This is a genomic window from Nocardia sp. NPDC051832, from assembly GCF_040681285.1.
Classification (GTDB): Bacteria; Actinomycetota; Actinomycetes; order Mycobacteriales; family Mycobacteriaceae; genus Nocardia.
In genome coordinates this window covers 1-57,671 of the sequence record NZ_JBFAYL010000005.1, presented here as the reverse complement: position 1 = coordinate 57,671, position 57,671 = coordinate 1, and the positions used below count along the sequence as shown (strand labels likewise).

Annotated in this window: 48 protein-coding genes (1 of these 48 running past the window's edge); 25 read left to right on the top strand and 23 right to left on the bottom strand. The window is 66.6% G+C overall.

The window, feature by feature from the left end; genetic code table 11:
• Together AB0M14_RS29860 and AB0M14_RS29855 are read left to right on the top strand one after the other, a co-directional pair.
• A protein-coding gene (locus AB0M14_RS29860; RefSeq protein WP_365000672.1) for an NAD(P)/FAD-dependent oxidoreductase crosses the window boundary here: on the top strand, nt 1-1,078 show its 3' portion. Its footprint begins 437 nt before the window's first position; only the last 1,078 of its 1,515 coding nucleotides appear in the window; the start codon falls outside the window, past its left edge; the stop codon is at nt 1,076-1,078.
• Between the two features lie 105 nt (nt 1,079-1,183).
• Nucleotides 1,184-1,834 (top strand): alpha/beta hydrolase-fold protein, encoded by a 651-nt coding sequence (locus AB0M14_RS29855; protein WP_365000669.1) that lies wholly within the window; start codon nt 1,184-1,186, stop codon nt 1,832-1,834.
• Between the two features lie 86 nt (nt 1,835-1,920).
• Here AB0M14_RS29855 and AB0M14_RS29850 read toward each other — a convergent pair whose 3' ends face one another.
• The 5 genes from AB0M14_RS29850 to AB0M14_RS29830 form a co-directional block, all read right to left on the bottom strand.
• Entirely contained in the window at nt 1,921-8,685 is a 6,765-nt protein-coding gene (locus AB0M14_RS29850; RefSeq protein ID WP_365000667.1) for an SAV_2336 N-terminal domain-related protein, read from the bottom strand.
• 7 nt (nt 8,686-8,692) lie between these two features.
• Complete coding sequence (locus tag AB0M14_RS29845) at nt 8,693-9,802, bottom strand: MoxR family ATPase (RefSeq protein WP_365000664.1); 1,110 nt, start codon at nt 9,800-9,802, stop codon at nt 8,693-8,695.
• Between the two features lie 22 nt (nt 9,803-9,824).
• Complete coding sequence (locus tag AB0M14_RS29840) at nt 9,825-11,735, bottom strand: caspase family protein (protein WP_365000662.1); 1,911 nt, start codon at nt 11,733-11,735, stop codon at nt 9,825-9,827.
• A complete protein-coding gene (locus AB0M14_RS29835; protein ID WP_365000659.1) occupies nt 11,735-12,934 on the bottom strand; it encodes a hypothetical protein in 1,200 nt (399 codons plus the stop codon). The genes AB0M14_RS29840 and AB0M14_RS29835 overlap by 1 nt, the downstream gene beginning before the upstream one ends.
• A 158-nt stretch (nt 12,935-13,092) precedes the next feature.
• Entirely contained in the window at nt 13,093-13,308 is a 216-nt protein-coding gene (locus AB0M14_RS29830; protein WP_365000656.1) for a hypothetical protein, read from the bottom strand.
• A gap of 474 nt (nt 13,309-13,782) precedes the next feature.
• Between AB0M14_RS29830 and AB0M14_RS29825 the strand changes: the two genes are divergently transcribed.
• Nucleotides 13,783-14,307, top strand: a complete 525-nt coding sequence (locus AB0M14_RS29825; RefSeq protein ID WP_365000653.1) for an NUDIX hydrolase — start codon at nt 13,783-13,785, stop codon at nt 14,305-14,307.
• A 25-nt stretch (nt 14,308-14,332) separates the two neighbouring features.
• On the opposite strand, the gene AB0M14_RS29820 is transcribed toward AB0M14_RS29825, so the two are convergent.
• From AB0M14_RS29820 to AB0M14_RS29810, 3 genes are read right to left on the bottom strand one after another with little or no spacing between them, the layout of a single operon-like run.
• Entirely contained in the window at nt 14,333-17,656 is a 3,324-nt protein-coding gene (locus AB0M14_RS29820; RefSeq protein ID WP_365000650.1) for a WD40 repeat domain-containing protein, read from the bottom strand.
• A gap of 15 nt (nt 17,657-17,671) precedes the next feature.
• A complete protein-coding gene (locus tag AB0M14_RS29815) occupies nt 17,672-18,292 on the bottom strand; it encodes a hypothetical protein (RefSeq protein ID WP_365000647.1) in 621 nt (206 codons plus the stop codon).
• Nucleotides 18,289-18,957 carry a hypothetical protein gene (locus AB0M14_RS29810; protein ID WP_365000644.1) on the bottom strand — a complete coding sequence of 223 codons (669 nt, stop codon included), beginning with the start codon at nt 18,955-18,957 and terminating at the stop codon, nt 18,289-18,291. The genes AB0M14_RS29815 and AB0M14_RS29810 overlap by 4 nt, the downstream gene beginning before the upstream one ends.
• 138 nt (nt 18,958-19,095) lie before the next feature.
• Here AB0M14_RS29810 and AB0M14_RS29805 point away from each other — a divergent pair, with 138 nt between their 5' ends.
• The 4 genes from AB0M14_RS29805 (at nt 19,096) to AB0M14_RS29790 (ending at nt 22,716) form a co-directional block, all read left to right on the top strand.
• The gene (locus AB0M14_RS29805; RefSeq protein WP_365000641.1) at nt 19,096-19,947 is read left to right on the top strand and encodes a hypothetical protein; all 852 of its coding nucleotides are present in this window, start codon (nt 19,096-19,098) and stop codon (nt 19,945-19,947) included.
• Nucleotides 19,948-20,050: 103 nt separating this feature from the next.
• Nucleotides 20,051-20,320, top strand: coding sequence for a hypothetical protein (locus AB0M14_RS29800; RefSeq protein ID WP_365000638.1), 270 nt, complete (start codon nt 20,051-20,053; stop codon nt 20,318-20,320).
• A 369-nt stretch (nt 20,321-20,689) separates the two neighbouring features.
• The gene (locus tag AB0M14_RS29795; RefSeq protein WP_365000636.1) at nt 20,690-21,841 is read left to right on the top strand and encodes a hypothetical protein; all 1,152 of its coding nucleotides are present in this window, start codon (nt 20,690-20,692) and stop codon (nt 21,839-21,841) included.
• Nucleotides 21,842-22,005: 164 nt separating this feature from the next.
• Entirely contained in the window at nt 22,006-22,716 is a 711-nt protein-coding gene (locus tag AB0M14_RS29790) for a GAP family protein (protein ID WP_365000633.1), read from the top strand.
• Nucleotides 22,717-22,747: 31 nt separating this feature from the next.
• On the opposite strand, the gene AB0M14_RS29785 is transcribed toward AB0M14_RS29790, so the two are convergent.
• Nucleotides 22,748-24,499 carry an ABC transporter ATP-binding protein gene (locus tag AB0M14_RS29785; protein WP_365000631.1) on the bottom strand — a complete coding sequence of 584 codons (1,752 nt, stop codon included), beginning with the start codon at nt 24,497-24,499 and terminating at the stop codon, nt 22,748-22,750.
• Nucleotides 24,496-26,103, bottom strand: a complete 1,608-nt coding sequence (locus tag AB0M14_RS29780; protein ID WP_365000628.1) for an ABC transporter ATP-binding protein — start codon at nt 26,101-26,103, stop codon at nt 24,496-24,498. Before AB0M14_RS29780 ends, AB0M14_RS29785 begins: the two co-directional genes overlap by 4 nt.
• 540 nt (nt 26,104-26,643) lie before the next feature.
• Between AB0M14_RS29780 and AB0M14_RS29775 the strand changes: the two genes are divergently transcribed.
• Together AB0M14_RS29775 and AB0M14_RS29770 are read left to right on the top strand one after the other, a co-directional pair.
• Nucleotides 26,644-27,129, top strand: coding sequence for a hemerythrin domain-containing protein (locus AB0M14_RS29775; RefSeq protein ID WP_365000625.1), 486 nt, complete (start codon nt 26,644-26,646; stop codon nt 27,127-27,129).
• A 363-nt stretch (nt 27,130-27,492) separates the two neighbouring features.
• Nucleotides 27,493-28,356, top strand: a complete 864-nt coding sequence (locus AB0M14_RS29770; RefSeq protein WP_365000622.1) for a LysR family transcriptional regulator — start codon at nt 27,493-27,495, stop codon at nt 28,354-28,356.
• A gap of 468 nt (nt 28,357-28,824) precedes the next feature.
• Here the strand turns inward: AB0M14_RS29770 and AB0M14_RS29765 are convergent, their stop codons facing one another.
• Nucleotides 28,825-29,430, bottom strand: a complete 606-nt coding sequence (locus AB0M14_RS29765; protein WP_365000619.1) for a TetR family transcriptional regulator — start codon at nt 29,428-29,430, stop codon at nt 28,825-28,827.
• Between the two features lie 61 nt (nt 29,431-29,491).
• Here AB0M14_RS29765 and AB0M14_RS29760 point away from each other — a divergent pair, with 61 nt between their 5' ends.
• On the top strand, nt 29,492-30,253 hold the full coding sequence (locus tag AB0M14_RS29760; RefSeq protein ID WP_365000616.1) for a nuclear transport factor 2 family protein: 762 nt from the start codon (nt 29,492-29,494) through the stop codon (nt 30,251-30,253).
• Between the two features lie 65 nt (nt 30,254-30,318).
• Here AB0M14_RS29760 and AB0M14_RS29755 read toward each other — a convergent pair whose 3' ends face one another.
• Nucleotides 30,319-31,227 carry an alpha/beta fold hydrolase gene (locus tag AB0M14_RS29755; RefSeq protein ID WP_365000613.1) on the bottom strand — a complete coding sequence of 303 codons (909 nt, stop codon included), beginning with the start codon at nt 31,225-31,227 and terminating at the stop codon, nt 30,319-30,321.
• A 105-nt stretch (nt 31,228-31,332) separates the two neighbouring features.
• On the opposite strand from AB0M14_RS29755, the gene AB0M14_RS29750 reads away from it, so the two are divergent.
• From AB0M14_RS29750 to AB0M14_RS29735, 4 genes are all read left to right on the top strand, one after another.
• Nucleotides 31,333-31,905: a helix-turn-helix domain-containing protein gene (locus tag AB0M14_RS29750; RefSeq protein WP_365000610.1), complete on the top strand. Its 573-nt coding sequence runs from the start codon at nt 31,333-31,335 to the stop codon at nt 31,903-31,905.
• 113 nt (nt 31,906-32,018) lie between these two features.
• Nucleotides 32,019-32,609 carry a hypothetical protein gene (locus tag AB0M14_RS29745; RefSeq protein ID WP_365000608.1) on the top strand — a complete coding sequence of 197 codons (591 nt, stop codon included), beginning with the start codon at nt 32,019-32,021 and terminating at the stop codon, nt 32,607-32,609.
• Nucleotides 32,610-32,714: 105 nt separating this feature from the next.
• Nucleotides 32,715-33,455 carry a hypothetical protein gene (locus tag AB0M14_RS29740; RefSeq protein ID WP_365000606.1) on the top strand — a complete coding sequence of 247 codons (741 nt, stop codon included), beginning with the start codon at nt 32,715-32,717 and terminating at the stop codon, nt 33,453-33,455.
• Nucleotides 33,452-34,063 (top strand): TetR/AcrR family transcriptional regulator, encoded by a 612-nt coding sequence (locus AB0M14_RS29735; RefSeq protein WP_365000603.1) that lies wholly within the window; start codon nt 33,452-33,454, stop codon nt 34,061-34,063. Before AB0M14_RS29740 ends, AB0M14_RS29735 begins: the two co-directional genes overlap by 4 nt.
• 19 nt (nt 34,064-34,082) lie before the next feature.
• Here the strand turns inward: AB0M14_RS29735 and AB0M14_RS29730 are convergent, their stop codons facing one another.
• Entirely contained in the window at nt 34,083-35,501 is a 1,419-nt protein-coding gene (locus tag AB0M14_RS29730; protein ID WP_365000600.1) for a hypothetical protein, read from the bottom strand.
• Between the two features lie 333 nt (nt 35,502-35,834).
• Here AB0M14_RS29730 and AB0M14_RS29725 point away from each other — a divergent pair, with 333 nt between their 5' ends.
• On the top strand, nt 35,835-36,254 hold the full coding sequence (locus AB0M14_RS29725) for a hypothetical protein (protein ID WP_365000597.1): 420 nt from the start codon (nt 35,835-35,837) through the stop codon (nt 36,252-36,254).
• Between the two features lie 336 nt (nt 36,255-36,590).
• Here the strand turns inward: AB0M14_RS29725 and AB0M14_RS29720 are convergent, their stop codons facing one another.
• From AB0M14_RS29720 to AB0M14_RS29700, 5 genes are all read right to left on the bottom strand, one after another.
• Nucleotides 36,591-37,124 carry a hypothetical protein gene (locus tag AB0M14_RS29720; RefSeq protein WP_365000594.1) on the bottom strand — a complete coding sequence of 178 codons (534 nt, stop codon included), beginning with the start codon at nt 37,122-37,124 and terminating at the stop codon, nt 36,591-36,593.
• A gap of 592 nt (nt 37,125-37,716) precedes the next feature.
• On the bottom strand, nt 37,717-38,205 hold the full coding sequence (locus AB0M14_RS29715) for a nuclear transport factor 2 family protein (protein WP_365000592.1): 489 nt from the start codon (nt 38,203-38,205) through the stop codon (nt 37,717-37,719).
• Between the two features lie 168 nt (nt 38,206-38,373).
• The gene (locus tag AB0M14_RS29710) at nt 38,374-38,958 is read right to left on the bottom strand and encodes an antibiotic biosynthesis monooxygenase (RefSeq protein ID WP_365000589.1); all 585 of its coding nucleotides are present in this window, start codon (nt 38,956-38,958) and stop codon (nt 38,374-38,376) included.
• A gap of 141 nt (nt 38,959-39,099) precedes the next feature.
• Nucleotides 39,100-39,747 carry an NAD(P)H:quinone oxidoreductase gene (gene wrbA, locus AB0M14_RS29705; protein ID WP_365000586.1) on the bottom strand — a complete coding sequence of 216 codons (648 nt, stop codon included), beginning with the start codon at nt 39,745-39,747 and terminating at the stop codon, nt 39,100-39,102.
• A gap of 76 nt (nt 39,748-39,823) precedes the next feature.
• Nucleotides 39,824-43,126 carry a BTAD domain-containing putative transcriptional regulator gene (locus AB0M14_RS29700; protein ID WP_365000583.1) on the bottom strand — a complete coding sequence of 1,101 codons (3,303 nt, stop codon included), beginning with the start codon at nt 43,124-43,126 and terminating at the stop codon, nt 39,824-39,826.
• 395 nt (nt 43,127-43,521) lie between these two features.
• Here AB0M14_RS29700 and AB0M14_RS29695 point away from each other — a divergent pair, with 395 nt between their 5' ends.
• The 8 genes from AB0M14_RS29695 to AB0M14_RS29660 all read left to right on the top strand — a co-directional run bounded on the left by AB0M14_RS29695 (nt 43,522) and on the right by AB0M14_RS29660 (nt 52,705).
• Nucleotides 43,522-45,036, top strand: a complete 1,515-nt coding sequence (locus tag AB0M14_RS29695) for a GMC family oxidoreductase N-terminal domain-containing protein (RefSeq protein WP_365000580.1) — start codon at nt 43,522-43,524, stop codon at nt 45,034-45,036.
• Nucleotides 45,033-46,136, top strand: a complete 1,104-nt coding sequence (locus tag AB0M14_RS29690; protein ID WP_365000577.1) for an NAD(P)-dependent alcohol dehydrogenase — start codon at nt 45,033-45,035, stop codon at nt 46,134-46,136. The genes AB0M14_RS29695 and AB0M14_RS29690 overlap by 4 nt, the downstream gene beginning before the upstream one ends.
• 68 nt (nt 46,137-46,204) lie before the next feature.
• Nucleotides 46,205-47,008 (top strand): alpha/beta hydrolase, encoded by an 804-nt coding sequence (locus AB0M14_RS29685; RefSeq protein ID WP_365000574.1) that lies wholly within the window; start codon nt 46,205-46,207, stop codon nt 47,006-47,008.
• A 35-nt stretch (nt 47,009-47,043) separates the two neighbouring features.
• On the top strand, nt 47,044-48,546 hold the full coding sequence (locus AB0M14_RS29680) for an FAD-dependent oxidoreductase (RefSeq protein WP_365000571.1): 1,503 nt from the start codon (nt 47,044-47,046) through the stop codon (nt 48,544-48,546).
• A gap of 34 nt (nt 48,547-48,580) precedes the next feature.
• A complete protein-coding gene (locus tag AB0M14_RS29675) occupies nt 48,581-50,056 on the top strand; it encodes an aldehyde dehydrogenase family protein (protein WP_365000569.1) in 1,476 nt (491 codons plus the stop codon).
• A 123-nt stretch (nt 50,057-50,179) separates the two neighbouring features.
• On the top strand, nt 50,180-51,115 hold the full coding sequence (locus tag AB0M14_RS29670; RefSeq protein ID WP_365000567.1) for a catalase: 936 nt from the start codon (nt 50,180-50,182) through the stop codon (nt 51,113-51,115).
• 16 nt (nt 51,116-51,131) lie between these two features.
• Nucleotides 51,132-51,782 carry an NAD(P)-binding domain-containing protein gene (locus AB0M14_RS29665; protein ID WP_365000565.1) on the top strand — a complete coding sequence of 217 codons (651 nt, stop codon included), beginning with the start codon at nt 51,132-51,134 and terminating at the stop codon, nt 51,780-51,782.
• Between the two features lie 344 nt (nt 51,783-52,126).
• Complete coding sequence (locus AB0M14_RS29660) at nt 52,127-52,705, top strand: phosphatase PAP2 family protein (protein WP_365000563.1); 579 nt, start codon at nt 52,127-52,129, stop codon at nt 52,703-52,705.
• A gap of 26 nt (nt 52,706-52,731) precedes the next feature.
• Here AB0M14_RS29660 and AB0M14_RS29655 read toward each other — a convergent pair whose 3' ends face one another.
• Both AB0M14_RS29655 and AB0M14_RS29650 read right to left on the bottom strand, forming a co-directional pair.
• Complete coding sequence (locus tag AB0M14_RS29655) at nt 52,732-53,148, bottom strand: hypothetical protein (protein WP_365000561.1); 417 nt, start codon at nt 53,146-53,148, stop codon at nt 52,732-52,734.
• Between the two features lie 45 nt (nt 53,149-53,193).
• Nucleotides 53,194-53,541, bottom strand: coding sequence for a GntR family transcriptional regulator (locus tag AB0M14_RS29650; RefSeq protein WP_365000559.1), 348 nt, complete (start codon nt 53,539-53,541; stop codon nt 53,194-53,196).
• Nucleotides 53,542-53,802: 261 nt separating this feature from the next.
• On the opposite strand from AB0M14_RS29650, the gene AB0M14_RS29645 reads away from it, so the two are divergent.
• Nucleotides 53,803-54,246, top strand: a complete 444-nt coding sequence (locus AB0M14_RS29645) for a hypothetical protein (protein WP_365000557.1) — start codon at nt 53,803-53,805, stop codon at nt 54,244-54,246.
• 213 nt (nt 54,247-54,459) lie between these two features.
• On the opposite strand, the gene AB0M14_RS29640 is transcribed toward AB0M14_RS29645, so the two are convergent.
• A complete protein-coding gene (locus tag AB0M14_RS29640; protein WP_365000555.1) occupies nt 54,460-54,789 on the bottom strand; it encodes a hypothetical protein in 330 nt (109 codons plus the stop codon).
• A gap of 369 nt (nt 54,790-55,158) precedes the next feature.
• Nucleotides 55,159-55,596, bottom strand: a complete 438-nt coding sequence (locus AB0M14_RS29635) for an SgcJ/EcaC family oxidoreductase (protein WP_365000553.1) — start codon at nt 55,594-55,596, stop codon at nt 55,159-55,161.
• Between the two features lie 326 nt (nt 55,597-55,922).
• Here AB0M14_RS29635 and AB0M14_RS29630 point away from each other — a divergent pair, with 326 nt between their 5' ends.
• Nucleotides 55,923-56,720 (top strand): hypothetical protein, encoded by a 798-nt coding sequence (locus tag AB0M14_RS29630; protein WP_365000552.1) that lies wholly within the window; start codon nt 55,923-55,925, stop codon nt 56,718-56,720.
• Between the two features lie 204 nt (nt 56,721-56,924).
• On the opposite strand, the gene AB0M14_RS29625 is transcribed toward AB0M14_RS29630, so the two are convergent.
• Nucleotides 56,925-57,521 (bottom strand): hypothetical protein, encoded by a 597-nt coding sequence (locus AB0M14_RS29625; protein WP_365000550.1) that lies wholly within the window; start codon nt 57,519-57,521, stop codon nt 56,925-56,927.
• Nucleotides 57,522-57,671 lie beyond the last annotated feature (150 nt).

Genomic DNA, 57,671 nt, shown 5'->3' with positions numbered 1-57,671 from the left:
GCCCGACATCCCCGGTCTCGACTCCTTCCAGGGGCCGGTGGCGCATTCCGCGCGCTGGCCACAGGATCTCGACGTTCCCGGTACCCGGATCGCGCTGATCGGCACCGGGGCCAGCGCCGTGCAAATCGTGCCGTGGCTGACCGAGCATGCCGCCGCCACTTTCGTCTACCAGCGGACGCCCATCTGGGTCATGCCGAAGGCGGACCTGCCGATACCGCGAGCCGCTCGCACCGCGCTCGAGCGCGCTCCTGGCCTGCATACCGGCTTGTACCTTCTGGCATCGGCGGCGACGGAGGCGCTGATGACGCTGGGCGCGGTGTACAACCGGCAGTTGAAACCGCTGACCCGTGCCGTCGAGGCGTTGGGCCGGCTCTACCTGCGGTCGCAGGTTTCCGATCCGCGGCTGCGCCGACAGCTGACCCCGCAGTACGGTTTCGGCTGCAAGCGACCGACCATGTCCAACAAGTACTTCCGTGCCTTCGGGCGCGGCGGCGCCGAACTGGTCACCGCGCCGATCGAACAGGTGACGGCCACCGGCATCCGCACGGCCGACGGGGTGCACCGGGAGGTCGACGCGATCGTGTGCGCGACCGGATTCCTGGTGACCGAGGCCGAGAACATGCCCAAGGTGCCGACCATCGGCCGCGGCGGGCAGGACCTCGGCAAATTCTGGGAAGAGCAACGGTTGCAGGCCTATGAGGGCAATACGGTGCCGGGGTTCCCCAACCTCTTCCAGACCTTCGCCCCGTACTCGGTGATCGGCACGTCCTGGCTTTTCATGATCGAATATCAAGTAACCCATGCGATTCGGGTGATGACCGAGACTCGGCAACGGGGTGCGGTCAGCGCCGAGATCCGGCAGGAGCACCACGACGAGTACTTCCGCCGTACCTTGCGCCGGATGCGCAACACCGTGTTCTTCGCCAACAACTGCGCGAGCTCCAACAGCTACTACTTCGACCGGCATGGCGACGCACCGCTGCTGCGCCCCTCGACGATGCTCGAAGCATGGTGGCGGGCAAGGCATTTCGATCTGGATCACTACCGGTATCGCACGGCAGAGTGGACCACCTCGTGAGCGGGGCCGACCTACCGCTTCCCCTTGCAGAGGCCAGGTAGCCGCTGAGACGGGTACAGTCTGCGTCGTCTTGCCGACGCCACCGCCGTCCCGGAGGAATCGACGATGTCCATCGCGGGTGATCTGGTCACCGAGACCTTCGGCTACGACGGCGGTCGCCAGGTCACAGTTTATGTCCCGCCGGATCGGCCCGGGGCGATCGTGTATGCCGGTGACGGCGAGTTGATCTCGCAGTGGGGCGCTGATCTCGAGGCCGCAGATGTCCCGGCTACGGTGGTTGTCGGTGTACACCGCGCGGCCGATGAGACCGTGCGGCTGCACGAGTACTCACCGGGCTTCGATCCGGCGCGATTCTCAGCGCACGAGCGGTTCTTCTGCGAAGAGGTCGGCCGATGGGTGCGGTCGCGGTTCGGGATAGCCTTGCCCGCCGAGCGGACCGTGGTCTGCGGTGTCTCGGCCGGCGGAGAACTGGCGCTGGCGGTGGGGATTCGGCATCCCGACCTCTACGGCTCCGTCTGGTGCGCCTCCCCCGGCGGAGGCTACCGTCCACCTGCCGACCTGCCGAGCTCGCTTCCGCGGACCTACCTCGTCGCCGGCACGCTGGAGCCGTTCTTCCGCCAGAATGCGGCCCGATGGGCAGACGCGCTCCGGGATGCCGGGGCAGATGTCGTGCTCAACGAGCGGGTCGGATCTCACGGCGACGCGTTCTGGCGCGAAGAGTTTTCGCTGATGGCGGCGTGGTCATTTGCACGATGAGGAACCTGGTTTCGCCCCGTACGGCCCGCAGCCGAAAGCTCAGCCGCGCCCCGAGTTCGCGGAACCCGACGGCAGCCGGATCGCAATCAGGACGGAGGCCGGTTCTGTCCCGCGTCTCGTGCGGCGATCGCCCGGGCGAGGCGGGCTCGGTTGCCCTCGACATCAGGGTGATCCGGGCCGAGCAGGCGCTCCCGGTCCGCGAGCAGGCTCTGCAATTCCCGGATCGCGCCATCCCGGTCTCCGCCTTCTTCGCGCAGCGCAACGAGTTGCTCGCGTACCGCGAACGACTCTTCATTGCCCGGACCGAGTTCGCGCGCGCGTGCGTCGAGCAGTTCCTGCAAGGTGTCGATCGCGCCCACGATGTCACCCACCTGTGCGCGCAGCCGCCCGTAGTCCTGCCACAGGTCGAGCTTGTCGGCAGCGGCCACCTCGTCCAACTGCGACAGTAATCGCTGGGTCTGCGCCAGCGCGCCGCTCAGATCCCCGGCCCGCTCCTGCCAGATCGCGAGCTGTCGTTGCGTAGCAACGGTTTCCGGATGATCGAACCCGAGCGTATCCGTCTGCGCACTCCACACCGCCCCCAGATCCCGCACTGCGGCGGCCGCATCCCCGCTCTTGCCACGCCACACGGCGAGTTCGGTTCGTACCCGCAGAGTCTGCGGGTCGTTCGGGCCTTTCGTCAGCGCCAGATCGCTCCACAACTCCAGCAGGATCTCAGCGGCCGCGGCCGGATCACCGCTCGCACCATGGACTTCCGCGAGATCGGCTCGCGCGCGCAAGGTCTCGTCGTGGTCGGCACCCAGCAGCCGCTCCGACTCCCGGATCAACTGCTCGTACTCGGCGATGGCCGCGCGGTAAACCTCCGCGCCGCCTCTCTCCTCGGCGATCTCGAAACGCACCCCGGCTAGCTCGCGAAGAACGCGCAGGAAGTCCGGCTGGTCGACTCCTCGCGTGTCCTGCGACAGCCTTTGGAGAAGGCTTGCCGCCGCTGGGAGATCACCGCTGTCGCGCAACAGCACCGCCTGCCGGAAACGGACATCGAGCGCGGCCGGATGACCGATTCCCAGCGCACGCTGGAAATCCTCGGCCAGCCGCTCGTACTCACGAAGCGCCGCACGGACATCGCCGACCGCGGCCCGCGCGTCCGCAAGGCGACCGCGAGCGAAAAGGACAGCGGCGTGGCCCGGACCCTCCTCCCGCCGCAGTTCGGTCACCCGGCGTTCCAGGTAGGCCATCGCCCGCACCGTTTCCGGATCGTGCGCACCCAGCACCCGCACCAAATCCGTGAAAAGGACACCCAGGGGGTCTTCCGCGAACGACAGCCCCTCACCTGCGTCCTGCGCGATCGCGACATTGAGTCGGGTACGCAGAGTATCGGGATGATCCGGCCCTAGCGTGGCGAGCTGTTCGGCCAGCAGCCGCTCGCTGTCCTCGGCGGCCACCGCTCCCCCGGTATCGTTCGGTCCCTGTTCGAATCGCATGATGGCAGTGATCAATTCACCCTTGCGCAGGCGGGTGACACCCTGGATGCCGAGCGCCCACGCGAGGGTGCGCAAATCGGCCAGCAGTATCCCACTGAGCCGGGACCGCGCTACCGCCACCTCGTCGTGGGCCGGACCGGCACTCGATGACGGCTGACGGTTCCCGAGTGCGGCAATGGCAGCAGCCAATTCGGCCTTCGGCAAACTCTCGGCTCCGTCGACGGCAAGTGCCGTTGCGAATCTCCGCAACTGCGATATCGACATGCGCGTCAACGCCGTCCGCGCCGTTTTCGAGTCGGCGGCGGACGCCGGATCGGCTGGATCCGCGTCGGTCCGAGGTGAGCTGATTTCCTCGTTCACCTCAGTCGCGGATCCCTCGGAGAAGGTCTCGGCGCTTCTGGTGAGTATGTCGACCAGCGGGCGCACCCCGGTCTCGTCGAGCTCGTCGATCTCCAGCGCTCGAATACCCCGGACGAAGTATGGGCGGTCGGCGAGGGTGCCGCCGGGGAGGATCACGGGCACAACATGTTCCAGGGACATCACCTCGCGGGACATCGAGACCTCGGTCAGGCTGCGATCGAGCGCGCGGAAGTAGCGGAAGAACCGGTCACGACCGCGGTTGGTCTGCGTGTGGCCGGCTACCGCGACGAGCACCCAGTCGGCGAAGCGGACGGCCTGCTGCAACTCCGCTTCCCAGGGTCCCGCCAGGTCGGGGTTCGGGAGAACGGACGTCGTCTCAATTCCGTTGTGCAGCAACAGGTCTCGCAGCACCAGCACTTGCCGTTCGGCAGCCGGGGTTTCGCAGATCCCCGCGATGAGGACCCGCGGTCGCGGCTCCGCACGGGACCCTTCGGCGCGTGTCTGGTCCGGCTGCTGCCCACTCGCAGCGGTCGGCTCGTTCGCGCCCGCGGCCATGGTGCTGCTGAGCCACAGGTGGTCCGCCAGCTCTTCCCAGGACGAATTCGCCAACTCGGTACCGGCAGGCGCCGTCTGGGTCGGCGAGCCGCGTAGTGCCGCGACCATCGTCCGCCGCCGCTTCACGTAGTCGTTGATCGCCGTGAGCAACCCCGCGTTGGGTAGGTCGTCGACGTCGGTGAGGCCGAACGCTGCTGCGATGGCGCGCAATTCGGCTCGGTTCATACGACCGAAGCCCGACCGGACGACCACCGGAGTGAGGCCGACGCTCGGCGGCCCCGCGTCGATGTACTCCCGAATCGCCGCGATCAACTCGCCCTCGTCCATGGACTTGGCACCCTCGATGCCGAAGGCACCGGCCAGCCCGCGCAACTGCGGCGCGGACAATGCCGGGAGACCCGGCGCGGCGACCGGCATGGGCGGTATCCGCGAGCGCCGCCGCTGGAGGTCCTCGGCGATCGACTGGCGCAGGTCTCGCGGGCGCATGACCGGGGCACCGTCGATGTAGAGTGCGCCTGCCAGAGTTCGCTGTTGGGCAACGGTGAGAGCGGCCAAACGCGTCTGCACGACGGTGGGGGCCGGGGTCGACGCATCGGCATCGAGGTACCGGGAGATCGTCGCGATCATCTCCTCGCGGTCCGTGCCCGTGCTGTCGCCCGCGCCGAAAACCCTTGCGAAGGCGCGCAAGTCCGCATTGGAGAGTGCCGCGAGATCCGGATCGCGAGGCCGCAGATCACCTTCTGGCCGACGGCCGCTGCTGTGCGCGCCCGACCCCGCCACCGCCTCGCCGCCCGCTGCTCCCGTCCCTGACTCCGCAGCAGTGTCGCCGCTGGGCGCCGGCCTCCCTGCCTCCGCAGCAGTGTGGCCGCTGGGCACCGGCCCATTGTCCGCGTCGGGAGGCGCACTGCGGTTCGCTACGAATTCTTCTATCGCCGTTGTCAATTCGCGGCGATGCGCAATGTAGGCGTCGATCGCCGTGATCAACTCGGCCTTGCGCATGCCGCTGGTGACCTTGATGCCGAACGCCCCGGCGAGGGTACGCAATTGCGCGCGGGTCAGCGCGGCCACACCGACTTGGGCAATGTCATCCTGGGTCCATGCCTGGCCTGGCGCGGGACGCTGGTTCACGTATTCCTCGATGGCCGTGATCAGCTCCTGCTTGCGCAGGCGGTGGACTCTGTCGACGCCGAAAGCGCTGGCGAAGGTACGCAATTCCGGCACGGTCAAGGCGGACAGACCCGGGGCCGCGACGTCAGCCGCCGGGGTGTCCGCGACTCGCTTCTCAGCAGGCGCGTCCTGATCGTCCGAGGACTGCTCGGCAGGGGGCGGTAGTGGCTGCGGCCCAATGGATCGCGGTTCGGCTTCGCCGATGATCGGGACCCACGGCGGCCTGGCCGTGCTGACCTGCGGGTCCGACGTCGCGTCGTCGGCCCCGGCGTCGAGCGGAGTCGCCGGATAGACCTGGCGGAAATGCGGGCCCGCGAGAGTGGCGAAGTCAGGATCTCGCAGGAGTTCGCCGATGCCCCGTAGCCGAATGTCCGGCACGACACCGGAGACGATGCCGAGCAGCGCCTGTTTGTAGAACGCCGGGCTGGCTCCGAGATCCGGGTTCATCCTCTCCCGTTCCTCGCCCACGAACGCGAGGAAAACCGGTGCGGAGGGGTCCGAGCGCAATTCGATCTCGCCGAACGCGATGGTGGGTTCCGGACCGGAGGTCGCGTCGGAATCCGCGAGGCCCGCCGCGAACAGTTGACACTGTTGCCGAACAGGAATGTCGTCGGGATCGGCCCAGTCGATGGCGGTGTCGGGAATGTCGGCCAGTGCTTCGTCCAGTGCCAGGAGCGCCGCGCCCAGTCCGGGATTCACCCAAACCGGCTCGGCGGTGGCCCCCGCCGAGGAGACACCGAACTGGCTCAGTACCACCGATGTCCCGGATCGCACGGCGCGGGCGCTGGTCAAAACCAGACGCGAGGTGACGACGAACCCGGTCTCGAAAACCAGACCGTCCCGGGAAACGGTGCCGCGCTCGGTGACCAGCACGAAGCGGTCGGGGACATCGACGGACTCGGTCCACAGGTTGGCCGGTTCCTCGACCAGATTCCGAACCAGGGCCAGCGCGGTTTCCTGAATGTCGATACACCGCTCCAGCACACCGAATTCCTCGACCTCGGCGTCCGCGATCACCTCTTCGACCTCGTCGGGAGGAACGCCCGCACGTGCGGCGAAGGCAAGGGCAGCGACGCTGTACAGCCGCCTGCGCTCCTCATTGGTGGCCGCCAGCGGCCGCAGTGGATGCCCATAGTCCGGACCGACCCACCTGCTCCGCGGGACGCCCTCGACCGCATTCGGCGCGAACACGTTCACCAGCGACTCGCGCAAAGTCGCCTGCCAATGCGGGTCGGGCTCGGCCACCAGCAGAGCCCGGAGCTGGAATGAAGCCCGCATCGGCATCTCCGCGAGCATGAGCACGAGGTCGTGGAGTTCCCAGGCGTCGCAGTCGTCCACGATAAGCAGCACCTGCGCGCGATCGCCGCCGGACCAGTCGAAATCCCGCTGTTCCAGGTCCGTGTGCGGGCGCGCCTGCCAGACCACCCATCCGCGTTCTCGGGCGTCCGCGGCGAGTTCGACAGCCAGACGGGTCCTGCCCTCGCCGGGATCACCCACGACAAGACGAATCCACCCCGGGGGCTGGTTCTCCTGCGGCAGCCACGATCGATCCCGCCATTCGATCAGTTCGCGCATTTCGGTGTCACGGCCGACGAACGGGACGATACGTCGATGGGGCGCGAGCAGATCCGCGTCCCGGCGGACCGGTTCGTCCGCCAGCGGCTCCGGAAACTCCTCCACCACATAGGATTCCGTCGCGCGGACCACCGGGGGCCCGACAATGACCACTGGGGACGCACCGGTCACCTCGACCCGAACGTGGTCGGGCACCACGATCTGCCCCTCGACCGGCTGCACCGTGATGCCGCGCGGCGCTCCGGCCCCGTGCGCGAAAGGACTCGCGTCCTCCGGAATCGGGTACACCCCGTCGGGAGTCCCCTGCGTCACGGGGAAATCCCCGGCCGCATCGCTCGGCCCCCGCAGATAATCCGAGATCGCCCGCCGCACGAGTTCCTGTGTGGCGGTGATGTCGTGCCGATGCTGCGAGCCGAGCAACGCTTCCCGAACCCCGGGCAGGAACCGCAGTTCCACCCGATCGGGATCGATCTCGTCGTCCCAGTCCTCGATCAAACCGCTCAGCGCGACTTCCGCGAGATGACCGTGATCGGCATCCGGAACCATCACCGCGCGAACGAGATTCATGACCGGCAAGGTCAGCGGGACCGCGGACAGATATCCCGCCAGCTCCTGGGCCACCGGTGACGCGGTCGCCTGAAAGTGTTGCAGCACTGCCGAACTCGCGGCAGGCCGAGCGGGCACGTGACTCTCGGACTCGATGTCCAGGCAGCTGAGGCGATGCCAGGTCCCATCTCCGGCGACAAGACGCGCGAGCCCGCCGAGCGCGTGCGGTGCGACGGTGACGATCGGGACGGCGGTGCGCACGGCGCGAGCGCGGCGGCGGGGACGGGCCGCGCGGATACTCCACACACCGTTCGGGGCCGCCGGTGCATGCGCCCGCACGAGTAGCGAAGTCGGCCGGACCGCGCCCCGGTTCCACAACCGTTCGGGCAGCACGTTGACCATGGCGACCGTGCTGTGTGTGCACCACTGGCGCAGGACCTGCCGCATGCGCGGATGCGTCCACCCGTCGGAGACGGTGTCGGTGAGTAGCAGGATGAGCTGATTGCCGGCCGGATCGGCGAGCTCGTGCGGGGTGCGGGACTGGCCGGTCGGAGTGGCCGAGATGGCCGGGCCGCCCGCCTCGGTGGGCTGGTGCAGGTACCAGGTGCGGATGCCGCGGAACAGGCCGGTCTGCAAGACGGTGCGGCGGATCTCGCGAATCATGTCGTGCCACAGCAGCATCGAGTGGTGCGTGTCCACGACGAGGGTGAGGTCGAGCCAGCGGTCCTTGGCCGGGCGCAGCACCGGCACCAGCATGCGCTGATCGATGCTCGCGGTGACGGTGGCTTCCTCGTCGAGCTCGACGTGCCGTCCCGCGCCGATCGCCCGGCGGCCCAGCGGGCACAGGGCACGCATGACCGCGAGCGGTTCCAGCAGGGTGCGCGCCCGCCGCACACGCACACGCTCGCCGCGCTGCTCGGTGCGGGCGGGTGTGGGCCGGGTCGCCGGGTACAGGGGTGGGCCGAGCGTCGTCGCCGGTTCCTCGACGGGTGATCGCGGCGGGTGCGGACGGGTCGGCGGCGGGTCGGCGAAGGTCTCTTCCGCCGCCGGTTTTTCACCGGGCTCGTTCCCGGCGACATGATCGGCCAACCACAGGATGTCGGCCAGCTCCTCGGACCCGATATCGGCGCCCGAGTCGGTGAGCAGCCGCAGTAGCCGATCGATCATCCGGCTGTCATACGTTCGGGCCGGTCAGCGGCTGCAGAGTGTTCGCGAGGAATTCCTCGTGGTCTTCGGCGTCGCCCCAGGCCCCGCTCAGGCGCAGCTGGATCGCGTTGAGCAGTTGGTCGGTGGCGAGGTCGCCGTCGGCGCGGCGGGTGAGGAAATCCTCGATGAGCGCGTCGAATCGCTTGTCCCCCGGCGCGATCGCCAGACGTGTGGTCACGATCTGGCGCAGTTTGTCTCCGGCGGGCGGTTCGATGCGCAGCCGGATGCAGCGGCGCAGGAACGGCGCCGGGAAATCACGTTCCCCGTTGCTGGTCATGATGATGATCGGGAACGCCGAGCAGGTGACGGCGCCGCGGTCGACGCGCGCCTCGGGGGCGGCGCTGTCCTGGGTGCCGACGCGTACTCGTGGCTGCTGGGCCGCCAGGCGGGCCAGTTCCGGGATTTCGAAGGAGCCGTCCTCGAAGACGGTCAGCAGGTCGCCGGGCAAATCGATATCGCTCTTGTCGATCTCGTCGATCAGCACGACCCGCGGGCGCGGCTGCGGGATCAGCGCGGTGCCCAGCGAACCCAGGCGCAGGTAGTGCGCGATCGTAGCGGCCTGGCTCCCCGCGGGCCGGCCGCCGCGCACCCTCGGATTGCGCTGCGGGACAGTCTGTTTGACCAGGTGTTGCAGGTTGGCGTCGTGCAGGCGGCTGATCGCGTCGTAGTGGTAGAGCCCGTCGCGCAGGCTGCTGCGGCTGGTGATCGGCCAGTGCAGCACCGGGCCCAGCTCCAGGTCGGTCGCGATGCTGTGCGCCAGCGTGGTCTTGCCGACCCCCGGTTTCCCGGTGACCAGCAGCGGCCGGCGCAGCAGCAGGGCGGTGTTGACGGCATTGATCTCGACTTCGTCGGGCACGTAACCAGCACCGCGCCGGGCGGTTTCGGCGCCGGCGGGACTGTCCATGCCGGGCGGGCGGTAGTCGGGGTCGGCAACGCCGGGAAACCGCCGCCACGGCGGCTCGTCGCCGGCCAGCCGCGCCCAGCGTTCGGCGACCGTGCCCGGCCCTTTGTAGATCCACCAGTCCTTCACCGTGCCCCCAACCTGTGCTTGGTCCACCACCATTCCATCCTGGGCCATGATCGGCGCCGCGAACAGCGCTTCAGGCCAGCGATCTCGAGGCCGGGCGGCGATGCGGGTCGTCCCACAGCAGTGCGAGACCGGATTGCTCGCGCGCGCGCAGTTTGCGTAGCAGTGCGGGCAGCTCGTGCAGGTCCAGGCGTGCGGCCTCGTCGGCCGGGTCGGTGAGCAGGGTTTCCGCGGCCGCGCCCGCGTCCGGCCCGCGCGGCCACACCGCGATCGGGATGCCGCCGTCGAGCATGTCGTCGAGGACATCGGTCAGATGCGCCGCGTCGACCGGGGCCAGCACGCAGACTGGCGGGTCGTCGGTATGCAGCGTCTTGCCCTTGCCACAGTTCGACGCGTCCTCGGTGAGCAGGTACACCGCTTCCGGGTGGGTGCCGCCGTGCGCGTCGAGCCATTTCCATTTACGCAGCCAGTGTTCGCCGGCGATGCCGGTGCGCTCGTCCGGGCAGCGGACCAGGACCTCGAAATGGTGGCCGAGCGGCACGAGGCGACCACGGCGGCCCAACGGCACCAGCCAATCCTCGAAACCCTCGGTCAGCAGCTCGAACGGGACGTGGAATTCCAAGCGCGCCAGCGCCGTCGGCGCCCCGCCCACCATCGTTGCCAGGCGCGCGCCCAGTTCGGTGCGCACGGTGTCCAGCTCGATCGGGGATGTGGCATCCCAGATGCACTCGAACTTCTTCTGGTACAACCACATTCGCACGCTGTAGGTGTCCTCGGCGCTGGCCGGGGTGAGCTCGACGTGCAGGGCTTTCGGTCCCGGCGGGCGCGCGGGCACGGCGGGTATCGGATCGGCACCCAGGCGCACGCCGGTGTCGAGGACCCAATCACGCAGCAGCGCCGCCCGGTTCGGATCCCCCGTGCGCTCGGCCAGATAACGCACGAACGGCAGCACCAGCGGCATGGCGCGGCCGCCGTGCCGGCTGGCCAGGTCGTGCACGATACCCATCAGGTCCGGTTTGGGCAGCCGGGTCACCGGCGGCAGCGCGCAGCCCGCGACCTCGAAGGCCCAGCGGTAGGCGTCATAGGTCGACGGGGACAGGTCGCGGCCGCCGAGCAGCTCGCCGAGTTCGTCCCAGGCCGGCTGGTCCAGTGTGATGCGGCGGGGCGCACGCCAGCCGTCCTCGAACAGGCTGGAGCCGTCCCAATCGCGGCCGATCTCGAACGTCGGTATCTGCCAAGACTTTCCGGCTGCGCGCAACTGCTCGAGATCGGTGCGCACGGCGCGGATGATGTCGACGAGTTCGTGCACGCTCTCGTCGAGGGTTTTCCCGCCGAGGCGGGTCAGCAGCGCCTCGCTGAAGGTGCCGCTACGGTCGGCGGCATTGTTCTGGGCGGGCTCGCCGAGGCGGGAGGCGTGCACGACGAACTGACGGCGGCCGACCACCGGTGCGCCCGAACCGTAGGACATGACGTCCTGAATCAGCTTGCGGTTCGGCGGCACCGGGACGCGGCAGGCGTCGCCGATGATGATCTGGCGGGAGAACCGGCCCGCGGGCAGGTGATTGGATTTCAGGGTGCGCAGCACCGAATCCAGGTTCATCAGCTTCATCCGCTTGCGGGAATCGGCGTAGGGCAGCATCAGCTGCCAGTCCTGGTCGATGAAGCCGTGGCCCGCCCAGAACACCCAGAGCACGTCGCCGTCCTGCTGGCTGAGGTCCTCGAAGAGGGCGGTGTCGACGTTGTGCTGGTTGGCCTGCCGGATGGCGCACCGCAGGGCCTCGGGCAGATCGGCGAGTTCGGCCGGCTCCTCCAGCTGGGAAATCAGCAGCCGCACGTTCGCGCTCGGCACGCCGAGTCCGGTCAGCCAGGCGGCGAAACGCATCGCGTCGCGAGCGGGGCCGGGCAGCTTCCAGCCGTTGTCGTAGGCTTCGACGCCTACGATCAGGGCGTATACCCGTTCCGGGGCGATCTTGTGGTCGGACATCATTCCAGCGCCTTCACCGTGGCCACGATCTCGTCGTACACCTCGGCGTTCTTCCAGTATGCGCTGTGCGAGACCGGGAACGGCTCGCCGCTGCTCACCTCGAGGTCGCGGACGCGCGCGTCGTCCGGGAAGATCGGCGCCGCACGGAAGGACAGCAGATCCTGACGGTCGAAGATGTTGAGCCACCGCGGGAACGACTCCGGCAGGCGCGCGCCGGGGTTCAGGCTGGTCAGGGCGCCGAGCTCGTGCAGGAACGGCGCCTGCGAGCCTACGGTGACCAGCAACCGCACCTGGCCGGGGCCGGCCATGGCGAGCAGGTCGACCATGGCGATGCCGCCGAGGCTGTGCGCGAGCACGACGACCGGCTCGGCCGGGCCGACCTGACGCTGCAAGAACTCGCGCAGCGGCCCGCCACGCGCCTGGTAGCGCAGGATATCGCCGAGGGGTGGCACGACTTTCGTGGTGATCGAACGCCGCCAATAGTCCAGAGCGGGTTGGGTGGTCAGGCGCAGCGCCAGTTTGCCCAGGACGGCGCGGACCCGATCGCCGGGCATGCGGGCACCGCCGCCGAGGCGATCGATCAGCAGGTCCACCACGCGGTCTCGTTCCGAGCCGGTGCACAGGGCCGCGTCACCCGCGGTGGCCAGCATGCTCGCGACGAGCGCGCGGGCGGTGGCGGTGGCGACTTCCCGCGCCGCGGCCGCATCCTCGGCCACTTCGCACGCGTCGGCGAACTCGGCAGCGGCGGCGACGGATTCCTGAGCGGCCGGATAGTGCTCGGTCAGCGCGGTGGCGTCGAGCAGTACGGTCAGTTCGTCGTCGAGCGTCATTTCGCCGAATCGTTCGGCCAGAAGCGCGCCCTCGCCCTGCGCGCCGGGCACCCACTGCCCCTCGCCCTCCCCGCCGAGCGCCGCGAGCACGCGCAATTCACACAGCGGATCCACCTGCAGCAGCGCCCATTCGGCGACTTCCTCGTCCAGGGGTGTTACGGCAAACTCCCCGTCGATTCCGCGCACGCCCGGACGCGGCGGGATCGACTGGCCGCCGTGCGCCAGCCACGCCCCGTGCTCCTCGCCCCAGAAGCACGGCGCGACCGCGGCATCGGGCAGTCGCCGCTCGAGCTCCCTGCGGACCAGGCCGAAGACATCATCGAAGCGAGCGCGTCTGACGCCGGTGCCGTGTACGAACAGAATCCTCACTGCGCCCTCCCGTAAGCATTATGGGTTTCGCACTCAGCACACGTGGCGTTACCCTGCGATGCCCTCGTGGGGCGTGCTGGTTATCGTAGCCAAGAACTGGTCGTCAGCCGGATCCGGATCTGTTGTATCCCAGTCCTTTTCGAGGAGCTGACTGCGGCTCAAGCAGCAGCCGAGAAGACGACAAGGAGGAATCCGCCATACAGGAGCGCCAGCAGCACAAGGCAAATCAGAACCGCGGCGCAGACCAACGCCAGGACCGGCTTGACCGTCCGATACATCCAGGTTCCGAGGCGATCGTTCCTCGCGACGGAGATCGCTGCCACACCGACAACTATCAGCACTCCGACCAGGACAGCGCTCAGGCCGAACTCCATTCGATAGACCTTCCCATACTTCAGACGCGAGGACCGTTCTTTCGGCTGCCGGGTTCGTTCAGCGAGGTGTAGGCGGCACGGGCGACGTGATCGGAGGAAGCTGTGGATTGAAGGGCTCGGTCGGCAACTCACCGAAGTACCAGAGAAGTGTGAAACCCAAGACCACACCCAAGAGGTAGAACGCGCAGAGAACGAGCGCCCAGTTGTAGATCGAGGCTACTAGACCGAGGTGGGTTCTCAGCTTCTGCGGCGCATAACCCCAACGACGCCTTGACATTACGGTCTGGTCGGACATCCCACTGCTCCATCACCGTGCGGATTCACCCTCCGTATCACCGCGCGACAGACCGACGTTACCGATCGCGGATCTGCAATCAGGATGCCCGGTTGCCTAGGTGGGTGAGTTCGATGTTTGTGCAGCGAACGATCTCCGGTCACCGTCAGTCCATGCGTTCTCAGAAGTAAGGTGCGCAGATGCGTTGGACAGTGCACGGCGAACGGGGAATTTACGATTCGGAGTGGATTCGTCTGCGGTTGGCCGATATCGAATTACCCGGCGGGGGACGTTTCGAGCACCATGTGCTGCGCTTCCCACGGGAAGCCTCGGGCACCGTCGTCCACGACCCTGAGCGAGGAATACTTCTGCTGTGGCGACATCGGTTCATCACCGACACCTGGGGATGGGAGATCCCCGCCGGCGGTATCGATGCCGGCGAGACACCTGAACAAGCGGCGGCCAGGGAGACACTGGAGGAAACGGGATGGGCGTCTGGACCTCTCACACCGATGCTCAGCTATCACCCATCCAATGGCGTGTCCGACCAAACCGTTCACCTGTATAGATCCGAAAGCGCGACGCGCCTAGGCGATCCCCAGGACCCCTTCGAATCCGACCGAGTCGAGTGGCTACCACTGCGGGAGATTCGACACCTGATCCGATCCGGGCAGGTACCGGACGGAGTGTCACTAACGGCGTTGCTGTGGGTGCTGGCTGCTTGAACCCCTACGCGTTTCGCTCACATACCTAACCCCCGCAGGGATCGAGGTACAGGGTGCCGGGCAGCTTGGCCGACCACTCGGCGGCGTCGATAAGTGCGGTGCCGCTGGCACAGATACGTCGTTGCTGAGCAGCGGGGTCGACGTCCCACTGCTCCACTGCCCCGTCCATGGTGGTTTGAATCAGCGTCTGCCCGCGGTCGGCGAACTCGACGAACGTTATCTTGCCGCGGGGTCGCCCATTGGCAAGGTTCGCGAATACCCGCGGTTGCCGCGGATCGGTGGTGTCCCACACTTGGATCGCACCGATATTCGGCAAGGCGACGGCGAGGCGGGTGCCTTCGTGGTTGAACGCCAGCGACGTGACCCCAGACAGACTCGCACCGGAACCGGTCATGGTTGGCTCCTGCCCAGCACCACCATTCAGGTCGTAAAGGTAGATCGCGGGGCCCGTACCCACGGCGAGTGTCCGGTGTGCGTCGATGGCGAGGGTGAGTTTCCCTACCTTGGAAACTTTCACGTCGGGCAGATCCAGGACCACGCGAGGGGCGCCCGAGCCCTTGATGTCGAACACGCTGACTGTGCCGGCCGCAACGGCGCCGACGGCGAGAAGCGTTCCGTCCTTGTTGAATCCGATGGCCGAAATCGGGCTGCCGGCGACACTGACCGAGGAGCTCAGTTTCGGTCGATCTTCAGAAGTGACGTCGAACAATTTGACTGATGTCCCGAGCGTGTCACCGATTGCGAGGCGGCCGTCCGGGCTGAATGCTATTGCCCCCCATCTAAGTCCGAGAAATCCCATGACCGGTGGCCCGAACCGCGTGGGGGCGAGCGGATCTTCGATGTTCCACACCTGCACGCCGCCGGAGTCGATCGTCGCGGCCCGGGCGCCGTCGGGCGACACCGCGATCACCGAGAGTGATTGCGGATCGACTTGCCCCAGACGCCAGGTGATCGGCAACCGCTGAATTCGTGCGAGCAGGTCTGCCGAGGCGGTGGGTGCGCCATCGCCCGGAAGCCGGGTGATCGTCTGCAGCGGGGTACGCATCAGCGTCCGAGACAAATCGAACACACGCACCGTGTGATCCAATCCGTTGGTCACCAGGGAGCGACCGTCACCGCTGAGCCGAACCTGCACGCCGAGGGGGGAGGGTGCGGCCACCAATTGTTGGCCGGTATCGGCGGCCCACACTCGGGCCTGTTGATCGAGCCCGACCGCGGCGAAATAGCGACCGTCACCACTGAACGTCACGTCGAAGGCGGCGCCGGCAGTAGGTATCGACGGTAGTGCCGCCATGTCGGAGGGTTCGGGTCCGAGACGCCACCGCCGGATCCCGTCGAATTCCGCGGCGACGGCGAGTGTTGTGCCGTCGTCGCTGAAGGCGGCGGCATGCCCGACGACACGGTCGAGCGTCTGGGTGACCGCCGGGCGCACGTCCCATGTCCACAGCGTGACCGTCGTCGTCACGCCGACCTCGGCTTCGCGGCCCGTGCTGACCGTAGCCAGGTATCGGTCACTGGCGGTCACGATCACCTGGGCTGTGCCGGGCAACGTGATCGAGGGCAGCGGTATCGGCAGCGCGGGGGTGCCGATGTCCCAGATCAGCACGGTCCCGGTCTGTGTTGCGATGGCCAGGTGCCGATCGTCCGGGCTCAGCGCGATCGACCACGGCTTATATTGCCCCAGTGGAAGATCCGCGACCCGGATCGCCGCGGAGGGATCGGCGACGTCCCATAGTGTCGCACCGCTCTCACCGGCGGTTGCCAACCATCGCCCTTGCCGCCCCAGCGCGATGCCGCGCACCTGGCCGTTGCGCGAATCGAATCGCGGGAACCGTTGCGCGTGCCCCGCTGTGGACCGGATCAGCTGGACATTCCCCTCGGTCCCCATCGTCGCCAGCAGCGCGCCGTCCGCGGAGGCAGCCATTCGGGATCCCTGATACATCGGCGATACGCGTGCGGTATCACCGTCTTCGGGAAGCACGCGCAAAGGTGTCAGAACAGCGCTGGAATTCAGCACCGCGCTACGCGCTTCCACGGTGTCGTAGGCGCGCCACGCCCCTAAACCGATCTGCTGGGCGACCGCGGGGTCGAAGGCACGCAGACTGTCGGCGACTCCGGCAGCCAACTGCGAGCGCGCCTGCGCCTGTTCACGCGCCATAGTGGTGCGCAGTTGCGCGAATTCCGCTGCCGTCGCGCCGATCCCGCCCAGCACAAGCAACACCGCGAGCGCTACCGCCCAGAGCCGGGAGTTGAATTTGGTGCGAGACTGCCGAATCGCCTCGCTGACGGTGCCCGCGGCTCTGATCTGCTGGGACCAGCCCGGCGGCGCGTGCCCGGCGGCTGCGTCGTATCCTTCCGTGGCGACGACGACGTGCAGCGAATGCTGCTGCGCCGCTTGCAGTTTGTCGGGGTATCCCGCAACCCGGGTCAAATCGTGGCCTGCCAGACCCGCGGTGACTGCACATCGGGGATCCAAGCGCCGGGGACGCAGGTGCCGGAATCGTCGATAGCGCGGCGCCAGATCGTCCAGCGCGACGGCCAGGGCGGCTGCTACCGAACCGCCGGAGATCCGGTTGGCGGGTGCTCCGCGGTCGACTCGGATCGACCACACGACGCACGCGTCGGTAGCCGCCAGCCGCGATGTCTCCCAAGCGGCGGCCAGGCTGTCGGTGAACTCCTCGTCGGCTTGCAGGAACGCCATCCATGCCGGGTCGGGGTGTAGTCCCGAAGGCCCGCGATCGAGCTGCTGGAGAACCAGCGTGCCGACCTCGCCCTGCAAACCACCACGGTCGAACGTGGCGAACAAGACCGGAATTCTGGACACCCGCCGCGTCGGCGGACGCTGGTCGGCCAACTCCAGGGCAAGCAGCACCCCGAAGCCGCGTGCGGGCTCCGAGCCACATCGGAGCAGATGCAGAATGATCTCGCGCAGGTGCCGATTCCCGGGTACCTCGTGAGCGGGCATGAGCTGCGTACCGGGCGAGTGCAGACCTGCCCGGCCCGCGTGCGCCAACAAAGCAGCGCATGCGGGTTCAGCAGCCATCGCACCGGTAATCGCCTGCGCGAGTGCACCAACCGCCCGGGCCGCGGACAGATCGGCGCCGATTCGCCCGTCCGCGGCACCGACTTGTTCGTCCTCTTCGAGCAGCGCGTCCTCGCGCGATCCACGAATCCACGTGGCCAGCGACTCGCGGCCCAGGGCGCGCAAATGATCGGTGTCGCCGAGCAACTGCTGAGACGCCTCGGCCCCATCCCGAACCGCCGTGCGGCACATCGCCATCCAGCGTTGTGGTGCGCCGGTCAGTTCGGCCATCCAGTCGCGGTCAGGCCGAGACCCATTCGATGTCATCCGCTGTCCTTGCCGTCAGCGCAAGCCGTCGATCACCGCCACGCGGATCGGGTGATCCGCGGGCAGCTGCTTGGCGATTCTGCGCCATGCGTTGCGGCCGGCGGTCGGCGAGCAGCGCACCGCCTCGGTCACCGCGTCGGCGAGGTCGTCGCCGAGCGTCTCCTGTCGGTTGATCGTGATCTCCAGCTCGTCCGACATCGCCACCGCCGGTGTGATGATCTGCCCGGTGACATGTTCGTCCAGGTCGTATAGCACCACGAGAAGCTCGGCACGGCCTGTGCTGTCCCCGACACGTATGCGCACGACATCTCCGGACTGAACAGCTTGCCCCAGCGCGGTGACCGTGATCCGGGTGTGCCTGCCGTCGACGGTGGCGCGAACGAACTCTATTCCGAATTCACTGTCGGTGATCCGTTGCAACGGTCCCGCGGTCGTCGCGGCAGCGCGAGTCTCGGTCGTCCAGGCCGGCACCTGCAGCCGCCGTGCCCGGTCTAGTGGGATCACCGCATCTTCGTCCTCCCACTGGCGCTGGATCCGCTGGGCGATACGCCCTCCGGCGTCTTCGAACGACGGCGGGTCCGCTTCGAGAAGTGGCTGCAGGAGCGCGTCGATGTCGATCGGCCATTCCTCTTTCATTTGTTCATCCTTTCTTCGAGTAGCCCGCGCAGTATCGGAACCCCCGCCGCGCGTAGGCGTTTCACCTTCGGCTGACTCATCTCCAGCAGCTTGGCCACCTCGGCAGTCGTGCGAACATCGCAACCCTCGGCGCCTGGCAGGATGACGAATGTCGCTTGTAGAACAGCGCGGATCTCGGGGTCGGGCACCGCTTCGAGAGCGGCACGCAGCTGTTCACGCATAACCAGCCGCTCGTAGTCGTCGTCCGCCACACTGATCGCACTCAAATGTGTGAGGGCGTCGTCGTATTCGACCCGATCCCCGGGGTGGCGTTTGCCGGCCAGTCGCCGACGCCGCTCGTGCAGCACCCGGAACGTCACATACCGCAGGATGAGACCCCGCCAATGCTGGATCCGCTCGACAGGTAGCTTCTCGGTCAGACTCAGGATGACGTCCTGCGCTATGTCCTCATAGGTGTGGCGCATGTCGGCATCGAGGTCGCCTAGCACGTAATACGCCTTCTGCGCGGCATACGCCGACGCCTCGGCCAGACCAACCCCCAAGACATACTCGAAGACCGCGGCACGCTGCGTCGGCGGCGCATTGTTGATCGGCCCGCCGAGCCACCGCCGCAGAGCCTGGTCACCCTCGCGAAAACCTGTCATCACCACGGAGCCGCCCTTCATCGAACCAACGTCAGCACTACTCAGCAGAGAAGCGTTAGCGCCAGGACCGGTTCGCCCGTGTTGATAGTCTGCCCCGAGAGGGCGTGCCACGGGTCCGAGGGGGAGAACATGAGACCGTCACGATGGGCGATCACAGCGGTGGTCACAGCGATCATCGGCATCGCGAATCCGGCTGCCGCCGAAGGTGTTCCGACTTCACTGACTTACGCGGCGCAACGCGACTGTCAGCGGTCCGCGCAGCGCCCGAACCCGATCGTGATCTTGCCGGGTGGCGGCGGCCGGGCGCGGGCCGTGGACGAGGAGGACATCGCCGACGACGGGTTCGTTCGAACCATGCTGGCGGCCGGCGCGTGCGTGTATGGCATTTTCTACGGCGTTGTGAATGGCCTGACCGGGGCTGCGCCGATCTCGGCGTCCGCCGATCAGCTCGCCGATTACATCGAGTCCATCAAGAACGAGACCGGAGCCACCCAAGTGGATCTTGTGGCCCATTCCGAGGGTGCTCTGGTCGGCAACTATTACACGAAAGTCCTTGGCGGAGCAGCCAATGTAGGCGCCATCGTCTCCTTTGCTCCCGTGACGCACGGGTCGCGGGTAAACAGCCCCCTGGCGCTGATCAACGAGAATCTCCCGGACCCACGCCTACCTGATCCAGGGCTGGCGCCGCTTCTGTCGGGTAGCCCGGTTCTGCCGGCGATCGCGGAAATCACGCAGGCGCCCGGCTGGCTGGACTGTCTCGAAGGATCCGATGTCATCCGGCGGGTGTCCGCCGGGGGTATCACGGTGCCGGGTATCCGCTATTTCGTCATGGCTACCCGCAACGACACGGTGAACACTCCCGCCGGCGCCGCGTCGTTCATCAGCGAACCCGGTGTCACCAACCTCTTTTTCGAGGATCTCTTTCCGACCGCGCCGCCGACGACCCACCGCGGCCTCCCGGCGAATCCCCGAGCATGGGACTGGACCGCCGCGATGCTCTACGGCCACTGACCGGCGCGGATCGATTTCTGCCAGTAGCGGCGAACCGCCCTGCCTCGGAAGGGCTTCTCTATTTCGCGCTGCGAACGCGGCGCGATACAGGAGGTTCGGACACATGATCACTGTCAGGACGACGCTCGCCGTAGTACTTCTGGGCGCGGCTGCCGCGACCGGAGTTTCCGCTGCGGCGGGCGCGGCCAACGCGGACTCGCCCGGCGCGGGCTGGGTGCTCATCGATGATTGGATCGGGGTCAAGGGCGCAGGCGACAAATGTGAGAACGCCCGCCTGGCCGCCATGGCCACCGGCCAATACGTAGATGCCACGTGCCGCAAGGGACGGTTCAACTCGGTGGATCTGTGGGGTCTGCCGCACGCGCGGTATTGAGCTACGAGTCGTGACCACCACCACCAGACGGAGTTGAAATGAACCACGCATCAAGCCTTGTCACGAAAGCACTCCTCGCCGCCGGCGCAAGCCTCGCTCTCATGGCGACGGCGTCCTCGACTGCCGCCGCCGACCCGCTGACCGACATCACGCGAGCGATTGTCGACGCTACCCAAACCGGCTCGGCCGTCCCCTTGCCACCGTGCACACCAGGCACGGTGACGAACCTCGGGTGTGAACCGAGATAGCTCTCGAAGAGCTGAAACGCAGGCACCGGGAAGTGGGGTGGCCCAGATGGGCCGCCCCACTTCCCGCAGGGCGGAGCCGGCTCCGGTCGCGACGCCTGCGGCAATGCGGTTCGATAGTGCCGTGGATACCACGGATTTCGCTCGGGTCGTCGCCGAGTTCGGCTCTGGCGCCGCCTTGCTCGTCGAACCGGGCTCGGCACCGGCGGCGCACGTGCCGACGCGGTGGTCCCGCATCGCCGCGGGCCGGGACGCGGCCGACCGATGCGCCGCCACGACGGCCCTGTGGCAGGTCGACGGGCTCACCGAAATGCTGCCGCGCTTCGGTCTCGTGCTGGCCGAATGCCTCGAGGATGTGCGGATCTGCCTGTTGCGGGGCGACTGGGTACTGCTGTACGCGCTGCGGAAACCGTTCCAGCCCGCCGAGTTTCGCATCGGCTGGGATCCGGAGACCTTCGGCCGCGACCAGCCGGCGTACTGGTATGCGTTGCCCGACCCGCTCCGCGGATTCCTCGCCCGGATCCACGCCGGATTCACCGACCTGGACGGCGTCTCCTACGGACCCATCCGGCCCCGGGACATGCTCGCCTATTCCGAACTCGGCCTGCCGGCGTCGATCCGCAACTGGCAAGCGGCCGAAGATATTCCGGGCGACCGCGCGATGCTGCTCGCCCAGGGCCTGGGCGGGACCCGATACTTCGTCTCCCCCGACCTGCCGCCAGGAACTATCGGCTGGGAAGCCGAAGGACAGCTGGATCGACCCCTGGACTTCCCCGAAACCCTCGACGAACTGATGAGCTACGGCTTCCAGCTCCGCGCAGAACTGCCACCGCGGCCGCTCACCACCGATGTGTCGCTGGAACTCCTCGAAGTGGAGCGGGCCGTTGCATGGAACCCCGAACTCACCGAACACGTTGCGCGGGAACGCATCCGCACGCTCATCGCCGACCTCCTGCACGCGCTCGGCGGCCAATTGCGCCTGTGTACGCGAGGCGACGACAACGGCGAGAATGTCCTGCCCTGCGGCGACACCGACGAACTCGACCGGCTCGAAGCCCGCTACCTCCTCGAACCCCCGGCGCCGGACGCTCCAGGACTCTGGGCGCCGCTGATAGCCAAGTTCTGGGAACAGCACGACTGGCCGATCACGATCTCCGGCGACACCCGCGGCGTCCATATCACCGCCTGCACCCCGGACTGGTTCGAACTCACCCTGAGCTACCAAACCCAAACCTTGCACCTCCGCCTCACCTCCCCCGGCTTCACCCGGACGTAGTCAGCGATGGAGTTGCTCGACCGGCCCCCTCGAGACGCGAGAAACGGCCACGGCGAACTCGCACGAACCTCAGTGAATGTGCGACCCCTGGTCCACCTTTAGTAGGACGGCGACACAAGATCAACTGAACGACGATGGGACAGATATCGAACCGGGAGGAATCGATGACTGTCACCCTTATCGCGGCGTTGATCGGACTGGCGCTCGTCGACAGCACCAGTTTCGGCACGCTGCTGATCCCGATCTGGTTGTTGCTGGCTCCAGGGCGGCTGCGGGCCGGACGAATCGCGGTCTACCTCGCAACGGTCGCGACGTTCTACTTCGGTGTCGGAATCCTGTTGGTGCTCGGCGCGGACGCAGCGCTGAGCGCGTTGAGCAGCATCGACATTCCGCCGGTACCGCTGCGGATCGGTCAACTGATCCTCGGCGCCCTCGTCATCGCGCTGAGCTATCGACTGGAGGCCAGGGCCGCACAGCGCGCCGGCAGTCCCGGCAAGATCCAGCTCTGGCGGTCCAGGACTATGTCGGGTGCCGGCAGCGCGGCAAGCCTCATGAAACTCGCGCTCGTCGCGGCCGCGCTGGAAGTCGCCACCATGCTGCCCTACCTCGCCGCGGTCAGCCTGCTCGCCCACGCCGATCTCGCCTGGCACCTGATCGGCATCATGCTGGCCGCCTACTGCATCGTCATGACGCTGCCCGCCATCGCCCTGGCCCTGGCCCGCCTCGCCGCCCACCAGCAGGTCGATCCATTCCTGCGACGAATCAACGAATGGCTGAGCCGCAACAGCGCCAAAGCTCTCGGATGGACCGTCGGCGGTATCGGTATCGGAATCGTTCTCAACGCCGCGATCGCCCTGGCCTTCGATCAGGCCTGATGCTCCGGCGGTACGAGGGTGATGTCCCTGGTCAGCCGTGCCAGGTGCGCCAGAGGGCGGCATAGCTACCGTCCCGCGTGAGCAGTTCGGTGTGGGTGCCCAGTTCCGCGATGCGGCCGTTCTCCATGACCGCGATACGGTCGGCGTCGTGTGCGGTCTGCAGGCGATGGGCGATGGCGATGACCGTCCGGCCGGACAGGATGGCGGCCAGGCTACGTTCGGTATCGCGGGCGGTGCTCGGATCGAGCATCGCGGTGGCCTCGTCCAGGATCAGCGTGTGCGGGTCGGCCAGTACCACGCGAGCCAGCGAAAGTTGCTGTGCCTGAGCGTCACCGAGCCGATGCCGACCGTCCAGCACGGTATCGAGACCGCCCGGAAACTCCGTAGCCCAACTCGCGCCGACTGCCGCGAGCGCCGCGGCCAACTCGACATCGGTGGCGGTTGGGGCGGCCAGGCGCAGGTTCTCGCGCAGGGTGTCGCGGAAGACATGGTGTTCCTGAGTGATCAGGCTGATCTGACGGCGCAGCCGATCCGGGTCGAGTCCGGCGACCGGCACGCCGCCGACGGTGATCGAACCCTGATCGGCGGCCTCGATCCCGGCGAGTAGCCGGCCGAGGGTGGATTTGCCCGCACCGGAGGCCCCGACGATGGCCAGCCGTTCGCCAGGCCGGATATCGAGGTCGACGCCGTGCAGGACACCGCGGCCGTTTCCGTAGGCGAAATGCACGTTGGCGCAGATGATTCGGTCATCGGCAGGCTCGGCGACGGGCAAGGGATCCGGCTGGACTCGCGGCGCTCTCGCCGCGGCGATTCCCTCGATTCTGGCGAATGCGGCCGTGGCGCTTTGGATCTGGTCCAGCCACATCATGAACAAGTTCAGCGGATCGATCAGCCGCTGTAGGTAGAGCGCGGCGGCGACGACGGCGCCCAGGGAGATCATGTCGTTGCGGTGCAACCAGCCGCCGAGCAGCAGCACACCGACCACCGGTAGCGCGCAAGCGATCTCCACTACCGGGAACAGCCGAGTGCGCAGCCACAGGGTCGACAATCGTGCCTGCCGGCTTTCCGCGATTGCGGAGTCCGCCGCCTGGATCCGTACGCGCGCCAGCCCGAATGCCTCGACGGTCCGCGCTCCCTGCGCGGTGGTCGTGACCACCTCGTTGACCTGCCCAGCGACCGTGGCCTGCCGCAGGTAGGCGGCCTCGGCCCGGCGCAGATAAGAACGTAGTGCGAAGACGGCGATGACCAACGCGCCCAGTCCGAATCCGCCGAGCATCGGATCGAGCAGCAGCACCGCGACTATGAGGAACACCAGCTGAACGGCCGCCAGGAAGAGCTGTGGCGCCATGCCGCGCAGCATGATGGCGACGGCGTTGACGTCCGCGGTGCCGCGGGTGATCAGATCCCCGGTGCTCGTGTGCTCGACCAGCGCACCCGGCAACGCGAGCGTACGGTCGAGGAACCGCTCCCGGATTCGGGCGGCCGTGCGCTCGCCGAAGCGATAACAGAGCAACTGCGCGTAACGGAGCAGCACGATCTGGACCACCGTCACGACCAGGATTGCCACAGCGAGCCGATCCACCGCGGCGAGCACCGCGCGCCCCGGCGTGCTGGTGACCGCGTCGACAATGCGCCCGAGTAGGAGCGGTGTCAGCAGCCCGGCCCCGGCGGCGAGTATGTTCGCAACCATGGCGGCGCTGAAAAGCGCTCGGTCAGAGCGTATTTCCTCCCAGGCGGCCCGCCGGACGCGCGCCGCCGCTGCGACCGGCAGCAAAGTGGTCATCGCAGCACCTCGGCACCAGCGCCGCGCGTGACCAGGCGGTGGTAGCCCGGTTCGTTTTCGAGCAACTGCCGATGCGTGCCGCTGGCGGCGACTCGGCCGTCGACCACGTAGTACACCAGGTCCGCTCGGTACAGCACGATCGGCGAGGTAGTGGCCAGAACTGTCGTAGTGCCTTGGCGGGCAGTAGCCAGCCTGGCCACCATCCGCGCCTCGGTGTGTGCGTCCACCGCAGAGGTGGGCTCGACCGCGAGCAGCACCTCGGGCGCGGCATACAGGGCACGGGCGAGCCGAAGTCGTTGCCGCTGCCCACCGGAAAGGTTGTGGCCTTTGGGGCCGACAACGGCGTCCAGTCCCTGCGGCAGCGCGTCGACGATGTCGTCGGCGGCCGCGGTATGGATCGCCGCACGGACCCGCCCGTCGTCGGAGTCGCAGCGGCCCGCGACGATCTCGCGGACCGACCCGGCGAACAGGTGGGCCTCGTTGTCGGCGACGAGGATTCGTGATCGGACCGCGTCCAGCGGCACCGCGTCGATCCGAGCGCTACCCCAGGTCGTGTTCGAGAGGGCGAACCGGCCGAGGCGGTCGGCGATTCCGACCCCGTCTGCCGGTGCGGCGCAAGCGAGTGCGGTGAACAGTCCCGGCCGCACGGTCACGCCGGAGTCCGGATCCCGGAGCGCCGCAGTAGATTCCGGCGCGGTGTCGGTTACCTCAGCACTGTCGTGCTCGTTGCTCAGCCGCAGCAGCCGGACCACCCGGTCGGCCGCGACCCGCGCGCGGGCGATGCTGCTGCCGCCCTCGATGAGGAATCCGACCGGCACGATCAGCATGGCAGTGTAGCCGTAGATGGCGACCAGATCACCGACGCTGATCACCTCGGTGGCCGCCATCCGGGCGGCCAGCCACGTGACGATCGCCAGAAACAACATCGGCAAGCCGGTGGCGAGGGCGTCGACCCAACTGGCCACTGCGCCGACGCGCTCGCCCTTGGCGATGAGCGCCTGCGACTCGTGATGGAAACGAGCCGCGTACCGCCCCTTGCCGCCCAGTCCGTTGAGAACCCGGAGCCCGTTGAGCACGTCGGCGAGCCGCTCGGTCAATGCGCCCTGGTGGTCCCGATATCCCCTGCCGCGCTGCTGGATCCGGCGCAACAGCGGCACAACGGTGCCGATGATCAACGGGACCCCGGCCAGCACGACCAGCGCGAGCAGCGGCGAGATCGACAGCAGCACAACGGCGACCATGAGATAGGCGATCACCGCCCCGACACCAGGCCCGGTGATCGTCAGCGACTGCGCGATGACCTGCATATCGGCTGTGCCGATGGTGGTGACCTCACCCGCGCCCAGCGTGCGCGTCAGCGAGTTGCCGAGATTTACGCTGCGATGCACCGTCGCCCGGATGACCCGATCGGCAGCGTCCATGCGGACCTTCGTCATGGTCCGATGCCGGGCGATGCCGGAAACGGCGATCGCGACGGCGACCGCGAACCCGGCCGCGGTCCACCGTGCGAGCGCGACCGGATCCCTGGCCACCAGTCCATCGTCGATCGCACGGGACAACACATAAGGCGGCACCGCGAGCGACACCATCCAGATAGTGCCCAAGGTTGCCCCCAGTGCGATCCGCCATTTCTGGCTGATGACCAACCACCACAGAAACCACCCCGGGCCGGCTACATCTCGCGACCCCGGTGCGAGAAAAGAGTCGACCACCTCTTCACTGTAGGCATTGATCGAGATCTACCGCGCAACCCCGTGATCTTGCCGGTGCTCGGCGCTCCTGGTCCAGCTGCGGCTGCGGCTCAACTCGGCCAGCGCGAATGTGTTGAGCCGCAGCAGATCTCACCCGCCCGGCGCGCTCTGCGGCCTGTTGGCGCGCTCGGTTCGCGCGGTTACGAGACGGATCGCCATTCGCATAGGATGTGACGGTGTCGCGTGTGCGCGCCAGGTGGACGGCGTCGGCATGGAGGCACCGCAGTTCGGGAGGCAATCATGGGTCCACTTCTCATTCCCTGCTGATGGTGAGAGCGCGTCTCACTCGGGGGCGCGTGATAACCGCTGTCACAACGCCTTCCATGCCTTCGCGCATCTTCTCACCCGCGAGGGCCTGCTCCTGTTTGTCCCTCCTTCGCGAAAGAGACCTCCATGTCCACCGATTCCCCTCGTGCCCGGGCACTGGGCCGTGAACTTATCGGCGCTCACCACTGGTTGCGTAGCGAGCTACGCCGCGTTACCCGCGCCCTGGATGAGTACACAGCCAACACCCCGATCCGCCCCCTTCGTGACCTGCGCGCGCACTGCCTGGCCTTCTGCCAAGCTCTCACCGACCATCACACGAGCGAAGACGAGTCAGCGTTTCCCGCTCTGGCACAACGCTTCCCAGATCTGGCACCGGTATTGACCGAGCTCTCCGCCGACCACCATCTGGTCGCGGACATCCTGACCCGAATGACAACCGCGCTGGCCGATCTCAACGCCGAGAACCTCGCAACGGTGCGCGGCGAGGTTGCGGGACTATCGGCCATCTTGGAATCCCATTTTCAGTGGGAGGAGCGTCGCATCGCGGCCGCCTTGGATGAGTTGCCCAGCGCCGACTACACCGCAGCGGAGCTGTTCGGCCGCAGGCGATGACGCCCCGATAGACATCTCATCAGCGTTTCGACCGCGCGCGGCCGTCCGCCGATATCACCACCACGCCGTGAGAACCCCTCCGGTATTCGGCTCGTGCTTTTGCTGTCCGCGCCGCCGGATCGATTGTCAGCAGCGAGCGCATCGATGGGGTTTGGCCCGGGGGGCTAGTTCGAATCCCGAAGGGCACCGCGGCCGATGAGTTCACCGACGGCGCGTGCCGCCGCGGTGCGAATTTTCCATTACATTGCCATGGCGTAACCGGTGCCGGTCGCGAGACAGCCAGGTGGTACCGAACCCGATTCACGCTGGGTATCGATCGAGCCGTCCACCCCGGCTAGCCCGGTGCCGTGCCAGGATCGCCACATGGAGTTGAGGCAGGTCGAGCATTTCCTCGCCGTCGCGCGGGCCGGCAGTTTCACGGCGGCGGCCGCACACGTGCATGTGGTGCAATCCGCGTTGAGTGCCTCGATCCGCAAACTCGAAACCGAGCTCGGTGCACCGCTGTTCGAGCGCACCACGCGGCGCGTGATGCTGACCGAGGCCGGGCGCGCGCTGCTGCCGCTGGCCCAGCGGATCCTCGCCGACGTCGAGGCGGCCCGGGACGAGGTCGCCGCGGTTTCCGAACTCACCCGCGGCCGCGTCGCGATCGGCACCATCCAGACCCTGACCGTGATCGACCTACCGGGTCAGCTCGGGCGGTTCCGGCAGCACTACCCCGGCATCCACCTGCATGTGCGCGACGGCACCGTCCCCGCCCTGGCCGCCGCGGTTACCGCGGGTGACCTCGACCTGTCGTTCCTGGCCGGCGTCGAACCCTTGGCCGGCGGGTTGATCAGCTTCAGCCACTGGACCCAGGAACTCGTACTGGTCTGCCCCGCCGGGCATCGGCTGGGCAAGCGGCGGCGGATCCGGCTGCCCGAGTTGGAGCACGAGCCGTTCCTGGTGTTCCGGCGCAGCGGCATCCAAGCCCTGCTGGAACGGGAGTGCGCCGCAGCCGGTGTCGCGCTGAATCCGGTCTGCGAAGCGACGCACGTGCCGCTGCTGTTCGAGCTGGTCGCCGCGGGTCTCGGCGTCACGGTCCTGCCGCGGCCGGTCGCCGAACGCTCCGGGCTGCCATTCACGGAGTTCGACCACCCCGGATTCCAGCGCGAGATCCATCTCGCCGGCCGGGAACAGACACCCTCGAACCCGGCTGCCCGAGCGTTGCTGGCACATCTGCTCGATTGAACGGCGCGCTCAGCCCGGCCCACAGGAGCGCAGCCCCGAGCACCCCGGCCACCAACGCCAGGCCGCTGGAACCACCCAGCCCGACGATCACTGCCAGCACCAGCAGCGTCGCCCCGAACCGGCGCAAGAGCCAGCTTCCGTTGTCGCCCTTCAGCTTCGGTGAGATGTCACCGAACAACCCGGTCATCAGCTGCTCCTCTCCGCGCGATCCCTACCTGCAGTATTCGGCGCGGACACCCTCAGCGTCCAACACACATAATCGCTCAGATCAAGCAATGAAAACGATGGACCGTCCGCATGCGGCCCGGCGCGGCGAATGGGAAGAGCGTCTCCTGTATTGAATCGGATCGGACCGACGGCTGCAGGTATTGCGGTGTTCGCGGATCATGACGAGGCCGGCTGATCTGAATATGCTCGACAGCGCGGGGCGCGGCAGTAGCGTGCGAGTCGACGCACGTGCGCGGCCAGTTATCGGCCCCTTGTTCCGGCGGAGCTGATCTCGCTCAGGAGTTGAGTCGCGACCGTTGTCACGTGGGTGGCGAAGGCGTCTCGATCGGTGCCGAGGCTCCCTTCGGTCCACTCGACAAACAGCGAGATCAAAGCGCCGAAGAGCGCGGAGAAGTGCATCCGGACAGTGGGATCGTCGGGTGAACCGGCGACGCGATCGCCGAGTGCGGCCAGTGCGATAGCCGGAATGGTCTGCCGGACATAGCCTCGCAGCCGCGCGTCCGCCACCGGCTCGACCAGCAGGATGCGGCAGACACGGGGATCGGTCTCCATGAGGCGAGCAGCGGCCTCGAACACGGCGTGCAGGTCACCGGCTGCCACCGCAGGCGCGACCGCTTGTTCCAAGCGCGACAGCGCCGCCCGATACACCGTGTGCAGCAGCGCGTCGGTGTCGGTGAAACTCTCGTAGAAGAACCGCTGACTCAGCCCCGCAGCCCGGCAGACCGAGCGCATACCCAGGGCGGAAACACCTTGCGTGCCAACGATTTCGACACCGACATCGATCAGGCGCGCCCGTCGTTCGGCGACGCGGCCCTCGGCGGTCTGTCCGCCATAGCTCCTTGACACGGCACCACTTTACAAGAACGATCAGTCATCAGGAAGCAGCTGCTTCCGGATGGAGGGCACGATGTTCACCGACGAGCAATTCCACGCGGCGCTGCGACAGCCGCGCCTGAGACAACCGATCCCGACGGTGCTGACCAACCGCGCCGAGCCGGTCGAGGTTCTCGACGAAGCCGCGCTGACCGCCATGACGCAGAGGTGGTTCGACGAATACGAGAAGAAGATCGAGTTCTATGCCGGGCACGGCTTCGATATCGCCTGGACCCTCGACTGGGCGAAGAAGTACTGGTGGAGCTGGCAGACCCGGGACATGAGCCGCAATCACGAGCTCTACACCAGCGATCTGCGCTACAAGGACGTGACGACACTCGGCGCGACCATGGTCGGCCTCGACGAATTCGTGGCATACAACTTCGCGTTCTTCGACGCCATCCCCGACTGGCGTTACGACCCGATTCCCGGCCAGTACTACATCGACCTGACACCCGACGGTGAAGTCCGAATGGTCGTGCGCTACTACGGAAGCGGCCACCTCGTCGGCCCGTTGAAGCTGCATCCCTACGGAGCCGACGCCGCCGAGATCCCGGGCAACGGCGCGTTCATCCAGTGCACCGCCGTGGACCGCTATCACTTCAACTCCGACCACCTGATGCACGAAGGCGAAACGCTCTACGACCTGCTCGACGGCGTACAACTGGCCGGAATCGTGCCGGGCCCCTCGACAACAGCCTTCAAATGGCTCATGCGTGGCGCGGGCCTCGCCACCCGGACCATCGCCCGCCTCCGCCCTCCCACCACGCTGCCTCATTCGACAACCGCCCGGTAGTCGCCGATGCTGAGATAACTGCTGCCCGTTAGCAGCGGCGGCGAACCGGGCTTGGGCGACAGGCGCTACTTGTGGTCGATCCGGCCGATCGGATCGGCGGTTCCGGCCAGCTCGGCCTGCAGCTTTTCCCATGCGGCACTGTCGATTCCGAGGGTGCTGCGCAGATAGGCCCAGGCGGCCTCGGCGATCAGGGCGACGCGTTCGGGGCTTTCATCGGTGGTGTCGGCGGCGTTGTAGCCGTGAATTCCGCCAAGCATGTGTTCGCCCCCGAACATGGTGAGCAGGCTCTCGGCGCCGGGGCTGTGGGTGTAGACATCGGTGAACCAGTCGGGTCCGCGGGTCGAGAGCTGGGATTGATCGTGATCGCCCGCGACCACCAGAACCGGTGTGGCCAGACCGCTGAAGTCCGGGTTCATGAAGGAGAAGTTCGCCACCGCGAACGGCGACAGATCATCCCCGCCCAGCCCGGCAGTCGCAAGCAGCACACCGGCTTTCACGCGTGCGTCGGTCATGTCGGGGCCGGGCTGCCCGTCGGCGCCCAGGACGCGAGCGCCGAGCAGCATCCCGACGGTCTGCCCGCCCCAGGAGTGCCCCGCGACGGCGATCCGCTGGAGATCCACGCGCTCACCGAGTCCCGGAACCGCGGCGAGGATCTGCTCGAGGGCGTCGAGTACCCGGACGACGTCGGCGACGCGGATACGCCAGATATCCGGGTACCGCGGATCGTCGACCGTGACGCCGAGTGTTCGCGAGTCCAGGAAGGTGGGTTGGACGACGACGAATCCATGGGCGGCCCAGTGGTCGACGAGCGGGTCGTAGGACGACATCGACTTACCGAAGCCATGGGCGAGGACGACGACGGGCAGGCCGGATCCCGAGATGGGCGCGGAGAGGCGGACCTGCAGGTCGACGCCGCGCTCGGGTGTGGACAGCGTGACGGGCTTGATGCTGATGATCGGAGTGGGCACGGACATGCGGAAGATCCCTTCGAGGACGATAGACTCCCAACCGGAGCACTGTTCCGAATATATGGAGCATTGTTCCGTTTGGCAACCGCAGTCGAAGGAGAGGAGTGCCGCGTGAGTGAGCCGTCACCGGCCCAGGCCAAACGCGCAGATGCCCGACGCAACGAAAAGTCCCTGCTGGAAGCCGCGGCCGCGGTATTCGTCACCGACGGCGTGGACGCGCCGGTGCGTCGCATCGCGGCCCAGGCCGGGGTCGGTATGGGCACGATCTACCGGCACTTCCCCACGCGCGCAGACCTTGTCGCGGCCGTCTACCGCCATCAGATCGACGCCTGCGCCGAGGCCGGCCCGGCCCTGCTCGCGACGACGCCCTCCCCCTTCACGGCGCTACGTCGATGGGTGGACCTCTTCACAGACTTCCTGACAACCAAACACGGCCTCGCCGCCGCGTTACGCACCGACCCCGACGGCATCACCGCCCTGCACGCCCTATTCCTGGACCGCCTGGTCCCCGTCTTCGATGACCTCCTCACCGCAACCCGCGGCGCAGGCGAGGTGACCACCGACTTCACCGCCTACCAACTGATGCGCGCCATCGGCGACATCTGCGCAGGCGCCGAGATGAACGACCCGAACTACGACCCCCAACTCACCATCCGCTTACTACTCGACGGCTGCCAAAAATAGAACCGATCACAACTCGCTGCCGCCAGCATATGGAAACCTTACCTCAGTTCAATTGTGGAGTGCTGCAGGAACTTCGAAGGATTCCTCAATAGTGCGGCTTTACGCTTACTGCCATGGTCACAAAAACTTCCCGGCTCCTCGTGCCGCTCGCGGCCGTCGCGCTCGCATTCGGTTCGGCGTCCTTGTTGCCTCCCACCGCGAACGCGGACGAGAAGATAACCGGTTCTTGCACCGCCTATACCAACGAGCAACTATGGCAGACCAGCCTGCGCTGGGCGCGAGCACGCGAAAGAATCTGCTACGAAGAGAATTCGAAGCGTGAGGTCCGGGCAGTTGTGCAGTTCCAGGTCGACTGGCCCACCAATTGTTCATTGTCGGTCGGCCTTCCGCCGCAGTACGCGGCCGGATGCCCGCTCGATGCGACCTTGCGGAAAAGAGCATCCCTGAGCATGCGGAATGTTGAAATGGCCTTTACCTACCGGCTGCCCGGGGACAGCAAAAAACGCGCTTCCTGCAAGTACCCGGACAGATGGAACACCGAGAATTACGGTTCGAACCTGACCAAATCCTGCCGCACATCCTGGAAACCTAGATCCAAAGGAGACTTTCGAATAGAAATCGACAAGATGAAGGTGGATGTCATCGACGACGGTGATGTTGCCCATGAGCTTCGGCCGGTCGACAACACCTTCTATATCGATTGACCGCCACAGCACGGTCGTCGGCAGATGCGTGCGGCGCCCAGAGCATCTCGGTGGGACACCGGCTACACTCTTAAGTGTAGGAAAACTAACTTTAAGGGAGTTGACGTGGCCGGTTCGCGCAGTGTCGAGATCGTCGCCTTGATCGGCGGCCGCCGAGTCGAGCGGGACCGGGTGCTTGCCTGGGAAGACCGTCGCATCGATGCCGCGGCCAAGAAACTCGGTGTGCCGGCGCCGGAACCCGGCGACATCGACACTCGGCGAGAGACCCTGCTGCGCGCCAAGCTCGACCTGGGATCCGCGGAGATACGGAGGAGGCTGGCACGCGAGAGCCAGTGGGCCGACCGCATCGCTCGCACCCAAGCGCGGGTGGGCCGTCAACGGCGGCGAAGCGTCACCGAACTGGAAGTATCGGCCGGATCCGCGGCGGATTTCGTGACCTGGTTCGACAGCGCAGTCAACGCTGACGATCCGACCGCGATGTTGCGGGCCTGCCCGGATCATTTCGACACCACGTTCGGCGCCCGAGGGCAAGAAGTGCTCGAGACGACAGGTTCGAGTCCGCTGGCGGCGCTGTTCTTCATCGACTACGACGACGTGTCGAGCTTGGTCACCGCACCCGACGCGCTGTTCCCCCACCAGGTGGCCGGGGTGGCCAGGGCGCAGAACGGCCGCGCGATCGGCGGTGTCCGGCACCAATTCCGCGACACCGCGACCGGCTTCCGTGCACGGCTCACCGTCGAATTCCCGTTGCCGACCCTGCCCGCCATGGTCGCGGGTCATCGCTGGCACCTCGCGTGCGAATTCTCGAACTGGATCGAAGCCGCGACACAGGGTGCGCCGCAATGAATTCCGATCCCACGCAGGACGACCGGGCACCGCGTAGACGGATCGGTGGCCGCAGCACACGGGTCCGGGAAATGGTCCTCGCCGCCACCGTGCAGCAGGTGCTCGATCAAGGAATCGAAGGGCTTTCACTCGGCGCTGTCGCCGCCCGCGCCGGGGTATCGGAAACCACGATCTATCGCCGGTGGGGCACGCGAACCGCCTTGATCGCCGACGCGATGAACGAGCTTGCCGCCGTCGGCAATCCACCGCCCGACACCGGGATCCTCCGCGAGGATCTGCGGCAGATACTCGAGCAGATCACCCGTCTGATCACCCGGCCAGGAATGGCCCGGCTACTGGGCACCGCCGCAGCGCTGGACACCGACCCCGAACTCAGCGCGGCCCGAACAGCCTTCTGGAACAGCCGATTCGAACAGATCACGCCGGTAGTCGAACGCGCCTGCACGACAGGATCGCTACGCGCGGACGCGCCGGCACGAGAGATCCTCGAAACCCTCACCGCACCCCTATATTTCAGACTTCTGGTGACGGCGGAGCCAATCGACGCCGAGCTCATAACCCGCTGCATCGAGCACACCATCACCCTATATCGATTACCGCGACAATGAATCCGGGTTCGAGGCTTGTTCAGTTGTCGGTGAGGAGCCGGGTGAATTCGTCACTGGGCAGGGCGGGGTTCGCGGCGGCGCCTTCGCGCAGGGCCGAGTCGGGATCGGCGAGGAGTTCGTGGAGGCGATCGTCGAGAAGTCTCGGATTGGCGGCGGCTGTGCGGCGGACCTTTGCTGATGGGTCGGTCAGGAAGCGGTGTACCAGATCAGGTGTCAGGTCGGGGCGGGAAGCGATCGCAATACGGTCTCCGGGTTCGTCCGCGGCGGCGTATCTGGGTAGGGCGGTGGCGGGCAGGCGGGGGTGGCGAAGCAGGTCTGATCGGGTGTGGCCGTGCCAACGATCGATGACACCGATCAGAGCCTGTGGGGAGATCTCGGTGTGGCGTTCACAGATCAGCAGGCGAGTGGTGAAATCGGGATCTTCGGACAACTGCCGTATCGCGTCATCGGGCAAGTCGAAGGAGAAAGCCAGCGCTCGCCGGAACGCGGGGTTGGCATGATCGAGGTAGGACAGACGCCTTTCCAAGGATGCGTGCTCGGGCATCAGCGACTCCGCCAGAGGCAGTGGTTCGTCGTCCTCGCTCGCGCCGGTCAAACGGCGCGCAAGCGTGTCGGGTAGTTCGGCCCGGCGCAGGAGTTCACGGTGCACGTCAGGGTCGCCGGTGTCGACGAGCGCTTCCACGAGATCCGCAGGGAGGCTTGGGTTTTCGGTGAGCGCGACCCGCAGGTGATCCTCGCGCAGACAGGCCCACATCCGCGCGACGGGTAAGCCGGGATTGCGCGCGAGCGCCACCCGCAGGTCCGGCTCTGCCCACAACCGCTCCAACAGCGCCGGAGTCAGGGTGACCCGCGCGACGGCCGTTTCCCGGTAGTCGCCGTCCTCAAGAAACAACTCGGCCAACTGCCACGGGATCGTGGCCTCGGGTATGTCACTCGCCGCTGTCATCAGCGCCGTCCGGCCGACTGTCCGACGTTCGGCGTCGCCGATCAGCCGATGCAGCACGTTGAGCGGCAAGGGATACAGCGCGGCGCAGCGGCGCACCTCGGGGTCGCGGTCCCCGGCCAGCACCGCGCGGATCGCCGCTGGGACACGGTGATTCCTTCCCAAGGCCGCCCGCACCAACGGTGAGGTATCGGCGACAAGCGCACGGTAGACCTCGACCGGTAGCGGTGGCGCCGCCACCGGACCGATCCGCGAGAAGTCGATGAGGGCATTCGGCCAGGCCGCGACCTCGGCCCGCACACCCGGCTCGGCATCTTCGGCCAGCAGGCATCGAACCTCGTCAGGTGTGCTGGGGTGGGCAGCCAAGCGGCGACGAACCTCGTCATGGTGATCGTCGGCCACCCTGCGAGCCACTGACGCCGGCAGCTGATCCCGTTTGAGCAGCGCGATGATCGGCGCCACGGGGTCGTCATGCGACCTGGCAGCCAATTGCATCAGCACGGACTCCGGCGCAACCGGGTTGGCAGCCAACCCGCACCGGATCGCCAAGTCAGGAGAACGCGTTTGCACTCGCCTATAGTGCCTCGACCGGTTTGGCTTCGACGATGCGTTTTCCGAGCATTACTGCACGGGTCATGCTGTGGATGCGTATGAACCATCCCATGGTGGCGGCGTCGGTTGTCGCCCCGATGGTCCGCTGAGTCGACCTGCCTCTGCCGCCACGCTGTCCAGCGCGGATCAGTTGGCGGCCTGAGCAGGAACGATGGAGGAGGCGCTATGCGGATCATTTCTCGGCTTTGCGTGGTGGCGGCGGTACTAGGAGCTTCAGTGGCGGCAGCGCCCACAGCCCTCGCCCAGTCCTATATCGAATACAGCGGCGAGTTGGTGAACAACACTCCGTTCCAGATGACCTTGATCGGGAACAACCTCGACCACGGCGACTGGCGTTCCTTGCCGCCGCGAGAACTGCCTCCGGGCGGCACCGCGCGCTGGTCCTCACACCAAAGCGGCTTAGCCACCGGCACCGCGGGCTACGCCAGCTACAAAATCGCCCAGAACGGCTTGCCGACCCAGCCCTACGCCTACATGCACTGGAACCTTCCCTACGTGGGCGACAACAGCTTCGACACCTACACATTCACCCACTACAACCTGGAGACGACGTTCAACCGCGGTCCCCAGGGTCCCAAAGCCAACGCTCACTACAAGATCAGCTGCCGCTACCGCAACTGCCGCGAGTTCCCGTAAGCGCTGGTGCGGCGGTAGCGAAATTGGCGGGCGTGCCTGGCCTGGTTACGACACGGCGGTACCTAACCGCGCGGCTTGGGATGCGGGGCAGTCGTGACAGATCGTCGGGTTGCCACCCTGGAACCGCGACAGCAGGATTGGAACGCCTCCTCGCTTTTCTCGGCGCGGAGTTTGCGTTCCCCGGGTAACCGATATGCGGCATGAGCGTGCGTTCTGGGGAGAGCGTGATCCGGACGGGCCTACACGTAGCGTTACCAAAGAGACTCGTCGCAGGTAGCTTCGACGAGGCCGCCGTGAGGGTGTACCGTCCGTTGATCGCCGAAGGCGGCGGAGACGCTAGGAAATCGGTGTGATGACCCACTGGCCTTCCGGCTCGTCGGCCCAGTCCGAGGGAGCGCGATCCAGCTGCGTATCAACCAATCTCATAACGACCTTCTCGCCTGAGACGGTTTCTGTGAACGCCACCGCCTTCACAGAGGAGCCCTTGACCGCGTCGACAGTGAATTCTGCCGCAGCAGCGCAATTACCGAGGTCGTAGGCATGCACCCCCTGGTCTATTTCCCTCCAGACCACACAGACTTTTTCACCGTTGCTCAGGTCGTCCACGTACTTTTGCTCGTGGATCAGAACGTGCTGCAGAACGTAGTGGCCGTCACTCGTGCTCTCGGCAGTGAACTGCTGCCCGCCATGGCCCTCGCACGTATCGGTGCCGAGTGCTCCCGACCTGTAGGCAAAGAATTCTGCAAGACATTCACCCTTACGCACGTTCTTGATCGTGAAGGGGCCGCCCGGGAGTGCGGAGCTGTCGGCGGCCACGCCAGGACCCGCACCGACCCAGCTGACGGCAGCAAACCCCAACGTCACAATCACTGCTGATCGCATACAGAATCGACGCATTGGCAGTCCTGTCCTCGATGGGAGCGATGGGCCTCGCGGCGGGGGTTCGTCTGGACGAGGCCGGTTGTGGCAGTGAAGCTCAACGCATGCTCTGCTGTTTGCAGAGCCTGACAGATCGCCGGTTCCGAGGCCTCAACGACCGGCTGGCGCGAATAGCCCTGCCCAGTCAGAGTTATAGCCTCGCAGTCCTTGGCCCGCGTCCACGCACATCGGCAGATGCGTGCGTGCCGACGCTGAGATGATCTCTACCCGTTGCTCCTTCGCGGACCCGAGCTGACCCTTCGGACAGCGCGGGTCGCGGCATTACAGGTCGTTGGAAGTTGATCTGAGTCAGGTGTCATCCTGTACCGGCGGTCATGCCTTGGCAACTGGTTGAACCGCGCTGTGGTTAGTGGACCGTTGAAAAGCGGCCGGTAGGGGACAAACTCGTTGCTGCGGCTACCGTTGCACAACCCTGGGCTCTGTCGACAAGCGGATTGATTCGTGTCCGGCACCCTGCGGGGGCGCCGGACACGCAGGGCCTGAGAAGCGCTGTCGTTGCCGGCTTCTCGAGCTCATCGCTACATCAGGAGGCCTTGAACAATTCGTCCTGGCGGTCGACGTAGGGCTGGAAGAGTGCCGCAGGCCAGTTGGGGTCGATGTCCGAGATGCGCTCGATCACTTTCCACACCCCGGCACGTCGTTCGAAGCGGTCCCGATAGGTACCGCTGGACACCACGCCCTCGCCGTCTTCTTTCCAGTTGACGCGCCAGCGCCACGAGACGGTGGCGGTATCTCCGGCGCCGGTGATCTCAAACCAGCCGACCTCATGGAACCACTTGTGCAGTGGGAAGACGCTGTGGGCGTAGTCGTAGAGGTCCTTGAGTCCTTCGGGTCCGGTGAAGGTTTGGGTGCGCAGGTCGTGGACGGTGAAGGTGGCCTCGGGCCAGTACAGGTCGACGTACTTGTCGACCGATTCGCGGCTGGCGTCGTTGTCGATGCAGCGCTGGTGGAGGGTGAGCTGTTCGAAGATCTCGAACCGGTCAGCGGTGGTGAGGGAGGGTAGTTCAGCCATGTCCGTGCTTTCAGGTCGAAGGTGGGGTTTGGCAGGGTGCGTGGCCGCGGGGGTCGCGGCCGGTCTCACGGAACAGTGAGGGCTTTCTCGCGTGTCTACGGCGTGGCCGTGCGCGCTGAATTCGTGTAGGCCGCAGAAGATCACATCGGCCGAGGTCTACTGGTTCGGCTAGCCGAGTTGCGCAGCGTCGGGAGTGAGCCAGCGCCGCAGGACGCGGGTGACGGCGGGCATTGCCACGTAGGTCATCAAGACGCTGAACAGCGCGGCGAAGATCGCGGTGCGTACGATTTGTGGCAGTGCTGTGAGCAGGGGCGTGAGATAGAGACTGCCCAGCAGGGAGATCGGGAAGATCCCGATGGCCGAGCTTGCCGCCATCTTCCAGCGCGGTGGCGGGAGCGCGGTGCGGTTCGGGTCGGTGAACCAGGCTTCGAGGCCGTCGAGTTCGCGACGGGCGACCTCGTGGTGGTGGTATTGCGGTTGGTTGGTGAACAGCGCGGCGCGTTGCGGCGAGGTGAGCCAGTGATCCATCGCTTCGCGGTTTCGGAAGCGGTGGACGATGATCCATGGGTCGCTCTCGGCGGCTGGGTGGAACAGGCCGCCGCCGAGGTTGCCGGGAATAGTCGCGGCCGCGTTCAGGATCTCGTGCACCCATTGCTGGAAGGCCGCTTCGTGTCCAGGCTCTACCGTGCGCGCGGCGATCAGAGCCACGTCCCCATGCGTGGTGAGGACGGTGCGGTCGGCATGGATGGTCACGGCGCTCCTGATCCGGTGTCACTGAATGTGGGTGGCGGCCAGTCTGGCCGGTCGCGCTGAACGTCTTCGCAACGGCGTCACAACGCGTCGTCGCGGTTTCGGGGAGAGGGAATTTCGACCGACCACTAGCGGGGCGACCCGCTAGTGGTCGGTCGAAGTAGTTCGGTGCAGGGATCGGGCGATTCGGATAGCTCGTCGGGTTTGAAAGGCGATAGCAGCGAGTTCGGCGTCACCGGGTGGGACGCGCCCGTTGTCGGAGACATGGCTTGTGCCGTATGGGTTTCCGATCGTGTACTGGGCCGAGTCGGCGTAGCCGGGCGGGACGATGATCGCTCCCCAGTGGTAGAAGGTGTTCGCGATGGCCAGGATTGTGGATTCCTGTCCGCCGTGGACAGTGCCGGTCGAGGTGAACGCCGAGCACACCTTGTCGATCAGACCGCCGCGCGCCCAGAGTCCGCCGGTGAGGTCGAGGAACTGTTTGAGCTGGGCGGCAGGCAACCCGAATCGGGTCGGGCTGCCCAGCAGGATGACATCTGCCCAGTCGAGGTCATCGACGGTCGCTTCATTGATGTGGGCGGTGGCTGCGTGGTGGTCGGACCATTGCTGGTTCGACGCGATGGCGTGCGCGGGCGCGAGTTCCTGCACTTTGCGCAATCGCACCTGTGCCCCGTCGGCTTCGGCGGCTTCGGCCGCGGCGGCCGCGAGCGCGCGCACGCTGCCCGTGGCCGAGTAGTAGACAACCGCGACCTTCACGGCCGTGTTCGAGGGCGGATTCTGCGGTGAGTGCATGTCGCACACGATGGTTCAAGCGACTGAAGATCTCCTCAATGCCTTCTCAACGGGCAGCGGCGCCGCAGTCGCCGGGTTATCGGGTCGTGTCGGCGACGAGAGCGTCGATGTCGCTCAGGTGATGCGCGGCACCGATCGGCGCTGCCAGCGCGCGCGCTTCGTCGAGTAGCCGTGCCGAGTCCTCGTACTCACCAGCGTCGTGATGCAGCCGAGCGAGATCGATCAGTGCGGGGATGAGCTCGACCGGGCTGGTTTGGGTGCGTAGCACTGTGACGGCTTGGTGTAGCAGGTCTGCTGATGGTCCCTCGGCCGCGGTCAATGCTTGCGCGCGCAATGCGCGCCCGATGGTGGCGGGGGTGTTCCACCGCAACGCCAGTGCCGCTTCCTCATCGGCGAGTTCTCTGGCGCGTTGCAGGTCTCCGAGGCGAACCATCTCTATCGCCGTGGCACTGCGCCATGCGATGTGAGCCGGATTGGTGATACCGACCGCGGCGACTCGTCGCCCGCATTCGAGGAAGTGCCCGATCGCGTCTCTGGACTGTCCACGGGCGGCGGCGAGCAGGCCACGGATATGGATCGCGACAGTCCATTCCCAGGTCGCGGCGTTGGCGTTGGCGGTCCGTTTGTCGAGCCAGCGTTCGGCTTCGGTATAGCGGCCCAGCCCGATCAGGGCGTGGGCGTATTGGTTGACCAGCGCGGCGGGTGGTGCGATGAACTTGTCGTCGATGTCACCGAGCGCCGGCCCCAGATGGGTGAGCACGTACTGGTAGGCGCCCTGGCGCAGTTTGATCTCCGAGCGCAGCACCGCACGGTAGGTGTCGATGGCGCCGAAATGCTGGTCGGCACGTTGCTCTGTCAGTGCCAGCGCGGCGTTCAGGTCACCGCTCCACATGTGCAGATGCGCCTGCAACCCGATCAATTGCCGTGGAAGCGCTTCTCCGGCTGCGGTGTTGGCGGCGAGCTGATCGAGGGCAGTGTCTGCGTCGACCCGGAGACTGAACGCGTCTGCCCAGGTGAGGATGGCGGCGGAAATGCGGTCCGGGTGGGGTTGGGCTCGCAGGTTATCGATCAGAGCATGCCAGCTGGGGGCTGTGAGCGCGGCGATCATCCACATTGATGCGCGAATGGTGTCAGCGCTGCGGACGTCTCGCTCACCGAGCTCCGCGACCACGGTGTGGACCATCGGCATCGCGGCGGAGTCGTTGCGGATGGCCATTGTCCAGGCCAGGGGTATGGCCGCGGTCGGTGCGACTGCTCGGGCGCGTTGATTGCGCAGCGCCTCATCGAGGTGGGCTCTGGCTGCAGCGGGGTTGGTCCACAATTCGAGCTGACCGAGCTCGACGAGCAGATCGTCGCGTTGTTCGGGTCCGCAGATCCGCAAAGCCAGCTCGATCCACCGCACGGCCTCCACGAGCAGGAACCCGCGCAGGCATTCTTCGGCGGCGTCGACCAGCACCGTGGTCCAGCGCGCGTATCGAGAGCCGCACAGCTCCCGCAGGTAGCGGGCGACCTGACGTGCGGAGTGGCCGAGGCTTCGTTCGTGTTCGGCTGCGGCCGTGCAGAATTGCGCCGATTCCTCGCGGTCGCTGAGCCATTCGATGGTCGTGGCGATGAGACGATGCGTGCGCGGGGGCTGGGCCGAGGCGAGGATGCCGGCTTCGGCGAGCAGTTCGCAGCGATGCAGCACTTCACCGGGCGGTTGATCGCAGGCCGCGGCAAGGGTCGTCAGGCTCGGTTCGAACTGTTGCAGCACCGAAAGCGCCCGCATCATGGTCGCGCCTCGATCGGAGAACGATTCGAGCAGTTGCAGGATCGCGCGCGTGTATCGGCCCGAGAGCAGGCGGTCCGGCAGGATGGTGGGGTCAGTCCGCTCGGCCAGGTCCGCGATCAACGCGTCGATGCCCAGCGGCACGTGCCCGGCCGCGTCCTGGATTTGTCGGGCCAGACCGGGCGGAGCCGCGATGCCGGTGCGTTGTTCGAACACGGCCGCAACGGTGTCCTGGCTCAACGGTTGCAGGGCTAGCACGTCGCTGGCCAGGGGGGCGAGGCGACCGTGTAACGCGGCCACGCGCGGATCCCAGAAGCGTCCGTCCAACCCCACGATCATCAGTGTCCGCGCTCGGCGCAGGGTGGGCGCGACCTCGACCAGGGTTTGGGCCGAGCGGTCGTCCATCCGGTCCGCGTTGTCGATGACCACCAGCAGCGGCGGTTCGTTTTCCGGGGTTCCGGTCAACGCGGTCCGCAGCGCGGTCGCTCGCGACCTGTCGTCGTCGATGTCGAGCTGGGGCTGCGAGGCGTGCAATACGGCCAGCAGCTCGAGCACCAGGTCGTCGTGACCGGAGGTCAGGTCGACACGGAGCGCGGACCGATAGCGACGCGACACCTCGTCCAGCAGAAGCGTTTTACCGAATCCGGGTCGCCCGGTCACGATCAACGTGCCGCCCGCCCCTGCGGCAGCGCGGCGTTCGCATTCGCTGATCGTTGCGAGCTCACGATCACGATCGCGCAGGACGGTGGACGGGACCGGCGTCGATGAGCCGACGGCATCGACGGTGGGAGGAGCGGGCGTAGTGGGTTGGCTCGGTGCGGGCCGTTCGCTTTCCCAGCCGCTGAGAATGCGTTCGTGCAGGTCGGTGAGTTCGTTGCCGGGTTCGACGCCGAGTTGGTCGATCAGGTGTCGGCGTGCGTCGCGGTATACGGCCAATGCCTCCGAACGCCGCCCGCGATCGGCCAGGGCCCGCATGAGTACACCGTGCATGCGTTCGCGCAACGGATTCTCCCGCGTGAGAGTCCGTAAGGCGTCGATCGCTCGATCGGCGTGACCGAGAAGCACGGTGAGCTCGAGGCTGTCTTCGAGGATCGCGAGCCGACGCTCGACCAGCACGGTGCGTTGCTGGGCGGCCCACGGTCCGGGTATCGCCGCCAGCGGTTCACCGGAGTACAACCTCAGCGCGCGACCGTAGAGTTCGCTGGCCTGTTCGAGGTGGCCCGATCGGCGCGCGTGTGCGGCGTCGGCGACGAGCTGGTCGACCTCGCCGACATCGATCTGATCGTCGTCGATGCGTAGTTGGTAGCCGCCGTGCCCGGACAACAGGGTCGTGGCCGGTGCCCGGGGAGCCCTGTCGGGTTCGATCGCTCGGCGCAGAGCCGAGATATGGGTTTGGATGACAGCGTTGCCGCTGCTGGGTTGTTCGTCGTCATAGAGCGCGGCCAGCAACGCTGATGCCGGTACCCACTGCCGGCGCCGCATTGCCAGCACCGCGAGGACGCCGCGTCGCTGGGGTGGACCGAGCCGTGCGGCTTCGCCGTTCAGCCGCACCTCGACACCATCGAGCATGATCAGCTGGAGTCCAGCCTCCCGCCCCATCTGCTGCTCCACGTTCCTTCCGTATCGGATCCGAGCACGCAAACACTCGGTCACCGCCGGGGATCGGTCGCTCACGCCACCGGTTCCTTGGGCGGCGTAGGAACCGGGTGAGCGACATATCGACAGGTCGCTCGCTATTTTTGTGGACAATCTACCGCCTGGGCCGTGCGAGAAGCGATTGCCCCCGCGAGTGGGTGACACACCTCGGTGCCCGCTGAACTGGGTTTGGCAGATTCTCCGCACCCCACGGCTCCGCGAGATCGGCACCCCGCCGCGACCACGCGAAAAACCGGCTCTGTCCTGCGCGTTGTGAAATCACACAGTGGCCTTTCAGACCCCCGGCTCACTGTTCCTCTCGGCGCATTCAAGTGCCGATCAGAGCAGGTACGAACGGCTGAAAGGGTGCTGTGAAGCACGACTACATCATCGTGGGCGCGGGCTCGGCGGGTGCGGCGCTGGCGCGGCGGCTCGTGGACGCGGGACAGCGGGTGCTGCTGCTCGAGGCGGGCCCGGCCGATACGAATCCGGCGATCCACGATCCGGTCCGTTCGGTCGAGCTGTGGGGCAGCGACGTCGACTGGGCCTACGCGACCGAACCGCAGACCTATGCCGACGGGCGTCGCCTGCCCTGGCCGCGCGGCAAGACCCTCGGCGGCTCCAGCGCGTTCAACGGAATGATCTATGTCCGCGGTGTTCCCGCTGACTACGACGCGTGGGCCTATCACGGTGCGGCAGGGTGGGATTGGCGTGGCGTGGAGCCGTACTTCCGCCGCCTCGAGGACTTCGACGGCGGTTCCGCCGGCGGTCGCGGCGTCGGTGGCCCGTTGCACGTACAACGCAACCCGGGCCCCGACCCGCTGGTGCGCGCGTGGGTCACCGCGGCGACCCAGCTGGGATTGCCCTTCAACGAGGATTACAACAGCGGCGACATCCTCGGAGTCAGCTACACCCAGCACACCATCCGCGACCACCAGCGCCAGAGCAGCTGGGTCGGATACGGGCGACCGGTCGCCGATAATCCGAACCTGACCGTGTGCACCGGCGCACAGACCACGCGGGTGCTGTTCGACCGCGACCGTGCGGTCGGTGTCGAATTCCTGCTGGACGGCCACGTGCAGACCGCGTACGCCGACGCCGAGATCGTGCTCTCGGCGGGCGTGTTCGGTTCCCCGCACTTGTTGATGCTCTCGGGGATAGGGCCGGCCGAGCAGTTGCGCTCGTTCGGTCTGCGCGTGCGCGCGGATTTGCCCGGCGTGGGCCAGAACCTGCAGGATCACTGGTCGAGCCCGTTGATCTGGCGCGCCAAGCAGCCGACACCGGCGTGGGCCGCGCAAGGTTTGGAAGCGCACCTGTTCGCCGCGACGCGGCCGGGTCTTATCGCCCCTGACATACAACCGCTGTTCCTGTCGTGGGTGTATCCGCTGCCCGACCGAGAGCTGCCCGAGCACGGTTTCTCCGCTGTGGCTCAGCTGCTGCATCCTTTCAGTCGCGGTGAAATGCGTTTGCGCTCAGACGATCCCACCGTGGCCCCACTGTATGACCCGCGAGTGTTCTCCGACCCGCGTGATATGGAAACGCTGGTCGACAATCTGGAATTGTTGCGCGACATCGCCGCCCAGGATGCGCTCCGCGAGTGGATCGACAGCGAAGCGGTTCCCGGTGACAAGGTCCGCGATCGCGAACAGCTACGCGAGCACGCCCGCGCCACGGTCGTCAGTGGTCACCATCAAATCGGCACCGCCCGTATGGGATTAGACGCCGCCTCGGTCGTCGACCCCCAGCTGCGGGTACACGGCATAGCGGGGCTGCGGGTGGCGGACGCCTCGGTGATGCCGAGCCTGCCCAGCGGCAACACCAACGGCCCCGCCATCATGATCGGCGAGAAGGCCGCCGATCTCATCCTGGGTCGGAGCGTGCAATGAGCACCCCGATCACCGCCGCGGTCGCACGCGGCAACGGCGAATTCCGCATAGAGCAACTCGTTCTCGAAGAACCCCGCCCCGACGAAATGCTGGTGCGCTACCTGGCCTCAGGACTGTGCCACACCGACCTGGAAGCCGCGCGCGGCACCGTCCCGACACCTCACCCGGCCGTGCTCGGACACGAGGGCGCCGGGGAGGTCGTCGCGGTCGGGTCCACGGTCTCGGGTTTCACCCCCGGCGATCGTGTACTGCTGAGCCTGGATTCCTGCGGTTCGTGCCGCAACTGCCTGGCCGGGCAGCCCGCCTACTGCGTGCACCATCTGGCGCTCAACTTCCACGCCGCCCGCGCCGACGGCTCGGTCGGCCTGCGCGACGGTGCCGGACTACCGGTCCACGACCACTTCTTCGGCCAGTCCTCGCATGCCACTTACGGTTTGGTGCATCCACGCGCTGCGGTCAAGATCGACGACAACCTGCCGCTGGAGCTGCTCGCCCCGATGGGGTGCGGTGTAATCACCGGCGCCGGAGCGGTACTGAACTCGCTGCGGGTTCAGGCGGGTGGCACCCTCGCAGTATTCGGTGCGGGAGCGGTCGGGTTGAGCGCGCTCATGGCGGCCGTCGCCGCCGGAGCCACCGACATCATCGTCGTCGATCGCAATCCCGAAAGACTCGCCCTCGCAAGCGAACTCGGTGCCACTCACACTGTCGATGCGAGCCAGGTCGATGCCGATGAGGCCGTCCGCGATCTCACCGGTGGCCGTGGCGTGGACTACGCGGTGGAGTCCACCGGCGTACTGGCCGTCATGGACACCGCCGTGCAGGCGCTGGCCCCATGCGGCGCGGCCGCCATCCTCGGCGTCACCGCCCCGGACGCGGCCTTGCGGGCCAATGTCTTCGAACTGCTCAAAGGCCGCACCGTCGCCGGATCGGTGATGGGTCATCAGGCACCCGGCGTGCTCATCCCGCGCTTGCTCGCCCTGCACCGGGCAGGCCGGTTCCCCCTGGACCGGCTCGTGCGCACCTACCCCCTGGAAAAGATCGACGCCGCGATCGCCGACGTCGCAGCCGGCACCACCGTCAAAGCCGTCCTCGTCCCCTGAAACAGAAAGAGACACCACTCATGGGTAAGACAACCAGCTTCCGCCGATCCGGCCGCACTATGCTCCTGATGGGCGCCCTGACGGTAGCCCTGGCCGCCGCGGCCTGCTCCTCCGGCGGCGATACCTCCGCCGCGCAGACCCAGACCGCCACGACGGTCCCTCAGCCCGACCCGAACAAGCCCGGCGTGCTACTGGTCCACGGCGCGTTCGCTGACGGATCGAGCTGGGGCGGGGTAGCCGAACAGCTGCAGGCCAAGGGCTACCGAGTCACCACCGCGGCCGTGCCGCTGCGCGGGCTCAAGTCCGACAGCGCCTACATCCGCGGCATCCTGGACAGCCTGCCCGGCAAGACGATCCTGGTCGGCCACTCCTACGGTGGCGCGGTCATCACCAACGCCGCGGCCGGATCCCCCAAGGCCGCGGGTCTGGTGTACGTGGCGGCGTTCGCTCCGGACCAGGGCGAATCGCTCGGCGAACTCGACGGCCGCTACGGCGGACCGGCGACCAAGATCACCGTCCCGCACCAGGTCGACGGTGAAGCCGTGCCCGAGCTGACCATCGCCACCGACAAGTTCGGCGAGTACTTCGCTCAGGATGTGCCCGCTGTCCAGGCGGCGGTCATGGCCGCGGGACAGCGCCCGATCTCGGTCGCCTCGTTCGCCGAGAAGACCGACATCCCCGCGTGGCGGGCACTGCCGTCGTGGTACCTGGTCGCTACCGAGGACCGGATGATCCCGCCTACCGGCCAGCGCGAGATGGCCAAGCGCCTCAACGGCACCGTCACCGAGCACGCGGGCAGCCACGCCATCGCCGTGTCCCATCCGGACGTGGTCGTCACGGTCATCGACCAGGCCGCCGCCAGAACGCGCTGACCCACGCCCACCTCATCCAGAGCAAGGAATGATCCATGCCTGACACTCACGCCGACGTCGTCATCGTCGGTGGTGGCTCAGCCGGCGCGGTCCTGGCCGCTCGACTCAGCGAGCGCCCCGACCGTGAAGTACTTCTGCTGGAGGCCGGTCCGGCCTATCCCGCCGCCGGCTATCCCCCCGCCGTCGCCTCCAGCAGCACCCTGGGTGGCTACACCGGCCACGACTGGGGCTACACCTCCGAACCCGGCTATGTCGGCCATCCGATCGCCGCATACCGCGGCAAGGTCCTGGGTGGTAGTTCCGCTGTCAACGGCGCGGTGTTCGTGCGCGCCCTGCCCGCCGACTTCGACCGCTGGAGCGACCGAGGCCTCACAGGCTGGTCCTTCGAAGAGGTACTCGACACCTACCGCAAGCTCGAGACGGCCACCGGCGGCGACCAGGACTGGCACGGCCGCAATGGCCCGATGCCCGTGCACCAGCTCACCCGCGACGAGCTCAGCCCCATGCAGCGCGCCTTCGTCGATGCCGCGCTCGCCAGCGGGATCCCGGCGACCGAGGACTTCAACGGACCCCGACCGCACGGCGTCGCACCGTATCCGATGAACGTGGTCGACGGTGTCCGGGTCAACACAGGCATGGCCTACCTCGCCGACGAAGTCCGCGAAGCCAACCTCACCGTGCGCGGTGACGTCCTGGTCGACCGTGTCCTGTTCAGCGAGAACGGCGATCGCGCGGTCGGCGTGCTGACCGCGGACGGAGAAACGATCACCGCCGGCGAGGTCATCCTGTGCGCGGGCACCTACGGCAGCGCCGCGATCCTGCTGCGCTCCGGCGTGGGACCGGCAGATGATTTGCAGCAGTTGGGGATTCCCGTCATCGCGGATCTACCGGTGGGGCGCAGCCTCTACGACCACCCCTTCTACTACAACGCCTACGCCGCCGACCCCGAACTGATCGGATCGGGCGAACCGGTGATCGGGGCCAAGGTCTGGACAGCGAGCTCCGACGCCGCCGCCGGCGAGCTGGACCTGCACATCACCGCCACCCACCTCATCGACCAGACTCTGAGCCCGACCGGCGCGGCCTTCGTCCTCGCGGTCGCGCTGACCCGGCCGCGCTCGTGCGGCTCGCTCACCCTGGCCGATCGTGATCCCCGCGTCGCTCCGCGCATCGACCTGGCGTTTCTGGCCGATCCCGAGGACCGGCGGCGGCTACTCGAGGGTGTCACGCTGAGCCGCCGCATCGGCCGTACCGCGCCGCTGGCCGGTCTCATCGACCACGAGATGGCCCCGGGCACAGACGTTCCGGCCGACATCGAAGCCTCGGTGCGCGCGACGCTGGACACCTATCACCATCCGACCTCGACCGTGCCGATGGGCGCCGATGACGATCCGGCCGCGGTCGTGGACCGGCTCGGCGCGGTGCGCGGGGTGTCCGGGCTGCGCGTGGTGGACGCCTCGATCTTCCCCGACGCGGTCTGCGCGGCCACCAATCCCACCGCGATCATGGCCGCCGAACACATCGCCGCCCAGCTCTGAACGCACGTATTCCGCTGATACACAAAGGATCCCGTTGACTTCTTCCCCGCAACCGCACGCCCGCCACTACATCGACGGTCTGTGGACCGACAGCGGCACGGTGGGCACCTCCTACAGCCCCGCTACCGGCGACGCCCTGGGCACCTTCGCCGACGGCGGTGAGAGCGAGGCCCGGACCGCTATCGCCGCGGCACGGCGCGCATTCGCAACCACCGCCTGGTCGCGGGACCGCGAACTACGTGCCCGCGCACTGTTCGAAATGGCCGATCGGATGGCTGAACGCCGCGACGAACTCGTCACTCTGCTCGCGCGCGAGAACGGAAAGATCCTGGCGGAGGCGGGCTTCGAGGTCGATCTGACGATCCCGAAGCTGCGCTACTACGGGGCGCTGGCCCTGGCCGAGACCGGGCGCGCGGCCGAGGTGAAGCCGGGCCTGTACTCGATGACCCTCACCGAACCCGCAGGCGTGGCCGCGGTGATCGCGCCCTGGAACTCCCCGGTCGTGCTCGCTGTCCGATCCTTCGCGCCCGCGCTGGCGGCGGGCTGCACCGTGGTCATGAAACTGCCAGGACAGACCGGCCTGGTCAACGGCCTGCTGCACGAGATCATCGCCGCCACCGAAAGTCTGCCCGCGGGTGTGGTGAACTCGTTCACCGAATCCGGCAATGCCGGCGCGCCCCTGCTGATCTCCTCGCCCGAGGTGGATGTGGTCAGCTACACCGGCAGCACCGCGGTGGGCCGGATCATCATGGCCAACGCAGCGCCGACACTCAAACCGCTGTCCTTGGAACTGGGCGGCAAGAGCCCGATGATCGTATTCGACGACGCGGACCTCGATGCGGTGGTGCCGGTACTGACCAAGGCCATCACCACCTTCTCCGGACAGTTCTGTATGACCGGCAGCCGCATCCTGGCGCAAGCGGGCATCGCGGACGAGCTGCGGGAGCGGATGGCGAAATCGCTGGCCGCGGTCAAGGTCGGACCCGGTGACGCCCCGGACAGCGAGATGGGCCCGATGATCGATCGCGCCAACGCCGAACGCGTGGACCGCATGGTCGCCGACGCAGCCGCCTACGCCACCATCGTCGAGCGCGGCGGGCTGGTGAACACCGGACCCGACGCCGTGGACGCCTTCTACCGGCCCAGCCTGGTCGAGGTCACCGACCTGTCCGCGCCGATCGTCCAGCACGAGGTCTTCGGCCCGGTCGCCACGTTCGAGGTCTTCGCCACCGAAGCAGAGGCGATCACGCGCGCCAACGCCACCGAATACGGCCTGGCCGCGAGCATCTGGACCCGGGACGTGGACCGCCCGCTGCGAGTGGGCCGGGAATTGCAGTGCGGAACCGTCTGGACCAACACGTGGGCGGTCGTGGTCGATCAGTTCGAAGAGGGCGGATTCAAGCAGAGCGGCCTGGGACGGCTCAACGGCCTGCGCGGGCTGGGCGAGTTCCAGGAGATCAAGCACATGGTCCACCCCGCACCTCGCGGTGCGTCAGCACTGCACTCCTAACAGCCAACCCCAGGGTCATCGTCGTGGGAACACGCGGTGGCCCCAGGGTAGCCGACCTTTCCCGACCCAGCTTCCGCTCCGCTATACGCACCCGACCGAACAGACGGACGACCACACCCGCTGATGAACGAGCACACCCTCACACCCGACGAACTGACCGACCAGATCTCCACGGTCCTGCCCACCCCACCTGGACAGCGGATGCTGCACCAACGCGGCGTCACCGTGATCGGCCAATTCCGGGCCGAACCCCGAGCGCGCCAACTCAGTTGGGGCGCCCTGTTCTCCGGCGAGCAGGTAGCGGTCATCGCACGGTTCTCCGGAACGCGCGCCGGCACCCACGACGCCGACAGCGGCGATCAAGGACTCGCAGTCCGGTTCGTACCCGCCACTGCGGATCCAACCGATCTGATCGCCTTCACCCTGCCGGTGTTCTTCGTCAGGTCCGGCGCCGACATGCTCGAATTCCTCACCGCCGTCAGCGCCGCGCCACAATGCCCCGCGGCCATGGACGAATTCCGGCAAGCGCACCCAGAATCGAGTGCCGCGTTCGAGCTGGGCAGCGACCGAGCGCCGAGAAGCTATGTCGGGCAGCGCTATCACAGCGTGCACGCATTCGGGCTCGTCAGCCCGACCGGCACCACCACCTGGGCACGGCTCGAATGGCACCCCGACAACACCGTGGAGCCCCTACCCGTCGAGACAGCCACCACGCTTGCACCCGACTACCTGCGCCACGATCTGATTGACCGGCTGCCCGCCCGGATGACCCTCTACGCACGACTCCCGCGCGCCGACGACCCCGTGCATGACCCGACCGCAGTATGGGCCGAGCCCGCACAGCTGATCCCGTTAGGCCAGATGGCCCTGGAAGCGCGCACCGCCGACAGCGATCTCGACTTCGACCCGCTGCGGCTCGCACCCGGGATGAGCGCCCCTCGCGACCGGCTGGCGGCCGACCGTTCCGCGATCTACCGAGCCGCCCGCATCCGTCGGCACGCGGGCTCTGAGTCCGACTGCGGCACAAACAGATTCAAGCATCCCGCGCACTTCGAATGAAGGACAGTGACCAACCATGACCACCACCGCGATCATCGGCACCGGCAATATCGGCAGCCGCCTGGCGGCCGCTCTCACGGCCGCGGGCACCGACATTCTCATCGCCGGACACGAACCGGCCGACGCTGAGAAACTCGCCCTCGAGCTGGGTTCGCACGCACGCGCGGTCACCCTCGACGCCGCGATCGACCAGGCCGAGGTCATCGTCTTCGCGGTCTGGTTCGACACCACCCGCGAACTGGTCGAACGCTACCGTGACCGACTACACGGCAAAATCGTCGTCGACCCCTCCAACCCCATCGCACCCGACGGCAACGGCGGATTCACCAAAACCATAGCCGCCGACCTGTCCTCCGGACAGCTCCTGGCGGCCCTGCTTCCCCAGGACACCGCCCTGGTCAAAGCCTTCGGCACCCTCGCCGCCGAATCACTGACCACCGCCGCCCACCACGACCCCCGCGTGGTCGGGTTCTACGCCACCGACGACGAGCGGTCCGGTGCCATCGTCGAAACATTGATCACCGCAGCGGGATTCGAACCCGTGCGCGTCGGCGGAATCGAGGCGTCCATCCGAATCGAGGTATTCGGAGACCTGCATGAGTTCGGTGGGCTCGGGCACCCCGTCACCCGCACCGAAGCCGACATCGCGGTGGGCAACGCACACTGATCCCGGCCGCGACGCCCTCGCTGAACCACTATCAATGGTGTTCGCTCATCGGCAGGAGAGTACGTTCTGCCGTGGTCGCCGCGCCACGCGATAAGGGAGCTATGAGCGGACACGGCTACGGCCCCGAGACGCCCTGGGGTCATGCATCTTCGGAGGTGTTAGTGAATCTGATCTTGGGCACCTGTGGAGCGTAGAGCAGCCACGAAACCTGCTTCATGCAGCAGAAGTCTCCATTGGAGCCGTTCCCGCGGGGAGAGTGGAGCACCCGGTTCGAACAGTGCGCTAAGCAGGCGAGTGAGTCCGGAGTCCGGTGGCAAGCGCCGGTGCGAGGCAGAATGTGCGCAGTGAGTTTGGACCTGGACATCCTGGAGTGGCTATCCCAGCACCGGACACCGTCATTGACCACGGTCGCACGATCGGCCATGCATCTCGGGACCAGTACCATCGTGATCGGTGCGGTCGGGGTGGTTGGGCTTGTTCTGGTGGTCGCGAAACGTTGGTGGTGGCAGACGGTCACGATCGCTGTTTCGGTCGTCGCGGCGCTGACGACTGCCGTCGCCTTGAAGCATCTGGTTCAACGAGCTCGACCGCCGGAGGCTCTCGCGATTGTTCCTAGCGGTGGATTCTCTATGCCGTCGACTGTTGCTGCTCTGACAGCGGCGGTCGCGGTCGCTGCCTATCTGGTCTTTCCCTGGCCGTCGCGGTATCGGCGTGGTCTTGCCATTCCACTTGCTGTGTTCGTCGTGCTTGTCGGAGGTGCGATGGTCTACCTCGGAGCGCACTGGCCGAGCGATGTAGTAGCGGGCTGGGCAGTGGGCGCCGGCATCAGTGGCGCGGTTGCCAGTCTGGCCCGAGTCGCAGTGCGTCGATGGAATTGGCGGTTACCGCGATCGGTCAGCGAGCCCGAAAATAGTCGAGCCTAAATGCACGCAATCGGCAGATGAGTGCGTTACTGGGCGAAACCCAATGCCCACATGGCGGCGGCCGGATCCCTCACCGAGACGGTGAACCGGCGCCCCTTGGCCGTATGTAAACGCAGTGCGGGCCCCAGCTTCGGCGTCAGCAGCCATCCACGTTTCCGCGTCCAGTGCACACCCGCCGCCCCGGTGAACAGCGTGCCCGGCAGATTGATGATCTCGGCGTGGGCGATGTTCGCCCGGGCAAGGGCGACACGTGGAAAGCCGAAGAGACCGAGATGCACAGTCAGGCCGGTGGGTCCCGCGCTGATGCGCTGACTCGACCCCGCCCCTGCCTTCACCAACGCAATGAACCAGAGCACGAGGCCCAACAGGGTGAGCAGTCCTCGCGGTGCCTGCAGGCCGATGAATACCCATATGGCCGCATTTAAGATGGTGAGCCACAGCATGAACCAGTCGGTGACGCGGCAGGTGTAGACCGTCGCGGGGGGGCATTACATCAACTCCTCGATCAAACCGAGCACCTCGGCCTTGCTGTAACCATTCGCATGCGCGACATCGATCAGTTGCCGCACGGCCCGCTCGACCGGGGCCGTAGCCGGCGCGGTCCCGGTGACCCGCACCCCGCGCCCACGCCGGAAGTCCACTACCCGTTCCTCCCGAAGCCGCCGATACGCGGCCAGGACGGTGTTGCGGTCGACGGACAAGGCTTCCGCCAATTCCGTTGCGGGCGGCAACTGTTCGTTGACCGTCAACTCCCCAGTGGTAAGCGCACGCCGGACACACGCTGCGATCTGCTCTTGCAGCGACACTCGGGAGGTCTGATCGATGTACCAAAGCATGGTGCTAATGAGACTAGCACTATCGCCGGGGTCTGAGTGACGTCCGACGGTTACGCCTCACACGGCGATGCCCGTGAACGACGCCGCCGCTGGTGCAGACACGTCGCGACTCATTGCTCATCGGCATGGGTGTATGTTCGCCGCGGCATCGGCCGAGCCCGCAGGCCGAGCGCCCAGCGGCGTGTCCGTACGTTCGCGAGATCGACTGGCGGCCCACCCGGACCGTGCCCAGCGGCTACTTCGTGAGGTGAAAGACTTCCGGTGGATAAGCGTGGAGTGCGGTCTCGTGCTGAGCGGTTGAGCGGGTACCGCCGTGTTCTGGAAACCCGGGACCCCGAAACCTCGCCGGACAGGTTGCGTGAGCTTGCTGTCGATCTGGTTCGGCCGGTGCGGTTGTGGGCTGCGCGAAATCCGAACACCCCACCGGATGCCCTGGCTCTATTAGTGGTTGATCGGGACGCAAACGTTCGGTGGAATGCGATCCTCAACCCCGCCATGCCAACCGAGGCACTACGCCCTGCTGCGGAGATCGAGGCCAGAACGTATGGCGATTCGACCTTTTCGTTCCGCGAGCGGGTGGCACATCACCCGAATATCAGCAATGAATTGCGTACCGAGTTGATCGAGGCCGGTACGTGTCAGCGCCCTCAAGGGTGTCCGAAGCCGTGGTTCTACCGCAACTGTTTCGAAAGTGCCCGCACCTGAGCGCGGCAGGAGTCAGTCGCCGACGCTGAGAGGATCTCTGCCCGTTGATCTTCCGCTGACCAGCGCCAGCCACTTCGAACGCGCGGGTCGCGGCTAGTGCGTCGGCTGCGAGCCCGGGGTCTCAACCCGCCGGGCATTACGGAGATCAGTGCATGCCTCTACGAGGAGCAATCCGGTGATCAGCCGATCGTGTGCAGTGCACATACGCATTGGTCAGTCGAGCAAGCTGCCGACGTGGCGCCGCCACCAGGACTGCGTCCATGGAAGCAGAGCCAGCGGCGAGCTGACCACGACCACTGCTATCACCAGGTAGCCGATAGCCTCGGCCAGTGCCGGCGGGACCACGAGAATCGCGCAACCGGCTACTACGAGGGCCAGCGGCACGAACAGCAGCGGTAGCTGGTTATCCCAGGCTTCGGAGGCCCCCATCAGTGCCGAGAACCCAATGAACAGGACTACCAGGTACAGCGGAAGTGACCACCATTTGTCCGAGCTGTACCACCCCCACAGCCTTGCCGCCCAACTGGTTTCAGCCTTGGCCACTCGACGACCTCCAATTCACGAAACGTCTGTCGACCTTACCGGGGCGGTCGGTCGGTTTCGCTGTGGTTGCCCTCGCCTCACCACAGTCTCCGCTATCCGCCTTGGCACCTGACTGGTTCTATAAGCGCGGTCCTCGGCACTATCGTGCGTTCGCGCGGCCGAGATCATCTCTGCCCGTTGAGCTTCCGTCGGCCCGCGCTGGCCAGTTCGAACCACGCGCCCAGCGGCATTATCGCTCACTCGCGCTGACTAAAGTCAGCGCCGGGAAGTGCTACACGCACGGGACCGGTCGCAACTCGTCGTCCTTGCCTACGAATCCGGAGTGGTCATACCGGGCGTCAGGCTGCGACAAGCTGAGACGACCACCAGTTAGGCGGCGCTACCCGCCACATTCGTATTGTGCGCCGAGCAGACCCACCAGCTGTCGTCTCGTTTCGTGAAAACCCATGTGCCGCGGTTTGTTACCGAGAAATCCGGTGTCCGCAGTGTCTGCTCGACGTTCACGAGGGCGTGCCCACCGGCGAGGAGCCGCAAGGCCAGAACCTTGTAGTGCGCCTCGGCGTCCACAGCGTTCCGCATCGCGGTCTGGTGGTAGGCGTGCAGCTCATCCCAGCTCTGAAAAACCGAGCCCGCCGGATTGATGAAAACCACGTCCTCGGTGAAGACACTGTCGAACGCAGTAGCATCCTTCGCCGCGAGTGCGACTTCGAGCCTTTCGAACACCCTGGTGATCGCGGCCAGAGCGACGTCCTGATCCTCTACTGCGACAGCAGCCTTCGGGCGCGCTCCGTATGCGTCGACAGTCATCGTCCCAACCTACGCAACCCGCCATCACCGATCCAAGGGCTCATCAGTATGAGTGTGGACGCTCGCGGAACGCGCTGCACGCGGCATTTGTGGATGCCGGCATGCGCGATGCTCCGCGATCGGATGGGAGTCAGCGGCAAGACCGTGCGATGATCGACTCATGACAACCGGAAAGGCCAATGGCCAGTAAGTTCCGCCTCGCTCTGCATGCGACCCTGCCGGAGCGTTACGCACGATTCGAAGTTATCGCTTCCACGATTGATCACCGCGGGCGACTACTTGCTCTGCTTGCCGATCCCGCACAGTTCCCCTCGGCGCGGGCACAAATGCCCCACTACGACGCCACCGTCGTCATCTGTGACGGCCACGAGGTCAGCCAGATATCGTTGAGCGCCCTCGATCAATCGTTCAGCAAGATCGATGCCCTCGGCGACGGAGTCATCCTGGGCGCTGGACGAATCGACCGAGTGCAGCCAACTGACTCGACCCTGCCCCGCAACATCGTGGCCTTCGACAGCGCCGGGGATCAGCTGGGGGCCTTCTACGCCGGGGATGCGATCGAGCGACTACTGACCGATCCCAACGGGCGGATCTGGATCAGCTATTTCGACGAATCCACCTTCGCCTTCCCCGAGCCCGACGGCACTTGGTCGAACGGTCACATGATCGGCCTGGCGCGCTGGGACACCATCGACAGTCCTCCGTGGTTCGCCTTCAACGACACCGGAAGCCAAGTCGACTGGTGCGACTGCTACGCAGTCGACGTCGGGCGAAACCTCACCTTCGCCTGCCCTTACACCAAGTTCCCAATCGTGGAAATGGACTCGGAAAAAGTCCGCTCGATCGTTCAGAACTCGATCACCAGCTGCAGCGGATTGGCGGTATCCGGTGCAACTTTCGGTTTCTTCGACCAACGCCGCCACGAGCAGCAGATGAGTTGGGTGATCCGCAGAGGCCATCTCCACGACGGCGTGATCACCGAAACCGCAAGGGAGGAACTCCTCCTACCGAACGGCCGCCGATCCCAGGGCTGGGCTCGCGGAAAGATCGGACGCGACTCGACACTCTGGCTGTACGAGGACGGCAACCCCCGGCGATGGTATCGGTACGAGCTGGACTGTTGACCCCAGTAGACGACGCTCGCTAGCCCCCTTGGGCCACGGTCATCGGCAGAAGCGTGCGTTCGCGAGATCAGTTGGCCGACAGTCGAACCGCGCGGGAAGCGGCAATATGGTGCGTTGCTCACGCCGAGATGATCTGTGCCGATGGATCTTCCGCGGGCTCGCGCCGACCACTTCGGACCACGCGGGTCGTGCCACTACAGGTCATCAGATATTGAAGAATCCCGCCACACCGTATCCAGCCCAGGATGCGGCCTCGTCAGCGATATCCAGACCGACCGCGATCCACTCACGCACCTCGTCGTTCAACTCTTCGTATCGCTCGATGGCTTCTGCGGTCCGTGACTCGCTGGCTTCCGCACAGGAGTCGTGATCCCACTCGCCATACCCGCCGTATTCCATGTACGGCAGACCGGAAGGCAAGTACGGCTCCTCGAACGCGGCGAAGCCAATCGACGAGATGCCCATCGATCGGAAACCATCGTCGACCTCTGCGAGCCAGTCGTCGGAACGGTACGGCCCGTGGCTGTTGGACCACACCGAGAGCGCCTTGCACACAAGCTCGTACGCGGTGTTGTAGCGGTAGCTGTATTCAGTATCGAAAGGGCCGCCGGCGAACAGTGCGCGTAGTGCATCCGTCAAGCTCAATATCGGACGTGGGTAGGACTCGAAATACTCATGGTCCCTAGCGATCTCGTCGGCACAGTGTGCCTCGACCGAGTGCTGCAACTCCTCATCGCCCGACCCGATCGCGCTGTGTAGTCGATCGAGATCGAGAACGTATGCAGTGACAAATCTCCCCATGACCGCAGATCGTAGATCGAGGTTCCGGCACCTTCTCAGCGTGCCCACACGGAAATCGGCTACTTAAGACTGGTTCCAGGACCTGATCCAGGCCAGGATCTGGTCCAGGTGCCCGGCGAGAAGCTCCCAAATCGGCTGCCCACCCGCGTC

What these genes read in the sequence shown, in the direction of transcription:
- AB0M14_RS29855 (WP_365000669.1), top strand. Translation starts at nt 1,184, where the DNA reads ATGTCCATCGCGGGTGATCTGGTCACCGAGACCTTCGGCTACGACGGC.
- AB0M14_RS29850 (WP_365000667.1), bottom strand. Translation starts at nt 8,685, where the DNA reads ATGATCGATCGGCTACTGCGGCTGCTCACCGACTCGGGCGCCGATATC.
- AB0M14_RS29845 (WP_365000664.1), bottom strand. Translation starts at nt 9,802, where the DNA reads ATGGCCCAGGATGGAATGGTGGTGGACCAAGCACAGGTTGGGGGCACG.
- AB0M14_RS29840 (WP_365000662.1), bottom strand. Translation starts at nt 11,735, where the DNA reads ATGTCCGACCACAAGATCGCCCCGGAACGGGTATACGCCCTGATCGTA.
- AB0M14_RS29830 (WP_365000656.1), bottom strand. Translation starts at nt 13,308, where the DNA reads ATGGAGTTCGGCCTGAGCGCTGTCCTGGTCGGAGTGCTGATAGTTGTC.
- AB0M14_RS29825 (WP_365000653.1), top strand. Translation starts at nt 13,783, where the DNA reads ATGCGTTGGACAGTGCACGGCGAACGGGGAATTTACGATTCGGAGTGG.
- AB0M14_RS29820 (WP_365000650.1), bottom strand. Translation starts at nt 17,656, where the DNA reads ATGACATCGAATGGGTCTCGGCCTGACCGCGACTGGATGGCCGAACTG.
- AB0M14_RS29815 (WP_365000647.1), bottom strand. Translation starts at nt 18,292, where the DNA reads ATGAAAGAGGAATGGCCGATCGACATCGACGCGCTCCTGCAGCCACTT.
- AB0M14_RS29810 (WP_365000644.1), bottom strand. Translation starts at nt 18,957, where the DNA reads ATGAAGGGCGGCTCCGTGGTGATGACAGGTTTTCGCGAGGGTGACCAG.
- AB0M14_RS29800 (WP_365000638.1), top strand. Translation starts at nt 20,051, where the DNA reads ATGATCACTGTCAGGACGACGCTCGCCGTAGTACTTCTGGGCGCGGCT.
- AB0M14_RS29790 (WP_365000633.1), top strand. Translation starts at nt 22,006, where the DNA reads ATGACTGTCACCCTTATCGCGGCGTTGATCGGACTGGCGCTCGTCGAC.
- AB0M14_RS29785 (WP_365000631.1), bottom strand. Translation starts at nt 24,499, where the DNA reads ATGACCACTTTGCTGCCGGTCGCAGCGGCGGCGCGCGTCCGGCGGGCC.
- AB0M14_RS29775 (WP_365000625.1), top strand. Translation starts at nt 26,644, where the DNA reads ATGTCCACCGATTCCCCTCGTGCCCGGGCACTGGGCCGTGAACTTATC.
- AB0M14_RS29770 (WP_365000622.1), top strand. Translation starts at nt 27,493, where the DNA reads ATGGAGTTGAGGCAGGTCGAGCATTTCCTCGCCGTCGCGCGGGCCGGC.
- AB0M14_RS29760 (WP_365000616.1), top strand. Translation starts at nt 29,492, where the DNA reads ATGTTCACCGACGAGCAATTCCACGCGGCGCTGCGACAGCCGCGCCTG.
- AB0M14_RS29755 (WP_365000613.1), bottom strand. Translation starts at nt 31,227, where the DNA reads ATGTCCGTGCCCACTCCGATCATCAGCATCAAGCCCGTCACGCTGTCC.
- AB0M14_RS29745 (WP_365000608.1), top strand. Translation starts at nt 32,019, where the DNA reads ATGGTCACAAAAACTTCCCGGCTCCTCGTGCCGCTCGCGGCCGTCGCG.
- AB0M14_RS29735 (WP_365000603.1), top strand. Translation starts at nt 33,452, where the DNA reads ATGAATTCCGATCCCACGCAGGACGACCGGGCACCGCGTAGACGGATC.
- AB0M14_RS29730 (WP_365000600.1), bottom strand. Translation starts at nt 35,501, where the DNA reads ATGCAATTGGCTGCCAGGTCGCATGACGACCCCGTGGCGCCGATCATC.
- AB0M14_RS29715 (WP_365000592.1), bottom strand. Translation starts at nt 38,205, where the DNA reads ATGGCTGAACTACCCTCCCTCACCACCGCTGACCGGTTCGAGATCTTC.
- wrbA (WP_365000586.1), bottom strand. Translation starts at nt 39,747, where the DNA reads ATGCACTCACCGCAGAATCCGCCCTCGAACACGGCCGTGAAGGTCGCG.
- AB0M14_RS29690 (WP_365000577.1), top strand. Translation starts at nt 45,033, where the DNA reads ATGAGCACCCCGATCACCGCCGCGGTCGCACGCGGCAACGGCGAATTC.
- AB0M14_RS29685 (WP_365000574.1), top strand. Translation starts at nt 46,205, where the DNA reads ATGGGCGCCCTGACGGTAGCCCTGGCCGCCGCGGCCTGCTCCTCCGGC.
- AB0M14_RS29680 (WP_365000571.1), top strand. Translation starts at nt 47,044, where the DNA reads ATGCCTGACACTCACGCCGACGTCGTCATCGTCGGTGGTGGCTCAGCC.
- AB0M14_RS29670 (WP_365000567.1), top strand. Translation starts at nt 50,180, where the DNA reads ATGAACGAGCACACCCTCACACCCGACGAACTGACCGACCAGATCTCC.
- AB0M14_RS29665 (WP_365000565.1), top strand. Translation starts at nt 51,132, where the DNA reads ATGACCACCACCGCGATCATCGGCACCGGCAATATCGGCAGCCGCCTG.
- AB0M14_RS29655 (WP_365000561.1), bottom strand. Translation starts at nt 53,148, where the DNA reads ATGCTGTGGCTCACCATCTTAAATGCGGCCATATGGGTATTCATCGGC.
- AB0M14_RS29650 (WP_365000559.1), bottom strand. Translation starts at nt 53,541, where the DNA reads ATGCTTTGGTACATCGATCAGACCTCCCGAGTGTCGCTGCAAGAGCAG.
- AB0M14_RS29635 (WP_365000553.1), bottom strand. Translation starts at nt 55,596, where the DNA reads ATGACTGTCGACGCATACGGAGCGCGCCCGAAGGCTGCTGTCGCAGTA.
- AB0M14_RS29630 (WP_365000552.1), top strand. Translation starts at nt 55,923, where the DNA reads ATGCCCCACTACGACGCCACCGTCGTCATCTGTGACGGCCACGAGGTC.
- AB0M14_RS29625 (WP_365000550.1), bottom strand. Translation starts at nt 57,521, where the DNA reads ATGGGGAGATTTGTCACTGCATACGTTCTCGATCTCGATCGACTACAC.